The sequence below is a fragment of the Vibrio orientalis CIP 102891 = ATCC 33934 genome (assembly GCF_000176235.1).
In the GTDB taxonomy this organism is placed as follows: Bacteria; Pseudomonadota; Gammaproteobacteria; order Enterobacterales; family Vibrionaceae; genus Vibrio; species Vibrio orientalis.
Genome location: NZ_ACZV01000005.1, coordinates 2191517 through 2249187, shown reverse-complemented (window position 1 = coordinate 2249187; position 57671 = coordinate 2191517). Strand labels below are relative to the sequence as shown.

General features: G+C 45.7%; 58 protein-coding genes and 2 riboswitches (2 of these 60 running past the window's edge). Of the genes, 39 read left to right on the top strand and 19 right to left on the bottom strand.

What is annotated here, in order from left to right:
* From miaA to VIA_RS20930, 6 genes are all read left to right on the top strand, one after another.
* On the top strand, positions 1 to 775 hold the 3' portion of the coding sequence (gene miaA / locus VIA_RS20955) for a tRNA (adenosine(37)-N6)-dimethylallyltransferase MiaA (RefSeq protein ID WP_004415851.1). Its footprint begins 176 nt before the window's first position; 775 of the gene's 951 nt are visible here — the last part of the coding sequence; its start codon lies beyond the left edge, outside the window; it ends in the stop codon at positions 773 to 775.
* A gap of 188 nt (positions 776 to 963) precedes the next feature.
* The gene (hfq, locus tag VIA_RS20950; RefSeq protein WP_004415850.1) at positions 964 to 1224 is read left to right on the top strand and encodes an RNA chaperone Hfq; all 261 of its coding nucleotides are present in this window, start codon (positions 964 to 966) and stop codon (positions 1222 to 1224) included.
* A 40-nt stretch (positions 1225 to 1264) separates the two neighbouring features.
* Positions 1265 to 2554 (top strand): ribosome rescue GTPase HflX, encoded by a 1290-nt coding sequence (hflX, locus tag VIA_RS20945; protein WP_004415845.1) that lies wholly within the window; start codon positions 1265 to 1267, stop codon positions 2552 to 2554.
* 45 nt (positions 2555 to 2599) lie between these two features.
* Positions 2600 to 3790: an FtsH protease activity modulator HflK gene (gene hflK / locus VIA_RS20940; protein WP_004415844.1), complete on the top strand. Its 1191-nt coding sequence runs from the start codon at positions 2600 to 2602 to the stop codon at positions 3788 to 3790.
* A gap of 2 nt (positions 3791 to 3792) precedes the next feature.
* Positions 3793 to 4770, top strand: a complete 978-nt coding sequence (gene hflC / locus VIA_RS20935; RefSeq protein WP_004415842.1) for a protease modulator HflC — start codon at positions 3793 to 3795, stop codon at positions 4768 to 4770.
* 72 nt (positions 4771 to 4842) lie between these two features.
* On the top strand, positions 4843 to 5028 hold the full coding sequence (locus tag VIA_RS20930; protein ID WP_004415840.1) for a DUF2065 domain-containing protein: 186 nt from the start codon (positions 4843 to 4845) through the stop codon (positions 5026 to 5028).
* Positions 5029 to 5050: 22 nt separating this feature from the next.
* Here VIA_RS20930 and VIA_RS20925 read toward each other — a convergent pair whose 3' ends face one another.
* Together VIA_RS20925 and VIA_RS20920 are read right to left on the bottom strand one after the other, a co-directional pair.
* Positions 5051 to 5278 carry a SlyX family protein gene (locus VIA_RS20925; protein ID WP_004415839.1) on the bottom strand — a complete coding sequence of 76 codons (228 nt, stop codon included), beginning with the start codon at positions 5276 to 5278 and terminating at the stop codon, positions 5051 to 5053.
* Between the two features lie 19 nt (positions 5279 to 5297).
* Complete coding sequence (locus VIA_RS20920) at positions 5298 to 6278, bottom strand: WD40 repeat domain-containing protein (RefSeq protein ID WP_004415838.1); 981 nt, start codon at positions 6276 to 6278, stop codon at positions 5298 to 5300.
* Positions 6279 to 6408: 130 nt separating this feature from the next.
* On the opposite strand from VIA_RS20920, the gene fkpA reads away from it, so the two are divergent.
* The 15 genes from fkpA to rplI all read left to right on the top strand — a co-directional run bounded on the left by fkpA (position 6409) and on the right by rplI (position 16549).
* The gene (fkpA, locus tag VIA_RS20915) at positions 6409 to 7194 is read left to right on the top strand and encodes an FKBP-type peptidyl-prolyl cis-trans isomerase (RefSeq protein ID WP_004415836.1); all 786 of its coding nucleotides are present in this window, start codon (positions 6409 to 6411) and stop codon (positions 7192 to 7194) included.
* Positions 7195 to 7380: 186 nt separating this feature from the next.
* Positions 7381 to 8103 (top strand): helix-turn-helix transcriptional regulator, encoded by a 723-nt coding sequence (locus tag VIA_RS20910; RefSeq protein ID WP_004415835.1) that lies wholly within the window; start codon positions 7381 to 7383, stop codon positions 8101 to 8103.
* Complete coding sequence (tusD, locus tag VIA_RS20905; protein ID WP_004415832.1) at positions 8100 to 8495, top strand: sulfurtransferase complex subunit TusD; 396 nt, start codon at positions 8100 to 8102, stop codon at positions 8493 to 8495. Before VIA_RS20910 ends, tusD begins: the two co-directional genes overlap by 4 nt.
* Positions 8492 to 8848 (top strand): sulfurtransferase complex subunit TusC, encoded by a 357-nt coding sequence (tusC, locus tag VIA_RS20900; protein ID WP_004417596.1) that lies wholly within the window; start codon positions 8492 to 8494, stop codon positions 8846 to 8848. Before tusD ends, tusC begins: the two co-directional genes overlap by 4 nt.
* A 7-nt stretch (positions 8849 to 8855) precedes the next feature.
* The gene (gene tusB / locus VIA_RS20895) at positions 8856 to 9131 is read left to right on the top strand and encodes a sulfurtransferase complex subunit TusB (RefSeq protein WP_004415830.1); all 276 of its coding nucleotides are present in this window, start codon (positions 8856 to 8858) and stop codon (positions 9129 to 9131) included.
* A 189-nt stretch (positions 9132 to 9320) separates the two neighbouring features.
* Positions 9321 to 9695, top strand: a complete 375-nt coding sequence (gene rpsL / locus VIA_RS20890) for a 30S ribosomal protein S12 (RefSeq protein ID WP_004399892.1) — start codon at positions 9321 to 9323, stop codon at positions 9693 to 9695.
* 119 nt (positions 9696 to 9814) lie between these two features.
* Positions 9815 to 10285, top strand: a complete 471-nt coding sequence (gene rpsG / locus VIA_RS20885) for a 30S ribosomal protein S7 (protein WP_004415829.1) — start codon at positions 9815 to 9817, stop codon at positions 10283 to 10285.
* A gap of 156 nt (positions 10286 to 10441) precedes the next feature.
* The gene (fusA, locus tag VIA_RS20880) at positions 10442 to 12544 is read left to right on the top strand and encodes an elongation factor G (RefSeq protein ID WP_004415827.1); all 2103 of its coding nucleotides are present in this window, start codon (positions 10442 to 10444) and stop codon (positions 12542 to 12544) included.
* A 151-nt stretch (positions 12545 to 12695) separates the two neighbouring features.
* On the top strand, positions 12696 to 13880 hold the full coding sequence (tuf, locus tag VIA_RS20875; RefSeq protein ID WP_004415826.1) for an elongation factor Tu: 1185 nt from the start codon (positions 12696 to 12698) through the stop codon (positions 13878 to 13880).
* A 299-nt stretch (positions 13881 to 14179) separates the two neighbouring features.
* On the top strand, positions 14180 to 14368 hold the full coding sequence (locus VIA_RS20870; RefSeq protein WP_004415825.1) for a (2Fe-2S)-binding protein: 189 nt from the start codon (positions 14180 to 14182) through the stop codon (positions 14366 to 14368).
* Positions 14369 to 14441: 73 nt separating this feature from the next.
* Positions 14442 to 14921, top strand: coding sequence for a bacterioferritin (gene bfr, locus VIA_RS20865; protein ID WP_004415823.1), 480 nt, complete (start codon positions 14442 to 14444; stop codon positions 14919 to 14921).
* 208 nt (positions 14922 to 15129) lie between these two features.
* Entirely contained in the window at positions 15130 to 15510 is a 381-nt protein-coding gene (gene rpsF / locus VIA_RS20860; RefSeq protein ID WP_004415821.1) for a 30S ribosomal protein S6, read from the top strand.
* Between the two features lie 8 nt (positions 15511 to 15518).
* A complete protein-coding gene (gene priB / locus VIA_RS20855) occupies positions 15519 to 15821 on the top strand; it encodes a primosomal replication protein N (RefSeq protein ID WP_004417983.1) in 303 nt (100 codons plus the stop codon).
* A 16-nt stretch (positions 15822 to 15837) separates the two neighbouring features.
* Entirely contained in the window at positions 15838 to 16065 is a 228-nt protein-coding gene (gene rpsR, locus VIA_RS20850) for a 30S ribosomal protein S18 (protein WP_000090472.1), read from the top strand.
* A 31-nt stretch (positions 16066 to 16096) separates the two neighbouring features.
* On the top strand, positions 16097 to 16549 hold the full coding sequence (gene rplI / locus VIA_RS20845) for a 50S ribosomal protein L9 (protein WP_004415819.1): 453 nt from the start codon (positions 16097 to 16099) through the stop codon (positions 16547 to 16549).
* Between the two features lie 72 nt (positions 16550 to 16621).
* Here rplI and VIA_RS20840 read toward each other — a convergent pair whose 3' ends face one another.
* Positions 16622 to 17386 (bottom strand): DUF481 domain-containing protein, encoded by a 765-nt coding sequence (locus VIA_RS20840; RefSeq protein WP_174269834.1) that lies wholly within the window; start codon positions 17384 to 17386, stop codon positions 16622 to 16624.
* Positions 17387 to 17560: 174 nt separating this feature from the next.
* Here VIA_RS20840 and VIA_RS20835 point away from each other — a divergent pair, with 174 nt between their 5' ends.
* From VIA_RS20835 to VIA_RS20825, 3 genes are read left to right on the top strand one after another with little or no spacing between them, the layout of a single operon-like run.
* Complete coding sequence (locus VIA_RS20835) at positions 17561 to 18973, top strand: replicative DNA helicase (RefSeq protein WP_004415815.1); 1413 nt, start codon at positions 17561 to 17563, stop codon at positions 18971 to 18973.
* Between the two features lie 13 nt (positions 18974 to 18986).
* Positions 18987 to 20063, top strand: coding sequence for an alanine racemase (gene alr / locus VIA_RS20830; RefSeq protein WP_004415814.1), 1077 nt, complete (start codon positions 18987 to 18989; stop codon positions 20061 to 20063).
* Complete coding sequence (locus tag VIA_RS20825; protein ID WP_004415812.1) at positions 20064 to 21242, top strand: BamA/TamA family outer membrane protein; 1179 nt, start codon at positions 20064 to 20066, stop codon at positions 21240 to 21242.
* 45 nt (positions 21243 to 21287) lie between these two features.
* On the opposite strand, the gene VIA_RS20820 is transcribed toward VIA_RS20825, so the two are convergent.
* Positions 21288 to 21707 carry a secondary thiamine-phosphate synthase enzyme YjbQ gene (locus tag VIA_RS20820; RefSeq protein WP_004415811.1) on the bottom strand — a complete coding sequence of 140 codons (420 nt, stop codon included), beginning with the start codon at positions 21705 to 21707 and terminating at the stop codon, positions 21288 to 21290.
* A 294-nt stretch (positions 21708 to 22001) separates the two neighbouring features.
* On the opposite strand from VIA_RS20820, the gene pgi reads away from it, so the two are divergent.
* The gene (gene pgi / locus VIA_RS20810; protein ID WP_004415810.1) at positions 22002 to 23654 is read left to right on the top strand and encodes a glucose-6-phosphate isomerase; all 1653 of its coding nucleotides are present in this window, start codon (positions 22002 to 22004) and stop codon (positions 23652 to 23654) included.
* A 216-nt stretch (positions 23655 to 23870) separates the two neighbouring features.
* Here the strand turns inward: pgi and VIA_RS20805 are convergent, their stop codons facing one another.
* The 7 genes from VIA_RS20805 to VIA_RS20780 all read right to left on the bottom strand — a co-directional run bounded on the left by VIA_RS20805 (position 23871) and on the right by VIA_RS20780 (position 29234).
* Entirely contained in the window at positions 23871 to 24767 is an 897-nt protein-coding gene (locus VIA_RS20805) for a TIGR03899 family protein (RefSeq protein WP_004415807.1), read from the bottom strand.
* A 301-nt stretch (positions 24768 to 25068) separates the two neighbouring features.
* Positions 25069 to 25566, bottom strand: coding sequence for a DUF3299 domain-containing protein (locus VIA_RS20800; RefSeq protein ID WP_004415805.1), 498 nt, complete (start codon positions 25564 to 25566; stop codon positions 25069 to 25071).
* A 2-nt stretch (positions 25567 to 25568) separates the two neighbouring features.
* Complete coding sequence (locus VIA_RS20795) at positions 25569 to 26828, bottom strand: ABC transporter permease (RefSeq protein ID WP_004415803.1); 1260 nt, start codon at positions 26826 to 26828, stop codon at positions 25569 to 25571.
* Positions 26825 to 27532, bottom strand: coding sequence for an ABC transporter ATP-binding protein (locus tag VIA_RS20790; RefSeq protein ID WP_004415801.1), 708 nt, complete (start codon positions 27530 to 27532; stop codon positions 26825 to 26827). Before VIA_RS20790 ends, VIA_RS20795 begins: the two co-directional genes overlap by 4 nt.
* 56 nt (positions 27533 to 27588) lie before the next feature.
* Positions 27589 to 28239 carry a zinc uptake protein ZrgA gene (zrgA, locus tag VIA_RS20785; RefSeq protein ID WP_004415799.1) on the bottom strand — a complete coding sequence of 217 codons (651 nt, stop codon included), beginning with the start codon at positions 28237 to 28239 and terminating at the stop codon, positions 27589 to 27591.
* An 81-nt stretch (positions 28240 to 28320) separates the two neighbouring features.
* Positions 28321 to 28602: a DUF2607 family protein gene (locus VIA_RS21970; protein WP_004417988.1), complete on the bottom strand. Its 282-nt coding sequence runs from the start codon at positions 28600 to 28602 to the stop codon at positions 28321 to 28323.
* An 80-nt stretch (positions 28603 to 28682) separates the two neighbouring features.
* Positions 28683 to 29234, bottom strand: coding sequence for a YtfJ family protein (locus VIA_RS20780; protein WP_004415798.1), 552 nt, complete (start codon positions 29232 to 29234; stop codon positions 28683 to 28685).
* A 203-nt stretch (positions 29235 to 29437) separates the two neighbouring features.
* Here VIA_RS20780 and VIA_RS20775 point away from each other — a divergent pair, with 203 nt between their 5' ends.
* Complete coding sequence (locus VIA_RS20775) at positions 29438 to 29638, top strand: DUF1107 family protein (protein ID WP_004415796.1); 201 nt, start codon at positions 29438 to 29440, stop codon at positions 29636 to 29638.
* Positions 29639 to 29703: 65 nt separating this feature from the next.
* Here VIA_RS20775 and msrA read toward each other — a convergent pair whose 3' ends face one another.
* Positions 29704 to 30330 (bottom strand): peptide-methionine (S)-S-oxide reductase MsrA, encoded by a 627-nt coding sequence (msrA, locus tag VIA_RS20770; protein ID WP_004415795.1) that lies wholly within the window; start codon positions 30328 to 30330, stop codon positions 29704 to 29706.
* Positions 30331 to 30447: 117 nt separating this feature from the next.
* Here msrA and tamA point away from each other — a divergent pair, with 117 nt between their 5' ends.
* Genes tamA through VIA_RS20750 form a run of 4 tightly spaced genes read left to right on the top strand, consistent with a single transcriptional unit; the run spans position 30448 to position 36697 of the window.
* Positions 30448 to 32163: an autotransporter assembly complex protein TamA gene (gene tamA, locus VIA_RS20765; RefSeq protein ID WP_004415794.1), complete on the top strand. Its 1716-nt coding sequence runs from the start codon at positions 30448 to 30450 to the stop codon at positions 32161 to 32163.
* Positions 32160 to 35924, top strand: coding sequence for an autotransporter assembly complex protein TamB (gene tamB / locus VIA_RS20760; RefSeq protein ID WP_004415793.1), 3765 nt, complete (start codon positions 32160 to 32162; stop codon positions 35922 to 35924). Before tamA ends, tamB begins: the two co-directional genes overlap by 4 nt.
* A gap of 15 nt (positions 35925 to 35939) precedes the next feature.
* Positions 35940 to 36287: a gamma-glutamylcyclotransferase family protein gene (locus tag VIA_RS20755; RefSeq protein ID WP_004415791.1), complete on the top strand. Its 348-nt coding sequence runs from the start codon at positions 35940 to 35942 to the stop codon at positions 36285 to 36287.
* A gap of 50 nt (positions 36288 to 36337) precedes the next feature.
* Positions 36338 to 36697: a DUF2799 domain-containing protein gene (locus VIA_RS20750; RefSeq protein WP_004415790.1), complete on the top strand. Its 360-nt coding sequence runs from the start codon at positions 36338 to 36340 to the stop codon at positions 36695 to 36697.
* Positions 36698 to 36776: 79 nt separating this feature from the next.
* Here the strand turns inward: VIA_RS20750 and fbp are convergent, their stop codons facing one another.
* Positions 36777 to 37793: a class 1 fructose-bisphosphatase gene (fbp, locus tag VIA_RS20745; RefSeq protein ID WP_004415789.1), complete on the bottom strand. Its 1017-nt coding sequence runs from the start codon at positions 37791 to 37793 to the stop codon at positions 36777 to 36779.
* A 310-nt stretch (positions 37794 to 38103) separates the two neighbouring features.
* Here fbp and mpl point away from each other — a divergent pair, with 310 nt between their 5' ends.
* From mpl to thiQ, 5 genes are all read left to right on the top strand, one after another.
* Positions 38104 to 39459, top strand: a complete 1356-nt coding sequence (mpl, locus tag VIA_RS20740) for a UDP-N-acetylmuramate:L-alanyl-gamma-D-glutamyl-meso-diaminopimelate ligase (protein ID WP_004415785.1) — start codon at positions 38104 to 38106, stop codon at positions 39457 to 39459.
* Positions 39460 to 39467: 8 nt separating this feature from the next.
* Entirely contained in the window at positions 39468 to 40094 is a 627-nt protein-coding gene (locus VIA_RS20735) for a flavin prenyltransferase UbiX (protein ID WP_004415784.1), read from the top strand.
* 142 nt (positions 40095 to 40236) lie between these two features.
* Positions 40237 to 40350: riboswitch (TPP riboswitch) on the top strand.
* Positions 40351 to 40404: 54 nt separating this feature from the next.
* Positions 40405 to 41412 carry a thiamine ABC transporter substrate binding subunit gene (gene thiB / locus VIA_RS20730; protein WP_004415783.1) on the top strand — a complete coding sequence of 336 codons (1008 nt, stop codon included), beginning with the start codon at positions 40405 to 40407 and terminating at the stop codon, positions 41410 to 41412.
* 9 nt (positions 41413 to 41421) lie between these two features.
* Positions 41422 to 43026 carry a thiamine/thiamine pyrophosphate ABC transporter permease ThiP gene (gene thiP, locus VIA_RS20725; RefSeq protein ID WP_004415782.1) on the top strand — a complete coding sequence of 535 codons (1605 nt, stop codon included), beginning with the start codon at positions 41422 to 41424 and terminating at the stop codon, positions 43024 to 43026.
* Positions 43010 to 43714 (top strand): thiamine ABC transporter ATP-binding protein, encoded by a 705-nt coding sequence (gene thiQ / locus VIA_RS20720; protein WP_004415781.1) that lies wholly within the window; start codon positions 43010 to 43012, stop codon positions 43712 to 43714. The genes thiP and thiQ overlap by 17 nt, the downstream gene beginning before the upstream one ends.
* A 106-nt stretch (positions 43715 to 43820) precedes the next feature.
* Here thiQ and yjgA read toward each other — a convergent pair whose 3' ends face one another.
* Positions 43821 to 44348, bottom strand: a complete 528-nt coding sequence (gene yjgA, locus VIA_RS20715; RefSeq protein ID WP_004415780.1) for a ribosome biogenesis factor YjgA — start codon at positions 44346 to 44348, stop codon at positions 43821 to 43823.
* A 107-nt stretch (positions 44349 to 44455) separates the two neighbouring features.
* Between yjgA and pmbA the strand changes: the two genes are divergently transcribed.
* Entirely contained in the window at positions 44456 to 45799 is a 1344-nt protein-coding gene (gene pmbA, locus VIA_RS20710) for a metalloprotease PmbA (protein ID WP_004415779.1), read from the top strand.
* Between the two features lie 184 nt (positions 45800 to 45983).
* Here the strand turns inward: pmbA and lysC are convergent, their stop codons facing one another.
* Entirely contained in the window at positions 45984 to 47336 is a 1353-nt protein-coding gene (gene lysC, locus VIA_RS20705) for a lysine-sensitive aspartokinase 3 (protein ID WP_004415778.1), read from the bottom strand.
* 114 nt (positions 47337 to 47450) lie between these two features.
* Positions 47451 to 47627: riboswitch (Lysine riboswitch) on the bottom strand.
* A 223-nt stretch (positions 47628 to 47850) separates the two neighbouring features.
* On the opposite strand from lysC, the gene VIA_RS20700 reads away from it, so the two are divergent.
* Positions 47851 to 48972, top strand: a complete 1122-nt coding sequence (locus VIA_RS20700) for a pyridoxal-phosphate-dependent aminotransferase family protein (RefSeq protein WP_004415777.1) — start codon at positions 47851 to 47853, stop codon at positions 48970 to 48972.
* 45 nt (positions 48973 to 49017) lie between these two features.
* Here the strand turns inward: VIA_RS20700 and VIA_RS20695 are convergent, their stop codons facing one another.
* The 4 genes from VIA_RS20695 to VIA_RS20680 all read right to left on the bottom strand — a co-directional run bounded on the left by VIA_RS20695 (position 49018) and on the right by VIA_RS20680 (position 55448).
* A complete protein-coding gene (locus tag VIA_RS20695; protein ID WP_004415776.1) occupies positions 49018 to 50790 on the bottom strand; it encodes a PglL family O-oligosaccharyltransferase in 1773 nt (590 codons plus the stop codon).
* Between the two features lie 67 nt (positions 50791 to 50857).
* A complete protein-coding gene (gene uvrA / locus VIA_RS20690) occupies positions 50858 to 53680 on the bottom strand; it encodes an excinuclease ABC subunit UvrA (protein ID WP_004415775.1) in 2823 nt (940 codons plus the stop codon).
* A 131-nt stretch (positions 53681 to 53811) separates the two neighbouring features.
* The gene (gene galU / locus VIA_RS20685; protein ID WP_004415774.1) at positions 53812 to 54687 is read right to left on the bottom strand and encodes a UTP--glucose-1-phosphate uridylyltransferase GalU; all 876 of its coding nucleotides are present in this window, start codon (positions 54685 to 54687) and stop codon (positions 53812 to 53814) included.
* A gap of 113 nt (positions 54688 to 54800) precedes the next feature.
* On the bottom strand, positions 54801 to 55448 hold the full coding sequence (locus tag VIA_RS20680; protein ID WP_004415773.1) for a LuxR C-terminal-related transcriptional regulator: 648 nt from the start codon (positions 55446 to 55448) through the stop codon (positions 54801 to 54803).
* Positions 55449 to 55729: 281 nt separating this feature from the next.
* Here VIA_RS20680 and VIA_RS20675 point away from each other — a divergent pair, with 281 nt between their 5' ends.
* Together VIA_RS20675 and csrD are read left to right on the top strand one after the other, a co-directional pair.
* The gene (locus VIA_RS20675; protein ID WP_004415771.1) at positions 55730 to 56266 is read left to right on the top strand and encodes a single-stranded DNA-binding protein; all 537 of its coding nucleotides are present in this window, start codon (positions 55730 to 55732) and stop codon (positions 56264 to 56266) included.
* Positions 56267 to 56429: 163 nt separating this feature from the next.
* Positions 56430 to 57671: the 5' portion of an RNase E specificity factor CsrD gene (gene csrD / locus VIA_RS20670; protein WP_004415770.1), read on the top strand. Its footprint extends 768 nt past the window's final position; 1242 of the gene's 2010 nt are visible here — the first part of the coding sequence; the start codon lies at positions 56430 to 56432; its stop codon lies off the right edge, out of view.

Genomic DNA, 57671 nt, shown 5'->3' with positions numbered 1-57671 from the left:
AGCACAAGCACCACATCGCTTGATCGATATTCTGGATCCTCGTGAAGCCTATTCAGTTGCTGATTTTCGCCGTGATGCGTTGAATGAAATGAACAAAATCGTTGAGCAGGGCAAGATCCCGCTATTAGTGGGGGGCACAATGCTTTACTACAAAGCATTGTTGGAAGGCTTATCACCTCTTCCGGCTGCGAATCCAGAGATCCGTCAGCAAATTGAGCAAGAAGCATTGACTGGTGGCTGGGATAAGCTCCACGATGAACTGAAAGAGATTGATCCTGTTTCCGCTGAGAGAATTCATCCCAATGATCCACAAAGATTGTCTAGGGCATTGGAAGTTTATCGAATTTCAGGTAAAACTCTTACTGAGTTAACTCAAACCAAAGGCGAAAGTCTGCCTTATCGAGTTAAACAGTTTGCAATAGCTCCCAAGGAAAGGGCTGAGCTCCATCGTCGAATTGAACTACGCTACGAGAAAATACTAGAAGCGGGTTTTGAAGATGAAATGCGAGCACTTTATGCTCGTGACGATCTTCACCCGGATCTACCGTCGATTCGTTGTGTTGGCTACAGACAGATGTGGGACTATTTGGACGGGAATTGCACGTTAGATGACGCTATCTTTAAAGGTGTCTGTGCAACTCGTCAATTGGCCAAGCGACAAATCACCTGGTTACGCAGCTGGGATGATTTAACTTGGTTAGATAGTGAGAACATTGAACACGCGCTAGAAACTGTTTCAAATGCAATAGCATCAGAAGGTTTTAGCTGTGTATAATGTGATCGCTTTTGCGTGAATGTACCCTGTAAAGGATCTGTTACTTGAAATTTCGGTTTAAAGTCGTCATAACAGGTAACGACAGGGTGTTATTTTATTCGTTTAGCTCAGAGCAAAGGCCGCATACTTTGTGCAGCGCACCACTAGCTAAATAACTAAAACAAAATTACAAAATAAGGAAAATAAAAATGGCTAAGGGGCAATCTTTACAAGACCCATTCTTAAATGCATTACGTCGTGAACGTATTCCAGTATCTATCTACCTTGTAAACGGAATTAAACTACAAGGTCAGATCGAGTCTTTTGACCAATTTGTTATCTTGCTGAAAAATACAGTTAACCAAATGGTGTATAAGCACGCTATTTCTACGGTAGTTCCTGCTCGTCCAGTGAGCCACCACAGCGGTGATCGTCCACAAGGTGATCGTCCAGAGAAATCAGAAGATTAATTTTCTGAATTACCTATTTAGTTTTTAAGGAGTTGATTGCTTGTTTGACCGTTATGAAGCCGGTGAGCGAGCCGTACTTGTTCATATCAACTTCACGCAAGAAGGGGAGTGGGAAGATCTCAGTGAATTTGAGATGCTGGTCTCTTCTGCTGGCGTTTCTACGTTACAAGTTGTAACAGGAAGTCGCCAGTCACCACACCCTAAATACTATGTCGGAGAGGGCAAAGCTCAGGAGATTGCACAAGCCGTGCAATTAGCTGGTGCTGATATTGTGATTTTTAATCACTCCCTCTCTCCTGCCCAAGAACGTAACCTCGAAGCGTTGTGTAAATGTCGCGTACTAGATCGTACTGGTCTAATCCTTGATATCTTTGCTCAGCGTGCCCGTACCCACGAAGGTAAGCTACAAGTCGAACTTGCTCAGCTACGCCATATCTCTACTCGATTAATTCGTGGTTGGACGCACCTTGAAAGACAGAAAGGTGGTATTGGTTTACGTGGTCCAGGTGAAACTCAGCTAGAAACTGACCGACGTTTATTGCGTGTACGTATTAAGACGATATTACGTCGTTTAGAGAAAGTGGCTAAACAACGTGAACAAGGTCGCCGAGCAAGAAGTCGAGCGGAAATCCCGACTGTGTCCCTCGTGGGTTATACCAACGCTGGGAAGTCGACGCTATTTAACCGAATCACCGAAGCAGGCGTGTATGCTGCTGACCAACTGTTTGCTACCTTGGATCCTACCTTGCGTAAGATCGAGTTGTCAGATGTCGGTCCGGCTATTTTGGCTGACACGGTAGGTTTCATTCGACACTTACCACACGATTTGGTTGCTGCGTTTAAAGCAACACTTCAAGAAACGCAAGAAGCTGACATTTTGTTACATGTTGTTGATGCCAGTGATGAGCGTTTTCGTGAGAATATTCAAGCTGTTCATGAAGTACTAGCTGAAATCGACGCGGATGAAATTCCGGCGTTGGTTGTCATGAACAAGATCGATAACCTCGAAGGTCAGAACCCTCGAATCGATAGGGATGACGAAGGTGTCCCTCAAACGGTTTGGGTTTCAGCAATGGAAGGCAAGGGGATTGAACTCTTGTTTGACGCGCTGACTGAACGTTTGGCAAGTCAAATGGTTCAGCACCAAATGCGAATTCCGCCACAACATCAAGGCAGACTTCGTAGTACATTCTTTCAGATGAAGTGTATTCAACGAGAAGAATATGACCAGGAAGGTAACCTGTTGATTGAAGTTCGTATGCAACAGGCGGATTGGTCTAGACTTGAAAAAAGAGATGAGGCAGTTTTACGTGACTTTATAGTTACTTAAATGACTGCTACAGTATAACGTCATATCAAATGATGGAGCTTTCTAATGGCGTGGAATGAGCCTGGTAATAACAACGGCAACAATGGCCGCGATAATGACCCTTGGGGTAATAATAATCGTGGTAACAAAGGTGGCCGTGATCAAGGACCGCCAGACTTGGACGAAGTGTTTAATAAACTGAGTCAGAAACTGGGTGGAAAGTTTGGTGGCAAAGGTGGTAAAGGATCGTCTATTGGTGGCGGCGGTGGTGCACTAGGTTTTGGTGTTATCGCAGCAATCGCAATAGCCATTTGGTTCTTTGCAGGCTTTTACACTATCGGTGAAGCTGAGCGTGGTGTAGTACTACGCCTAGGTAAATATGATCGCGTGGTCGATCCTGGTCTTAACTGGCGTCCTCGTTTTATTGACGAGTATGAGGCCGTTAACGTTCAGGCAATTCGTTCGCTTCGTTCATCAGGTCTAATGCTGACTAAAGATGAAAACGTTGTGACGGTTGCAATGGATGTCCAGTACCGTGTTGCTGACCCATACAAATACCTGTTCCGCGTGACTAATGCAGACGACAGCTTACGCCAAGCGACTGATTCTGCGCTACGTGCAGTTGTGGGTGACTCTTTGATGGATAGTATCCTGACAAGTGGTCGTCAACAAATTCGTCAAAGCACGCAAGAAACGTTGAATGCAATTATTGATAGCTACGACATGGGTGTTGTCATCGTTGACGTCAACTTCCAGTCTGCACGTCCACCTGAGCAAGTTAAAGATGCATTCGATGATGCTATCGCGGCTCGTGAGGATGAAGAGCGTTTCGAACGTGAAGCAGAAGCTTACCGTAACGACATTCTTCCTAAAGCGACAGGTCGTGCTGAACGTCTGAAGAAAGAAGCACTAGGTTACTCTGAGCGCGTTGTAAACGAAGCATTGGGTCAAGTGGCTCAGTTTGAGAAACTGCTACCTGAATATCAAGCGGCTCCAGAAGTTACTCGTAACCGTCTGTACCTAGATACGATGGAAGAAGTCTACAGCAATACTTCGAAGGTTCTGATCGATTCAGAGTCAAGTGGCAACCTACTCTACTTGCCAATCGACAAGTTAGCGGGTGAAGGACAATCTCAAACCAAACGTAAAACGAAGTCGACTTCTGCTTACGACCAAATTGAGCTTGAAACCAAGTCAAATGACACAACTTCAGACTCGCAATCTCGTACAACTGGTTCACGTCAAGGGAGATATTAAGAATGCGTAAGTTAATGATCCCTGTATTAGTCGTAACGATTGCATTGTTGCTGATGTCAGTATTCGTTATCCAAGAGGGTGAACGAGGCCTAGTAATCCGATTCGGCCGTGTCCTAGATGACAATGGCGTATCGAAGATTTACGAACCTGGTCTTCATTTCAAAATGCCTCTGTTTGACCGTGTAAAAACACTTGATGCACGTATTCAAACAATGGATGGTCGTTCTGACCGTTTCGTAACGTCAGAGAAAAAAGACGTAATCATCGATACTTACGTTAAGTGGCGTATCGAAGATTTCGGTCGTTTCTATCTGACCACTGGTGGCGGTAATGTTCTGACTGCTGAAGCGCTACTTGAGCGTAAAGTGACGGACGTTCTTCGTTCTGAAATCGGTGCACGTGAAATCAAACAGATTGTGTCTGGTCCACGTAATACCGATGTTCTACCTGATAGCGTAGACAGCGAAGAAGTCACCACTGAAGCGGCAAAAGAAGCATTAGAGATTGATGGTGAGCGTGACAAGATCATGGAAAACGTACTGGAAGGTACACGTGATAGCGCGCTAACGGACTTAGGTGTTGAGATTGTTGATTTCCGTATGAAGAAGATCAACCTTCCTGACAACATCAGTGATTCAATCTACAAGCGTATGCGTGCAGAGCGTGAGTCAGTAGCTCGTAAGCACCGTTCTCAAGGTCGTGAGCGTGCAGAAGTTATTCGTGCACAAGCTGAGCTAGAAGTCGCAACGGTTCTTGCTGAAGCAGATAAGACAGCGCGTGTAACACGCGGTGAAGCGGATGCAAAAGCAGCGAAGATCTACGCTGATGCTTACAATAAAGACGCTGAGTTCTTCGGCTTTGTTCGTTCTTTGAAAGCGTACGAGAAATCGTTCAGCAATAAGAGTGATATTCTAGTATTGGATCCGAAGAGTGACTTCTTCCAATACATGAATAACGCCAACGGCGTACCAGCGAAGTAATCGCTATTCAGCTACGATAAAGGCTCCTTGATGGAGCCTTTATTTTTTGTTTCTAATATAAGCAGGTTAACTATGTCGAACTCATTATGGCTAGCATTTGGGCTAGTACTTATCGTCGAGGGATTAGGCCCACTGCTCGCACCCAATGGTTGGCGCCGTATGGTTGCTGAAATGAGTCAACAGCCTGATAACCAATTACGTCGAATTGGCGGCTGTTTGGTCGTCGCTGGTGCTGTTATTGCCTATATATTTAGTTAGCTTTGGAATTGCTAAGTAACGACTAGTAGTGAGGAGGAGGCGTCTCTTCAGATTGATCGGCAAGATTCGAAGAGTCCATATTCTTCACTTTGCCAACCACATACTTCATCTGATCGCGCATTTTGGCGATCAGTAGTTGCTGCTGACTCAGCGCATCATTCAATTCTTCAATAGTTTGCTCTTGGAAAGCTAACTGACACTCTAGGTCATTTACACGGCTTTCTAACTGTTCAATTCGCTTTTCTGTCATCGCTAACGGTTCTTCGTTGTTAATAGTCCACGTCCCAAGCTTGGGCTATGCCAGCGGATGTGCCGGTAATGACGCGGTTCTGGCTATCAAAGGCTGCATCATACACCACTGCGCGAGGAGGGCGAGTATCTTTTAGTGGCTCCGCTTCAAAACCATCGACCCTTTTGCCTGTTTGGGTGTTCCACACCATGATTCTGCTCGATGGCGTGCCAGTCACTAAGTACTGACCGTCATCAGAAAAGCGCGCGGTAGAGAAAATAAGCTGGCGCGAAAAGCTACTTAATTGAGAAAGCTTTTTCCCCGATGGTAGCTCCCAGACAATCGCTTGGTTGCCGCCGTCAGAAGTAAAGGCTAACTGACCATCACGCTGTAGGGCGACTCGATTGACTCTTTGCTCATGCTCAAAGGTGTGAATGATTTGCCCTGTATCGGTGTTCCAAAGGTAGGCTTTATAGTCGTTTCCTCCTGACAACGCAAAGCGGCCATTAGGAGAAAGAGCCACGGAATTGACTTTTTCGTTGTGGGCAAGGAACTCTAGACGTCGTCCGGTGACTAAGTTTACGTAGATGGCTTTGCCATTTGAGAGACCGAGTAATACTTGGTCCCCGTTACTTGCGATATCAATGTCACGGATTAATCCATCAGAAATAGACCATAAGCCTTGAGCTTGAGTCCACGCTAAGTCCCAAACCGCAAAGTTTATTTGGGTTGCGGTGACGGCAAAGCGGCCGTTATCCGAGATTCGAATTTGCGAAACCGTACTTGATTGAGGATCTTGTGGACCTAACGAAGCAAGCTCCTGGCTCTCAATGAGATCCCAAAGAACCAACTGGTGTTCTCTGGAGTAGAGTAGGGCAAAGCGTGCATCTCGGCTGAATGCAAAGCTGGTGGTGCCTTGAGGCTCGATGGTCCAACGTTGTGCATCTTGGGTGGAGAAAAAACACCCATTTAACGAAAAGATGACAACCACAATGATTAGTGAGTTAAAAATTATACGCATTAAGTCCAAATATCCGCTTGTTTACGTTTAATTAAAACGCATATTGGTTATATTGGTACAACATGCGAATGTGTACCAGTCTTTCTTAAAGAACTGTGCACAAAGACAAAAGTCTCAACTGGAGAGTTAAATGAAATCAATTTTTAAAGTGTCACTGCTTGCTGCAACTGTAGCACTGGCTGCTGGCTGTCAAAAAGAAGAAGAACCTAAAACAGACGCAGCACCTGCAGTAGAGCAAGTTCAGGCGGAAACAGGTAAAGCGGTTCACTTTAAAACAGAAGATGACAAAGCGGCTTACGCAATTGGTGTCTCTTTCGCAAACTACCTAAATACAAGCTTAGATAAGCCAAACGAGATTGGCATTACGCTTAATAAAGATCTTGTATTGAAAGGTATTGAGCACGTATTTGCGGGTAACCCTGAGCTAAACGAAGAAGAAACTCGTGCCGCTTTAGAAGCGCTAGACAAGCGCGTTGCAGAAACAATGCAAAAGCAAGCGGCTGAGAAAGCAGCAGCAGCTAAGACTGAAGGCGATAACTTCCGCGCTGAGTTTGAAAAGCAAGAAGGCGTAGTGAAGACTGAGTCTGGTCTACTTTACCAAGTAATGACACCAGCAGAAGGTGAGCAGCCAAAAGATACTGATACCGTCCAAGTACACTACAAAGGTACTTTGATCGACGGTACTCAATTCGATAGTTCTTACGATCGCGGCGAGCCAGCAACTTTCCCACTTAACCGTGTGATCCCTGGTTGGACGGAAGGCGTTCAGCTAATGCCTGTTGGTTCTAAGTTCAAGTTTGTTATTCCGCCAGAGCTTGCATACGGTGAGCAAGATACACCGACTATTCCTGCAAACTCTACTCTAGTGTTTGAAGTTGAACTGCTGAAAATCGATAACGGTGAAGCAGCTCAATAAGCTTAAATAGCGAACATGTTAAAGGCTTGGATGATTCCAAGCCTTTTTTATTTCTCGCTCTGATGAAACATAACTAACGAATTTTTTGTTCTAAATCACTAGATGACAGGTTAGCTAGGTGTGCTCTTCAAAATTTCTGATAAACTTACACCAATTTGTTGATTTTTCGCTCTAAGGCTTAAAGAAGTGACAACTACAGAAACAGTAAACACGGATATGCTGCTCGAAATGGAATCTGTTAATGTGATGCCATTTAGTGAGCACGACAAAATTATTCTTAGATCTTATGAAGCGGTTGTTGATGGGATTGCGAGTCTCATCGGTCCGTTTTGTGAAATCGTTCTTCACTCGCTTGAAGACTTGAACACCTCAGCGATCAAAATCGCCAATGGTGAGAACACCGGTCGTCAAGTTGGTTCGCCAATCACTGACTTAGCATTAAAAATGCTGCGTGATATTGAAGGTTCAGAGCGCAACTTTTCTCGTTCGTATTTTACCCGAGCGAAAGGTGGCGTATTGATGAAGTCAATCACAGTTGCTATCCGCAACGGTGAAAACCGCGTGATTGGTTTGCTTTGTATCAACGTTAATCTGGATGCACCTTTTTCTCAGGTTCTGCAATCGTTCATGCCAACGGAAGAGGCCAAGCAAGCCGCATCGTCGGTCAACTTTGCTAGTGACGTGGAAGAGCTAGTGGATCAAACGGTTGAACGTACGATTGAAGAAATCAACGCCGATAAGTCAGTGTCGAACAATACTAAGAATCGTCAAATCGTCATGGAGCTATACGATAAAGGTATCTTCGATATTAAAGATGCGATTAACCGTGTCGCCGATCGCTTGAATATCTCTAAGCACACCGTCTATCTATATATCCGCCAACGTAAAACTGAGGATGAAGAGAGTTGAGTCAATTGACTTACACCTTAGTGGTGAATGGCTCGGTCTACGGTAGTCAATCTGCGCGTAGTGCCTATCAGTTTGCTCAAGCTGTGATTGCTAAAGGCCATACCTTGGTCAGCGTTTTTTTCTATCAAGATGGCGTGACTAACGGCAGCGCGTTGACCGTACCTGCTAATGATGAGTTTGACCTTGTTAAAGCGTGGCAGGAGCTTGCTCACGACCATAATGTTCGTCTTGAAACCTGTGTTGCAGCTGCGCTGCGTCGTGGCATTGTTAGCCAAGATGAAGCCAATCAACATGGCTTGAGTCAAAGCAACTTAGCCGAAGGTTTTCATCAAGCTGGCTTAGGTAGCTTGGCGGAAGCGATGTTAGTCCAAGATAGGGTCGTACAGTTTTGAGTCAGTTAACTTATCTCTTTCGCAGTGCACCGCATAGCCTTTCCTCGGGTCGAGAAGGGGTTGATGCTTTGCTAGCGGCTTCTGCGTACTGTGAAGACATCTGTGTCGTTTTTATGGGTGATGGCGTCTATCAGTTGCTACACGGTCAGCAAACCGCTGAGATCTTAAGTAAAGACTACTCGCCAATGATGAAACTCTTTGACCTGTATGACATCGAGCGGGTTTTCGTCTGTCAGAGCTCTCTTGAAGAAAGGGGTTTGGCGCAAGCTGACTTGGTCATTAATGCTCAGTCACTAACGCATTCTGAGCTCGGTGAATTGCTTCATAGCGCCGGCAAAGTACTTTCATTCTAGGTGTCTTATGCTTCATATCGTTAAAACCATACAAGCGTTAGAAGAGGTGGTCACTGTTTTTAGTGACGGAGATAGCTTGATTCTTATTGAACAAGCGGTGTTCGCAGCGAACCCTCAGCATAAGGCTTATCGCCAGATCCAAGGTCTGGATATTTTTGTATTAGTCAGTGATGCCAAAGCCCGTGGCATTGAAAATCGAATCAGCTCGAATATTACGCTTGCCGATTATGATGGTTTTGTTGAATTGACTGTCACACACACAAATTCGGTCACTTGGGAGTAGCCGAATCTCACCTCTCGCGTCGTGTCGTCGAATGTTTACGCTTTTTTGCTCAGAGTTGAACAAAAAAGATCCGTATATTTCTTGACACACCTCTCACTGCTGAATAGAATTTTGCGTCCCTAACTGCCACTAGTAGTTAGGGATAGATTTTTCACAAAGCTTACTTTCAAGTAAATCAGGAGCTAGTTAATGGCAACTATTAACCAGTTGGTACGTAAGCCTCGTGCAAAGCAAGTTGTTAAAAGCAACGTGCCTGCACTAGAAGCGTGTCCACAAAAACGTGGTGTATGTACTCGTGTTTACACTACTACACCTAAAAAACCTAACTCGGCACTACGTAAAGTTTGTCGTGTACGTCTAACAAACGGTTTCGAAGTAACTTCGTACATCGGTGGTGAAGGTCACAACCTTCAAGAGCACTCAGTTGTTCTAATCCGTGGCGGTCGTGTTAAAGACCTTCCGGGTGTGCGTTACCACACAGTACGTGGTGCACTTGACTGTGCTGGCGTAAATGACCGTAAACAAGGTCGTTCTAAGTACGGTGTGAAGCGTCCTAAGTCTTAATCGTCTTTTTCTTTTAAAGAAAAGCGTTAAGTAAGGCCAAACACTAAAATTAAATTTTAATTTTTGAAGAAACTGAAAAGTTTTGGATAACCTGAAGAATAAGACAACGGAGAAATTCCATGCCACGTCGTCGCGTCATCGGCCAGCGTAAGATCCTTCCAGATCCAAAGTTCAAATCTGAACTGCTGGCAAAATTCGTTAACATCCTAATGGTTGACGGTAAAAAATCTACTGCAGAGAAAATTGTTTACACTGCACTAGATGCAATGGCTGAGAAATCTGGTAAAGATCACTTAGCTGTATTTGAAGAAGCTCTTGAAAATGTTCGCCCAGCGGTAGAGGTTAAATCTCGCCGTGTAGGTGGTTCAACTTACCAAGTACCTGTAGAAGTTCGTCCGGTTCGCCGTAACGCACTTGCTATGCGTTGGTTGGTTGAAGCTGCGCGTAAGCGTGGTGAAAAATCTATGGCTCAACGCCTAGCTGCTGAAATGCTAGACGCGTCTGAGAACAAAGGTACTGCGGTTAAGAAACGTGAAGACGTTCACCGCATGGCTGACGCAAACAAAGCGTTCGCACATTACCGTTGGTAATACCTTTCTGTGCCGCAGGGTTCCCTGCGGCGCTACTCTAGTTCCTATGCGCAAGCCTAGGAACTATTGCTATATCTAGGGGTAAGGAAAATTGCCCAAAGCACTCCTAAAATGATCTAGAAATAGCAATAGTCCCTAATTCAAGAGGATTCAATCGTGGCTCGTAAAACACCTATTGAGCGCTACCGTAATATCGGTATCGTCGCTCACGTAGACGCAGGTAAAACAACCACAAGTGAACGTATTCTGTTCTATACTGGTCTTTCTCATAAAATCGGTGAAGTGCACGATGGTGCTGCTACCATGGACTGGATGGAGCAGGAGCAAGAGCGTGGTATCACAATCACCTCAGCTGCGACTACAACTTTCTGGCGTGGTATGGAAGCGCAATTCCAAGACCACCGCATCAACATCATTGATACTCCTGGACACGTAGATTTCACTATCGAAGTAGAGCGTTCACTACGCGTACTTGATGGCGCTGTTGTTGTGTTCTGTGGTTCATCAGGTGTTGAACCTCAATCTGAAACTGTATGGCGTCAAGCAGACAAGTATCATGTTCCACGCATGGTATTCGTCAACAAGATGGACCGTGCAGGTGCTGACTTCCTACGCGTAGTCGAGCAAATCAAGAACCGTCTTGGTGCTAACCCTGTTCCAATTCAACTTAACGTTGGTGCGGAAGAAGACTTCAAGGGTGTTATCGACCTGATCAAGATGAAGATGATCAACTGGAACGAAGAAGACCAAGGTACAACCTTCACTTACGAAGATATCCCAGCAGACATGCTAGACATCGCTGAAGAGTGGCGCAGCAACCTAGTTGAGTCAGCTGCAGAAGCGACTGAAGAGCTGATGGATAAATATCTTGAAGAAGGTGAACTGACTGAAGCCGAGATCAAACAGGCTCTACGTACTCGCACACTAAATAATGAAATTGTACTGGCTACTTGTGGTAGTGCGTTCAAAAACAAAGGTGTTCAAGCGGTACTAGATGCAGTAGTTGAATACTTGCCTTCTCCAGTAGACGTTCCTGCGATTAAAGGTGTTGATGATAACGACAATGAAGTTGAGCGTCATGCAGACGACAACGAACCGTTCTCAGCGCTGGCATTTAAGATCGCAACTGACCCATTTGTAGGCACGCTAACCTTTATGCGTGTTTACTCGGGTGTCGTGAACTCTGGTGATGCGGTTTACAACTCTGTTAAGCAGAAGAAAGAACGTTTCGGTCGTATTGTTCAGATGCACTCAAACAAGCGCGATGAGATCAAAGAAGTTCGCGCGGGTGACATTGCAGCGGCAATCGGTCTTAAAGACGTAACGACAGGTGATACTCTATGTGACCAGAACCACAAAGTGATTCTGGAGCGTATGGAATTCCCTGATCCAGTTATTCAAATCGCGGTAGAGCCTCGCTCTGTTGCCGATCAAGAAAAGATGGGTATTGCTCTAGGTAAACTAGCCGCAGAAGATCCATCTTTCCGCGTAGAAACGGATGACGAAACAGGTCAGACTCTGATCTCTGGTATGGGTGAGCTTCACTTAGATATCATCGTTGACCGTATGAAGCGTGAATTCAGCGTTGACTGTAACGTTGGTAAACCTCAGGTTGCTTACCGTGAGACAATCCGTGGAAGTGCGGAAGTTGAAGGTAAATTTGTTCGTCAATCTGGTGGTCGTGGTCAGTACGGTCACGTATGGATCAAACTGGAGCCATCTGAACCTGGTGAAGGTTTTGTCTTTGTTGACGAAATTGTGGGTGGTGTCGTTCCTAAGGAATACATCAGCTCGGTATCGAAAGGTATCGAAGAGCAAATGAACAGTGGTGTTGTAGCGGGTTACCCGGTACTAGACATTAAAGCAACGCTGTTCGATGGTTCTTACCACGATGTTGACTCTAACGAGATGGCGTTTAAGATCGCCGGCTCGATGGCATTCAAGAAAGGTTCGCTTGAAGCACAACCTGTTCTTCTTGAGCCAATGATGAATGTTGAAGTAACCACTCCTGAAGATTGGATGGGTGATGTTGTTGGTGATCTTAACCGTCGCCGCGGCATGATCGAAGGTATGGATGACGGTGTGGCGGGTATTAAGATCGTCCGCGCTCAAGTACCTCTATCTGAGATGTTTGGTTACGCAACTGACCTACGTTCTGCAACTCAAGGCCGTGCGTCTTACTCTATGGAGTTTAACGAGTACGCTGAAGTACCGAAAAACTTTGCAGATAAAATCATTGCAGCACGTGGTTACTTATAAAACGTCTTGATCTGAAAAAAAGTCTGGTTTTTTTTGAAGATCAATGCGTCCAAATATTGCGCTGACTGACGTTGGCGCATAAAATAGCAATTTCTGGCGCGTCTCGATCAATTCGGATCGTGGCGAATCATAACTAGGAAGGAACACGATCGTGTCTAAAGAAAAATTTGAACGTACTAAACCGCACGTTAACGTTGGTACTATCGGCCACGTTGACCACGGTAAAACAACTCTAACTGCTGCTATCTGTACTACACTTGCAAAAGTGTACGGCGGTGTTGCGAAAGACTTCGCATCTATCGATAACGCTCCAGAAGAGCGTGAGCGCGGTATCACAATCGCTACTTCTCACGTAGAGTACGACACTCCATCACGTCACTACGCACACGTAGACTGTCCAGGACACGCGGATTATGTTAAGAACATGATCACAGGTGCTGCACAGATGGACGGTGGTATCCTAGTTGTTGCTGCAACAGATGGTCCAATGCCACAAACTCGTGAGCACATCCTACTAGGCCGTCAGGTTGGTATTCCTTACATCATCGTATTCATGAACAAATGTGACATGGTTGATGATGAAGAGCTTCTAGAGCTAGTAGAAATGGAAGTTCGTGAACTTCTATCTGAGTACGATTTCCCAGGTGATGACCTACCAGTTATCCAAGGTTCTGCACTAGGCGCACTAAACGGCGAAGAGCAGTGGGAAGCGAAAATCGTTGAGCTTGCTGAAGCACTAGACTCTTACATCCCAGAGCCAGAGCGTGCAGTAGACCAACCATTCCTACTACCAATCGAAGACGTATTCTCAATCCAAGGTCGTGGTACAGTAGTAACTGGCCGTATCGAGCGCGGTATCCTAACTGTAGGTGACGAAGTAGAAATCGTTGGTATTAAAGAAACGACAACAACTACATGTACTGGTGTTGAAATGTTCCGTAAGCTGCTTGACGAAGGTCGTGCAGGTGAGAACGTTGGTGCACTACTACGTGGTACTAAGCGTGATGACGTTGAACGTGGCCAAGTACTTGCAGCACCTGGTTCAATCAACCCACACACTAAGTTCGAGTCAGAAGTATACGTACTTTCTAAAGACGAAGGCGGCCGTCATACTCCGTTCTTCAAAGGCTACCGTCCACAGTTCTACTTCCGTACAACTGACGTAACTGGTGATATCTCTCTACCAGAAGGCGTAGAAATGGTAATGCCTGGTGACAACATCCAAATGCAAGTAGAGCTAATTGCTCCAATCGCAATGGATGAAGGCCTACGTTTCGCTATCCGTGAAGGTGGCCGTACAGTAGGTGCTGGTGTTGTTGCTAAGATCTTCGACTAATATTTAGTTGATATCTTGCACATTCTTCGTATGAAGAGCATGCATCAGAAAAGGGAAGCTTAGGCTTCCCTTTTCGTTTTTTGGTTATAAGAGAATTCTTCATTTACTTCTTTTAACTTGTTGAAAAGAAAAAGTAGTTCTCCCTTTCCTCCGTTCCTATTCAAGTAAGCCTTTGAAGTTTTTTTTTCGCTTCGTTCTGTTATAACAAATTGTTCTTAGACTTGTCTTTAATACAACTGGTAATGATAACAATTCTTGTTTATATTTATTGTCGTAAGTTGTAATTGGGTTTTATTGCTATGTATGTTTGTCTTTGTCACGGTATTTCAGACAAGAAAATTAGGAAGTTAGCGATCGATGAAGGCATCACTGATATTCGAGGCATTAAAAAGTGCACCGCTTTAGGTAGCCAATGTGGCAAGTGCATTAAGCAGACAAAAGAGATTTTGGCAGAAACAGACCATTTAATATTGAAACAAGCAAGCTAACCCAACGCTTGAGCTTTTTGACACCCTTCTGATTGGAACTAGAGTTAAAGTAGCCAAAGAGGAGGGCTGTGTAATGAAAGGCGATCCAATCATCATCCAACATCTCAACAAAGTGCTTGGCAACGAGCTCGTCGCAATCAATCAATACTTCCTTCATGCTCGAATGTATAAAGACTGGGGTTTAAAGCACCTAGCGGAGAAGGAATATCATGAATCTATCGATGAAATGAAACATGCGGATCATTTGATCGAACGTATTTTATTTTTGGAAGGGCTTCCTAACTTACAAGATCTCGGCAAACTTATGATTGGTGAAGACACCAAAGAAATGCTTGAGAGTGACTTAAAACTTGAAATGGCAGCGATACCGGATCTAAAAAATGCCATTGCTTACGCGGAAGATACTCATGATTATGTCTCTCGCGATTTGTTCCAAGATATCCTAGAAGATGAAGAAGAGCATGTTGATTGGCTAGAGACACAACTTGGCCTGATCGATATGACGGGTATCCAGAATTACCTACAAGCTCAGTATGTTGATGAGGATGATTAGTCAGTAATTCTCCCTGTTAGGCAGTGGATTTACCTCCAGCATTAGAGGTGAAAATTCACTGCCGATCTCTATCACATTTCTCTTGCCTAAACTGCTTTCTTTCTGTACTATTCGTGCTCCTTAAACTCGGTCAATTATCTTTAGTTCCTTGCTTCCTCTGGACGACCGGGCCATTTGTGGAAGCTGAATAATCCGTAAGGAGCAACCCATGCGTCATTACGAAATCGTATTCATGGTGCACCCTGATCAAAGCGAGCAAGTTGCTGGCATGATCGAGCGTTACACTGGTTCAATCACTGAAGCTGGCGGTACTATCCACCGTCTAGAAGACTGGGGTCGTCGTCAACTGGCTTACCCAATCAACAAGCTTCACAAAGCTCACTACGTTCTAATGAACGTTGAAGCTGGCCAAGCTGTAATTGATGAGCTAGAAACTGCTTTCCGTTTCAACGATGCAGTTCTACGTAACATGATCATGCGTACTAAAGCGGCTATCACTGAGCAATCTATCATGCTTAAGCAGAAAGAAGAGCGTGCTCCTCGTCGCGAAGAGCGTGCTGAAGCTAAGCCAGAAGCAGCTGCTGAGTAATAAATCTTATGACCAATCGAATGGAGCTGAGTGGCACCATTGCCAAGCCGCCCATTCGTAATAAAAGCCCTGGTGGAATTGAACACTGTCGATTTTGGTTAGAGCATCGCTCTACTGTTATCGAGGCTGATTTACCGAGACAAGTTTATTGTCGTATGCCGGTAGTTGTCAGTGGGCAAAGGTCACAAGCATTAACTCAGAATTTAGTACAAGGCAGTAGCATTAAGATAAGCGGTTTTGTCGCTTATCAGACCGGCCGTAATGGCGTAGGTAAATTAGTGCTTCATGCTGACAACATTACTCAAATTTAAGATCAGGAGATAGCCCATGGCTCGTTTCTTCCGTCGTCGTAAATTCTGCCGTTTCACTGCAGAAGGCGTACAAGAGATTGATTACAAAGACGTAGCAACTCTTAAAAACTACATCACTGAAGCTGGTAAAATCGTACCTAGCCGTATCACTGGTACAAGCGCTAAGTACCAACGTCAACTAGCTCGCGCGATCAAACGTTCTCGCTACCTAGCTCTACTACCGTACACTGACAAGCATCAGTAATCGGTTCGTTTTTAAAAAGAGGAATTAAACAATGCAAGTTATTCTACTTGATAAAATCGGTAACCTAGGTGGTCTTGGTGACACTGTAAACGTTAAATCTGGTTACGCTCGTAACTTCCTTATCCCTCAGGGTAAAGCAGTTATGGCTACTAAATCTAACGTTGAAATGTTCGAAGCGCGTCGTGCTGAACTAGAAGCTAAAGTTGCTGAGCAACTAACTGCTGCTGAAGCACGTGCTGAGAAAGTTAACGCTCTTGAAGCAGTTGTTCTTGCTTCTAAAGCTGGTGACGAAGGTAAACTATTCGGTTCTATCGGTACTCGCGACATCGCTGATGCAATCACTGCAGCTGGCGTTGAAGTTGTTAAGAGCGAAGTTCGTCTTCCTGAAGGCGCACTACGTAACACTGGTGAGTTCGAGATCAGCGTTCAACTTCACTCTGAAGTTTTCGCTACAGTTAACCTACAAGTTGTTGCTGCTGACTAATTCAGTATCAAGACGTATTTTAAAAGCACCTCCTAGAGGTGCTTTTTTTGTATCTGAAGTCAGTGAAAGGTTTTAGAAGATAAACAGTAGGTTGACTGAGAAGATACTATCGGCTTTCTTAAGCCCTTCTGGCACTTTATCGTGGTATTGACGTGAGTGAGAGAGCTTGAGTGCGATATCTTCGGTGATATTGTTAGTCACACTCAGATCGGTATCCGTTCGTGTGTTACTGCTACCAGAAACAACCGTCACATCAGCAGAGAGGGCTAAATTGTCCAATGCTTGCCAAGAGCTATTGATGTTGCCACGAAATATCGCTTCTTGAACCGTTTCAGGGAAGATGATGTCATCGTCATCTATCTCATCTAAATTAGGCTCTTGATAACGAAAACCCGGCCCCAATTCGAGCTCAAGTACAAACTTATCGGTATTTGAGAACTGGTAACCTAAACCACCCGATAGCGTGTAATCTTTGAAATAGGCGCTATAGCGAGAGTCGACACCTTTAAAACTGCCATAAAGGTAAGTCTTTTGACCTAATTTATAGTCACTTTGCGCCGTGTAGGTTGATTGTCTTTTGTCCTCTTCGCCGTCTTTGTACAGCAAATAGTATTTCCATTCGCCGCTAGTACGGTGACGCCCCGCCACGTATTCTGCATTAAGGCGTGAATTGAGTGATTGCGAGTCTGAGTTACCCGAGTGAGCCTGATAGCCAAACTCTATTTCGGTGTCCCATGGGGAAGGCAGTTCAATATCCGTGTCGTTTTGCCCTGAATCGTCAGCATGAGCGAGCATAGAGCCCATTAGGCTGAAACTTATAAGCCAAAGTCTAGACACTCACTACCTCTATATTGATCAAACGAATGGCGCAATAGTAGATTTAAACCGATAGAAGACGGTCAGCAACAAGTTAATTCTACATTAGAACTCGACAAAGTCTTTCTTTGGTACAGACAATGGCGACATTCTCGTTATAATTAGCGATCTAAAGCAAAGTTGTTGAGCAGATCCATGGCCGAACCCAAAGTAGATAATCGAAATAAAAAGTTTAGAGACGCACAAGTCGATGCAATCAAAGTTCCTCCTCATTCACTGGAGGCGGAGCAATCCGTTATTGGTGGTCTTCTTCTTGATAATGAGCGTTGGGATACGGTAGCTGAGCGTGTTGTCGCCAAAGATTTCTACAGCCGACCACACCGCCTGATTTTTGAAGCGGTAAAGGCTCTACTCGAAGATAATAAACCGCTCGATTTAATCACACTATCCGAATTCCTAGAGTTGCGTGAACAGCTTGATGACGTCGGTGGCTTTGCTTACCTTGCTGATTTAGTTAAGAACACACCAAGTGCGGCTAACATCAATGCTTATGCAGATATTGTTGCCGAGCGCGCCTTGGTCCGTGACCTGATTGGCGTAGCCAATGAAATCGCCGATGCGGGTTATGATCCTCAAGGGCGTAACTCTGAAGACTTACTCGATCTTGCGGAAAGTAAGGTTTTCGCGATTGCTGAATCGCGGACTAATGAGAGTGAAGGTCCACAAAACGTTGACAACATTCTTGAAAAAACCCTCGAGCGTATTGAGCTATTGTATAAGACCCCACAAGATGGCGTAACAGGGGTTAATACGGGCTTTACGGATTTGAATAAGAAAACCGCAGGTCTCCAAGGTTCAGATTTAATCATCGTGGCGGCGCGTCCATCTATGGGTAAAACCACCTTCGCGATGAACCTGTGTGAAAACGCGGCCATGGATCAAGATAAGCCGGTACTGATCTTCTCACTAGAGATGCCTGCTGAGCAGTTGATGATGCGTATGTTGGCCTCGCTGTCGCGTGTGGATCAAACCAAAATTCGTACCGGTCAGCTAGACGATGAGGATTGGGCGCGTATTTCTTCTACCATGGGTATCCTGATGCAGAAGAAAAACATGTACATTGATGACAGCTCAGGTCTAACTCCGACGGAATTACGCTCGCGTGCACGTCGTGTGGCTCGTGACTCTGGTGGCTTAAGTATGATCATGGTCGACTACCTGCAGTTAATGCGCGTACCAGGTTTACAAGATAACCGTACCTTAGAGATCTCTGAGATTTCACGTTCATTAAAGGCGTTAGCCAAAGAGTTGAATGTGCCAGTCGTGGCGCTTTCACAGCTAAACCGTTCCCTAGAGCAACGTGCCGATAAACGACCAATCAACTCAGATTTGCGTGAATCGGGCGCAATCGAGCAGGATGCCGACTTGATCATGTTTATCTATCGTGACGAGGTGTATAACCCAGATAGTTCAATGAAGGGCACAGCAGAAATCATCCTAGGTAAGCAGCGTAACGGTCCTATTGGTTCTGTTCGACTCACCTTCCAAGGTCAATGGTCTCGCTTTGATAACTACGCAGGTCCTGCGTTTGATATGGACGATGAGTAAGCCAATGAGCTACATGAAAGCAGCCACAGCCTACATTAATCTTGAGGCTCTGCAGCACAACCTAGAGCTGATTAAGCAACAGGCGCCAAACAGCAAGGTGATGGCAGTGGTGAAAGCCAACAGCTACGGCCATGGTTTACGTCATATCGCTAAACATGCCCAAGGTGCCGATGCCTTTGGGGTTGCTCGTATTGAAGAGGCACTGCAGCTACGTGCCTGTGGTGTGGTGAAACCGATTTTATTGCTTGAGGGTTTTTACTCTCAAGGTGATCTACCTGTTTTAGTCACCAATAATATTCAGACTGTCGTCCACTGTGAAGAACAGTTGCAGGCATTGGAACAAGCAGAATTAGAAACACCCGTTGTGGTGTGGCTCAAGATTGACAGTGGTATGCACCGATTAGGTGTTCGACCAGAGCAGTACAGCGAATTTGTCACACGTCTTAAAGCCTGCCGTAATGTGGCAAAACCGCTGCGTTATATGAGTCATTTTGGTTGCGCAGATGAGCTAGATAAAAGCACAACTAATCAACAGACGGAGCTTTTCCTCTCTTTAACAGAGGGCTGCGAAGGTGAGCGTTCTTTAGCGGCATCAGCGGGTTTACTTGCTTGGCCAGACAGTCAGTTAGAGTGGGTTCGCCCAGGCATTATCATGTATGGTGTTTCACCATTTAATGATAGAAGTGCTCAAGAGTTAGGTTACCAACCCGTGATGACCTTGAAGTCGCATTTAATTGCGGTGCGTGATGTGAAAGCGGGAGAGAGCGTCGGTTATGGTGGAATGTGGACTAGCCAGCGTGATACCAAGGTTGGAGTGATTGCGATTGGCTATGGGGATGGTTACCCGAGAACCGCACCCAATGGTACACCTGTTTTGGTCAATGGTCGTAAAGCGCCGATTGCTGGTCGAGTTTCGATGGATATGCTCACGGTTGATCTCGGACCGGATGCCAGCGATAAGGTTGGTGATGAAGCGATTTTGTGGGGTAATCAGCTTCCAGCGGAAGAAGTCGCTAGCCATATAGGAACTATTGCCTATGAATTGGTGACTAAGCTGACATCTCGTGTTGATATGGAATACTCCAAGTAAATGAAGCGCAACCAAATCAAACAAGTGCTGGCCTTATGTGCCAGCCTTTTTATTTGCGGCCACGTTAACGCAAAAGAAAAAGATTCCGCATTTCTGCCTTTCTATTTTAGTACTGAAACCTTAGGTAACACATTTGGTATAGCAGGTGTTGCTAAGGGCGTCGGTCAGCCTCAGGCGGCACTTTTTGGCATGGCGCTCTACTCTGATAAAGACAGCTATGTCGGTTTTGTCTCTGCGTTTAATTACGCGTTGTCAGATAGTTTGTTGTTTAGTACCCAAATGTACCAAGCCCAGTTTAATCAAAACCCTTATTACCTAGGCGAGCAAGGTGACAACAGCTCGGTTGCTGGCGATAAAACCGTTACTGATGGCTTTGAGCAAAATTATCAGTTTGAGTTTAAATACCTGCTTCCTTGGGGCAATGTTGAAAGACAGGGTTTGATGGGAGCCTTCCAACCAATTCGAGATGTCGACTTTGCCTCGCCGCTCGAATCTGGTGTGAGTTCGTTGGTGGTGACGCCGTTCTTCTCATCGCGTGAATTAGATATTTATAATCAGCCAGAAAAGGCGACAGGGCTTGAACTGGTTCTAGACTGGGATAATCGCGACAGTGTGCGCAACCCAACCAAAGGCTCGCATACCTCTGTTGAACTTACCGTTGGTGGTGAGAGTTGGCAAAGTGAGGAAATTTGGACCAAGTGGGAATTGCAAAATAGTCAGTATTTTGCGCTTGGGCCGCTAGGTGAGTTGTTTGACCAACAAGTCATTGCGTTAGACTTTTATACCGCTGATACGCCAAGTTGGGACAGCACTAAGCCACCGGAGCAAGAGCAGGTGCGTTTAGGCGGATTGTATCGACTGAGAGGCTACACCAGCGGGCGCTATCATGGACGCTCTGCGGTGCATTACTCCGCAGAGTACCGAGTGTTGCCTGATTGGCAGCCACTCGATGACATTCCGCTGGTCAATTACTACGATCTACCATGGTGGCAGTGGGTGCTGTTTGCAGAAGCGGGTCGAGTTGCGGATGAGTATGATGCTAAAACTCTCCACACGGATATGCAGTGGAATCTCGGCGGCGCAGTACGCTTTCAAGTCGAAGGCATAGTGGTACGTGCGGAGTTAGCGAAAGGGGCCGATGAAGGCACTTTCCGAGTGATGATTAACCAACCTTTTTAAGCACATAATATGAGACTTTGGGAGCCGATTGGCTCCCTTTTCGTCTTATTCGCCTTGAAGTGTCGCAATAACGCGGCGACTGCCACCGTGATCTCTGTGCTCACCTAAATAGATCCCTTGCCAAGTGCCCAAAGCAAGTCGTCCGTTACTAATTGGAATCATGACGCTGCTACCGAGCGTCGAAGCTTTTATGTGTGCAGGCATATCGTCATCGCCTTCATAAGTGTGCTTATAGTAAGGGGCTCGCTCGGGTACAAATTGATTGAAGTGCTTTTCCATGTCGTAGCGCACGGTCGGATCGGCATTTTCATTGATGGTTAAACTGGCTGAGGTATGTTGGATAAATAGCTGTAATAATCCGACAGAATAATCAGCTAATTGTGGTAATTGTTGTTCAATTTCATCGGTAATCAAATGAAAGCCTCGTTGACGCGCGTGTAAATGGATGACTTTTTGCTGCCACATAAGATGCCTATAATCGAGAATTCGTTAACCAAACGTTAAGCTTAACCTAGCTTGGTGGTAAACTCATAAAGCTGGTATTGGATTTGTTCAAATTTGAATCAGGGAACGTGACCTAACTCAATGTGGGTGAGGGTCGCCTGAGTCATAATGCTGGCCTGAAAAAAAATTACAAAGTCTTGTTTTGTGGCAATTTGCCCTAACATACCTAATATTATTATTTTGCTTAATCGGGGATTCCGCCAGTTTTCGCTAGACTGTATGGAATAAAACCTACTGAACATCGGGATAGACACCATGTTGAAAAATATCAACCCAACGCAAACACAAGCTTGGAAAGCGCTAACGGCGCACTTCGAATCTGCACAAGATATGGATCTAAAAGCACTATTTGCTCAAGATTCAGCTCGCTTTGACAACTTCTCTACACGTTTCGGTGCAGACATCCTAGTTGATTACTCTAAAAACTTAATCAATCAAGAAACGCTAAAGCACCTTTTTGCTCTAGCAAACGAGACTGAGCTAAAAGCAGCAATTGAAGCGATGTTCAGTGGTGAAGCGATCAACAAAACAGAAGACCGCGCAGTACTTCATACCGCACTTCGTAACCGCAGTAACAAGCCAGTGATGGTCGATGGCGAAGACGTAATGCCGGCTGTGAACGCAGTGCTAGAGAAAATGAAATCGTTCACTGACCGTGTGATTGGCGGTGAGTGGAAAGGTTACACAGGCAAAGCGATCACTGACATTGTTAACATCGGTATCGGCGGCTCTGACCTTGGCCCTTACATGGTGACTGAAGCGCTAGCACCATACAAAAACCACCTAAACCTACACTTTGTTTCTAACGTTGACGGTACGCACATCGTTGAAACGTTGAAGAATGTAAACCCAGAAACGACGCTATTCCTAGTCGCGTCTAAGACGTTTACAACTCAAGAAACGATGACCAATGCACACAGTGCTCGTGATTGGTTCCTAGCGTCTGCTGGTGATGAAGCTCACGTTGCTAAGCACTTTGCGGCGCTTTCAACGAATGCTCCTGCTGTATCTGAGTTCGGTATCGATACCGACAACATGTTTGAGTTCTGGGACTGGGTTGGTGGCCGTTACTCACTATGGTCAGCAATTGGTCTTTCTATTGCCCTAGCAGTCGGTTACGACAATTTTATTGAGCTACTAGACGGTGCACACGAGATGGATAACCACTTCGCGTCGACTGAGCTAGAAAGCAATATTCCAGTGATCCTTGCGCTTATCGGCCTATGGTACAACAACTTCCATGGCGCTGAGTCTGAAGCGATTCTACCTTACGATCAGTACATGCACCGTTTTGCTGCTTACTTCCAGCAAGGCAACATGGAATCAAATGGTAAATACGTTGACCGTGACGGTAATGCAGTGACTTATCAAACGGGCCCAATCATTTGGGGTGAACCAGGTACTAACGGCCAGCACGCGTTCTACCAGTTGATTCACCAAGGTACTAAGCTAATTCCATGTGATTTCATTGCACCAGCTGTAAGCCACAACCCAGCAGGCGATCATCACCAGAAGCTAATGTCTAACTTCTTTGCTCAAACAGAAGCACTGGCATTTGGTAAAGACGAAGCGACAGTAAAAGCAGAATTTGCTAAAGCAGGTAAGAGCGAAGAAGAAGCGGCGACACTAGCACCGTTCAAGGTATTTGAAGGTAACCGCCCGACTAACTCAATCCTAGTTAAGCAGATCACGCCACGTACGCTAGGTAACCTAATCGCAATGTACGAGCACAAGATCTTCGTACAAGGTGTGATTTGGAATATCTTCAGCTTTGACCAGTGGGGTGTTGAGCTAGGTAAACAACTGGCTAACCAAATCCTACCTGAGCTTGCGGATGAGTCTGAAATCAGCTCGCACGACAGCTCAACTAACGGTTTGATTAATGCGTTTAAGGCATTCAAAGCCTAGATTTCCGTCGTACTTGATATAGAAACGCCAGCAGAGACGCTGGCGTTTTTGTTGGTATTAAGTTTCGTTGTTGAGGCTTTGTCATTCCATAGACTGACGAAGGAAGGAGTAGGGAATCTATTCTAGAGTCATTTACGTTCAAGAGATCCCCAATTCACTCATCCTTCGCTCTTGAGGATGACTAGTCGTGGAGATGTTTTCTCGTTTGTTATTTTCCTAAGCCATCGTATCAATGCTAGATTTGGTTTCGGTACTCGCGGTGAACTTCTGGCTCAATAACGCCACGAGCTGATCATAATATTGCATGTTTGGCTTATTACCCAGCAGCTTACACAGTTCATTGCCGGTAGGGCTGAAGCGGTAATAGAGTAAGCGCACCCCTTTGTTGTGTGCTTGTAGGGAAAGCTGCTTGCCTTGATAAGCTAACGGCAGTGGTGAGTCGAGTTCAATCTCGCCAGACTCAAGCTCAGTACCATGCATCAAACCAAGTTCGAACAATACCAGTAAGCTAGAGTAGGGAAGCTGGTAGTTACCGACATTAATGTTGCTTGTGACGTTGCGCTTTCCGAAGTTAAAAATGCCTGCTTGCGAGCGGTAACCGACCAACAGTTTTCGGCTACTATCACCACCAAAGCTGCACGCAAGAGATGCGGCACGTTGCAGGATTTGCGCTTCTTTTGGTGTCATATCTTGCAGAACTTTCAGCGCCTTCATCGATGTAGAGCCAGGGTTGGTCACTTCGCGCTTGAGTACCTGCGCCCAAAGTCGCTGCATCGCGTGATTATGAACTTCTTGTGCCATATCGAAAAATCGATATAGCCAATCTTGGTCTGGGTCTCCAGCGGTTTCATCTTTACATGAAATATGGGCGAGCTTAAGGATTTGTTCTAGATTCTTCTGGCGCAGCTCTTTGCGCTTCTTTTCACGAATCAGTGCGCGTTCAATAGTGGTCTTTTGGGGAGATTCGCTTTGTAACAGGGCATCTAAGCCATAAGTTTGCGCAATGTTGAGAACGCGACTAGCGCTGTCTTTTATGTAACTAGACTTCTTCTCTTGGCGTTGAGAATGATCCGCTTGTTGGTCAATGACAACGGGTTTACTGGTCTCAGACATGCTATTTCCTTAGCCATCAGATGCTTACTATTGATTACTAAATGTACCTCGGAACCTTATTGTCTGCCAGAAAAAGACTGTGAGCCAGCCTATAAAAAAATATTGCTATCAAAAATGATAACAAGTTGTTAAAATTGTTATCATTAAACTTGAGGGGCTTATGAAGTATTTCAATGAGAATAAACTAAAAAAGCACCTGTCAATTGCCCTATTATTACTCGTCTACGTTGGTGTACTAGGCTATTTATCTAGTTACTTAGGCTAATATAGGTAATCAACAGGTTACTTTAGTCGTTAACATCTACATATCATCATATTCGGCAATTTCAGTGCCTTCTATGACATACGCAGTTTCCGCTAGCTCATGGCTAATGGTTTCGGTCTTAAGTGTGCCTATCACGTAAATGACATCCCACAACTCTTGTACTGGAGCGCCTTTCGGGAACTTCACATAAATGATCTGGTTCGGTGGCGGTGGCGGTACGTGGATACAAGCGCCAAAATATGGCACCAGTAGAAATTCCGTCACTATATTTTCATCGCCTTCGAGCGGGATGACGAACCCCGGTATTTTCACCGTACTGCCATTAAGTTCGGGTCTCACACTTCCTACTTTAGATTGTTTCATCACGTCACTTGAGTGATCCACGGCTGGCATACCATAGGCATCAAACTGATTGCGCTCGCTTTCTGGAATAAGATCAATCCAATCTAATGTCAGTGTGTCATCGGCACTGACTGAGTGGGTGGTAAGGCCAACTGAAAATAGGGCCAAGACTAGTAGGATCAGTTTTTTCATATTTATACTCGAATCGTCATACCATCGCTGAGAGACTGCTTATAAGCTCTGAATGCTGGAATAAAGCCGATTATAGTACCAGCAATTTGCACCGCCGCGAGAAGTAACCACTCATATTGGGATAAAGCGATCATTTGTAAATCAATCCCATATTGTTGCTGGATAAGCGGAGCAGCAACGGCAAGCAGGGCATATAAACCTATGGTGCCGGCGACCAAGCCGATAAAGGTGAGCACGCTTGCTTCTAAGATCAATAAGCTAAATACATGGCGCGGCCTTGCCCCCATCGCACGTAGAATAGCCATTTCACGGCGCCGTTCTTGTAAGCTGGTCAGTAGGCTCGACAGCATGCCGAGTAATCCTGCGATTACCACAAATACAGAGACCGCCATTAAGGCTTGTTCTGCAACCGACATCATTCCCCATAATTCATGCAATGCGACCCCAGGTAAGATCGCGCTAAGAGGTTCTTTTGCATAGGTGTTGATTTGTCTTTGCAAGGCGAACGTTTGAATTTTGGACTTCAAACCTAGCATCATGGCGGTGATTTGCTTAGGTTGAAAATCCATTTTTAATAACTGTTCTGCGCTCGGGTTGTTGCCTAAGTTGGCACCCGATTCCCAGCCGACGTGAATCGCTTCAATGGCTTCAAGAGATACATGTACAGTCTTATCAACCGGTGTGCCAGTCGGAGCAAGAATACCCACCACTTTAAATGGCGTGTTGTCATGGCGACTAAAACCTACATCACTAATGCCATGAGCGATGATCATTTCACTGCCCACGTGGTAATTAAGCGAGCGGGCAACGTCGGCACCAATCACCGCCTCAAACAATCCATTGAACTCTTTACCTTGATTAAATGCGAGGTTTTGCTTTTGCCCGTAACGGTAGTGCTCGAAGTAGCTATGGTTGGTCCCCATAACTCGAAATCCTTTGTGCGAGTCACCTAACGAGATAGGAATCGCCCAGTCGACGGCTCTGTGTTGGCTAAATTCTTGGTAGCTTTTCCAGTCAATATTATTAGTGGCGTTACCAATGCGAAATACAGAGTAAAGCAGTAAGTTAACTTGGCCTGAGCGACCACCAACGATTAAATCTGTGCCGGAAATTGTGTTGGCAAAGCTGCTCTTCGCTTGGGTACGAATTCGTTCTACCCCAAGTAACAAAATCACCGATATTGCCACGGTCAGAATAGTGAGGATAGCGGTCACTTTTCGGTTGCGAACACTCTTCCATGCGAGAGAAAGTGTAGCTGTCATAATTGACCTCCGGCTTGATTGAGCTGCTGCAGATTAATGGTGCGATCAAACAATGGCTCTAGCGTCGGATCATGGCTGACAAAAAGTAACGTCGAGTTTGCTTGGTTTACTTGTTCGAGCAACAGTTCAATAAATGCACTACGGTTGTCAAAATCGAGCGATGAGGTTGGTTCATCTGCGATCACTACCTTGGGGTTACCTATCAGTGCTCTGGCAGCCGCGACTCGCTGCTGTTGGCCAATACTCAGTTCAGTCACCGGTTTATTGAGCAGTGCGCTCGGAAGACGTAGTTTCTCCAATAACTCGGTTGCTTTAGCGGTTAAATCTCCCTCAACCTGCTTTTTTCTTTGTGGTGCAAATTGGCAAGGAAGAGTGACATTTTCAATCACACTAAGGTAGGGCAGTAAGTTGAATTGCTGGAAGATGTAGCCAATGTTATTGGCGCGAAACTCATCTCTTTGGCTACCTGACATCTTAGTTAGCTCTTCACCGAGTAAAGAAACTTGACCTGAGGTTGCGGTATTAATTCCCGTCAGGAGTCCGAGTAAGGTTGATTTACCACACCCACTTGGTCCCTTGATGAAGAGGTGTTCGCCGTGAGTGACAACTAACGAAGGAATATCAAGCGTAGGGGTATCATTATCTGGCCAGGTAAATGTGACTTGAGTAAGCTCAACCACCGAAGACGGGTCTGTCTTAGTCATAATTGGAGTCCGAATCAAATTAAGTGGCCTAGGTGAGGCTAGGCCACGTTAAAACATTAAAGTGAGATCTTGCTTTCGCCTTTAGATAGCTGCATTGCTGCTTGCTTAGTATCGGTCAATACATTCACTTTAATTGATTCAGTGTTCGGGAAGTGAGAGAACCAGTTGGTGTTAATCTCATCCAGTTTTGCGATGTCACTACATTCGAAGTGGTACTCAACGGTAAACTCACCATGGGAAGATGAGTGTCCTTCATGGTCATCGTGATGATCATGGCCTTTATGCTCGTCATGATGCTCATGGTCATCGTGGTGGTCATGGCCTTTATGCTCGTCATGATGCTCATGGTCATCGTGGTGATCATGACCTTTGTGGTTATCTTTACCTAATGTATGACTCACTGACTTGTGCTCAATCTTACACCCGGCACTGGCCGCTAAGGTAAAGATACTATTGGCATCGCTCAGTTGGGTTACTGCTGCTTCAAGTTGATGTTTTTGTTCGTCAGTCTGAGGAGCGAGCTCAAAGCCCACCACATCAGCTCCTGGCGCAGTGATTTCCATTAGCAGTTCGTTAGCATCTTGAGCGATATTGAATTCCACCACACCGTGGACGTGTGCGCTGTGTTGACGAAAACCTTCTTCTGCTTGAGCAAAGCTGCTTACTGCTAGCGTAATACCAAGTGCGATTGGAGTAATCTTGTTCATTGTCTTTCCTGAAAATATTGTAATGCAGTGTGTAATCACAGAGCGTGGTTGCTTGTGACTCTGGTGTTTTAAATATTGTAATCAAGAGGCTGGTGGTGAGCGCGCGAGGTAAGCAAAGAAGACACTTTCTACAAAGTAGTAAAATGACTCAAGGCGATGGGATTCGGATGAAGCTATCGCTGGCAGTGTGACGACAAATGCCTTTGCACCATGCAGCACACAGGCAAAAAGTTGGCAGTGATGCTGACTATGTTGTGGCTGCGACAGTTCATATTGGTGCTCAATGTACGCAAAGTTTAGCCATAGCACTAATGCAATGGCGCAGACAGCCGTTCGTGTCGAAACTAAGCGAAATAGAGACAAGGCGATATCATCAGATAAACAAAAAGGAATTGTTATACTATAACAATTCCTTGCAAAACACGATATCAATCCGTCGAGAGTTAGATGTTCTCTTTAACTAACGTAAGCACTTGCTGGATCTCTTGCTCATTTAGCGTGCCCTCTTTAACAAACAGTACTTTACCTTGTTTGTCTTGGACGATGATCGCCGATGATTCACTCGCGAGATCCCAAGCGTTGGCTACGGAACCTTCCTCATCCAGTACCATTGATGACCATGGGAATTCTTTCTTGCTGTCTTGAGCTGAAGATTTCACAAATGACCCAGTTCCCCACATAGAATCATCTTGGTTGATGATCGATGTGGTTTGATAGCTTTGTTCTGGGAATTTTGCTGCGGTGATCGCGGCCATTAGTGGCGCATTCATTTCTTTCGAGCTGCTGCGTCCTGCAATCGCTTGAATCACTCGGACCTTGCCTAACATACTTTGTGTCGACCACGCTTGGAAGGCGGTATCTTCACCTTGTAGGACAATTTCGCCATGACTAGCGACATCCACGTTTGGTATCGATTGACCTACAGAGATGTTGTGTGCCATCGCTAGTGCTGGAGAGCATGCAATCGCAATTGCGAGTAGAGTTTTATTTTTCATTGTTATCTTCCTTTTGGTAAGCGCCAAAAGTATATACCGAAAATGGCTAAAGTGGTGGCAGGAGTCGCCACGAAGTGAAATGGTCCAAATAATTAACAAAATGCTATACATTAAAACCGGTTTATATATAATGCCGTACAAGTTCTAAGGAATAGAACGTGTGTCCCTGCGAGGCTACATCACAAAAGGATATTGGAGTTGTTATGCTGCGTGAATTTACCATCTATCGACCACACCAAGTGGCTCGATTTGTTAAAACCTTGTTTAAAGGTCAATTCGTTATTTCAGGTGTGGGTGAGTTTAACTTTGATAATGGCAAGGTCCTGCTACCTGACGTCAAAGACCCACAAAAACTGCTGACGTTCAAAGAAATCAACCAAGCGATTGCTGCTCTACCGATTTAACGGTTGAGTGCTGCTTGCTTTTTGTCGCATAAAAAAGTCGCCAAGTGGCGACTTTTTACATTCCGTTATTGAGGTGGAAAACAGACGCCTGTCCCGCCGATACCACAGTAGCCATTCGGGTTCTTCGCAAGATATTGCTGATGGTAGTTTTCAGCAAAGTAGTACTTTCCAGCGGGTAAGATATCAGTGGTGATACTGCCCTTATCATTGCCCAATAAGGCCTGATATTCCTCTTTGGAGGCGCTGGCTATCTGCAATTGCTCTTCGTTAAATACGTAGATGGCAGAACGATACTGTGTTCCTAAATCATTGCCTTGGCGCATTCCTTGGGTTGGGTCATGTTTTTCCCAGAAAGTTCGTAGTAGCTGCTGCAAGGTAATGATATTGCTATCGAAAATTACACGTACCACTTCGGTATGTCCGGTTTGGCCAGAGCAGACTTCTTCGTAGGTTGGGTTTAAAGTGAAGCCTCCGGAGTAGCCGACCGAAGTGCTGACGACCCCATTGATTTGCCAGAACAAGCGCTCTGCTCCCCAGAAACAACCCATACCAAAGAGTATTTGTTGGCAACCTTGAGCGGGTTCTGCGGTCAAACTGGATTGATTGACGAAATGTGTGTCATCAATGGCAAGTGGCGTTTCACGGCCAGGCAAAGCCTCTTGAGCTGAAATCAGGGTTTGTTTGTTGAGCATCGTCGTTTCCTTGCTAGAAATAGAATTATATAGACCGCTTAATTGACTGTTTTCATACAGACTTATATTTTTACAGGCGGTATTATTCCCTTACATGATGTATATAGATAATTAAGCATGATCAGAAAGTCTTTACCAGCGCTATTAACTCTCCTTACAGTTGCTCCGATTGTATCTGCTCAAGATCTGGATCTTTCAGTCGAGGGATTAGAGGGTGCGTTGCAAGATAATGTTGATGTCTATCTATCCTCTATTCCTCCAGAAGAGTATTCGACCAGCTTACGTTTTCAGGCTCGTGTGGAACGTAACATTATCGAAGCATTAACTGCATTAGGTTACTACCATCCTCGATTTGAGTTTTCTGTTGCTGAAGATGAAAATGAGCTCATCGTAAAAGTGACACCGGGGCCAGTGGTCATCATCCAAGCAGTGGATGTGCAGATCACAGGAGAAGCGAAAAACGATCCTGACTTTGCAGCTTTGATTAAGAAAAGCGGCCTAAAGCAAGGCGATACCCTTAATCATAGCTCTTATGATGCCCTCAAGTCGGGTATTCGCAACCTTGCCTTACGTAAGGGCTATTTTGAAGGCGACTTTAAACTTAGCCGCCTTGAAGTCGCCCCAGACTTAAACCAAGCTTTTATTCGCCTTCATTACGACAGTGGTATTCGTTACCATTTTGGTGATAGCACCATCACGGGCAGTCAAATTGATCAAGAGCGTGTGGCGTCACTATCTCCGTTTAAAAGTGGCGACCCTTACTTAGTCTCTCAAGTCGGCGAATATAATCAAAATCTATCGAATACCGATTGGTTCTCTTCAGTATTTGTTGAACCAGATTTATCTCAGTTGGGAGAAGGGCGAGAGCTACCGATGAAGGTATCACTTTCTCCGCAGGCGCGTAATCAACTCGAGACGGGTATTGGCTACTCAACCGATGTGGGTGTTCGAGGCTCTTTGAAGTGGAAGAAACCATGGGTAAATAGTCGCGGCCACAGCTTTGATAGTAGCTTTTCTCTTTCAGCACCAGAGCAGACCATTACTGCCGGTTACCGTATTCCTCTAGAAGATGTGCTAAATGAGTACTATCGAATTCAGTATGGATTAAAGAACGTCGATAATCGCGATACGAAGAGTTTGGAGTCCAACTTAGCGCTCGAAAGGCACTGGCTACTTGATAATGGTTGGCACAGAACTCTTTACGTACGCTACTTGCTTGAAAACTATGAGCAAGGCATACAGGACGATAACGCGCAATTCCTCTTACCGGGCATTTCGTTTACCCGTAGCCGAATTCGTGGTGGTTCGATGCCTATGTGGGGCGATCGCCAAAGTTTAACCATCGAATATGGTGATCCTAGCGTCCTGTCTGAAACTCGAGTGACACGCTTGATTGGCGGTATGACGTGGATTCGTGGTATCGGCAATAACCATCGCGGTATTTTCCGTATTGATGGTGGGGCGAACTTGGCTGACGATTTTTCTAAGTTGTCACCATCGCTGCGTTTTTTCGCTGGTGGTGATAATAACTTACGTGGTTATGGCTATGAGTCGATCTCGCCTACTGATGAAAGTGGCGCATTAACCGGTGCAAAATACATGGCGACCAGCTCGCTTGAGTATCAATACCGAGTGTATGGAAACTGGTGGGGCGCGGTGTTTTATGACGTCGGTGATGCCTTTAATGATGAGATCGATTTAAAGCGCGGTACAGGTGTAGGCGTACGTTGGGCATCCCCGGTTGGTCCGATTCGTCTTGATTTTGCTTGGGGTCTAGATGCTGCTCCTGGCGATGAGTTTAAAATTCACTTTACCTTAGGACCTGAACTATGACCCGTGTGGTAATTAAGTGGTCAAAGTGGCTGTCACTTTCTTTACTGGCTTTACTCGCGTTAATCGTGATTGCGCTAGGTACGTTATTGTTTACCAATAGTGGTTTAAACCTTGCTTTATGGGGTGCTGAGAAGTTTGTTCCCCAGCTTAAAGTTGAGTCATCTCAAGGGGCTCTTTTCCCTCGCTTTACCCTGAATAATGTTAAATTCAAAGACGACTCTTTAAATGTCGATACCGAGCTAAAATCGATCACCTTGGCCATTCGTGCCAACTGTTTAACCGAACCTCGAGTATGTGTCGATGAAATTGCCATTGATGGATTGCGTTTTTCTATGCCAGAACTGCCACCAAGCAGTGCGCCAGAGCAAGAAGAGCCAACGCCATCGACGAGCAAGATTACCTCGCCAATCCCTATTGTGGTCAGTCGCATCGCATTAACGGATATTGAGTTAGATGTTTTACAAAACCAAATCTCTTGGCAGTCGTTTACCTCTGGCGTTGCGTTTCAGGGTAATCGCTTACGATTAAACAAGACTACGCTCACCTCTCCAACGGTTAAGCTAGCGCCTGCTGATGAGGCAGCTAAAGAGCAGCAAGCTCCTCAGCCTGAGAGCAAAGAGCCCACACCGATTGTCTTGCCGAACGTCGAACTTCCGTTGCAGATTGAAGTCGTGCGTATTGATATTCATGACTTTAAGTTGGAGCAAGAGACTCCCGTTGTGGTGAATCACCTTGGCTTAAGTGTTGATGCCACAGGTTCTACGGTGGATGTACACACACTTGAGCTCGATATGCCGCAAGCACAAGCTGAACTCGCCACCAAAGTCGAACTGCAAGGTGACTACCCACTGACATTGAAGTTAGATGCGACGGTTAAAGACAAAGTTGCCCCAGGGCAGACATTGACACTCAATGCTGACGGTAGCGTGGCGAACTTGAGTTTAGAGGCCACTTTAGGTGGGTTAGCCAAGGCAAAATTAGCCGCTTATATCGAACCACTCAAACCAGAGTTACCTTTTGATATTTCCTTGAGTGGTGGTGATGTTCAGTGGCCGTTAACAGGTAAGGGAGATTACTTTGTTGCCATTGACAAGCTCAAGAGCAAAGGTTCTCTCGATGGCTATCAGCTTGAACTTGCGAGCAATATTAAAGGTAAGGATATCCCTGATCTGGCGGTTACATTGCAAGGTGATGGTGACCTCAATCACGTGAAGCTGAAAAAAGTCGATTTAACGACGTTAGGTGGGCATGTCTCTGGTGATGTGATGGCCAACTGGAAGGCGCCGATAAACTGGGCGGCTAATTTAAATCTATCCCATATTCAGCCGGGTCTACAATGGCCTGAGGCTGAAGGTGATATCAGCGGTAAGCTGGCGACAACAGGTAGCTTGACTGAACAGGGCGGTTGGCAAGTTGAACTGCCAACGTTAGATATTGATGGGGTTCTTAGAGAGTACCCACTGAATATTGAAGGTTCATTGTCGGCATCAGATAAAAGTGGTAGCGGCAATTTGAGCCTTGATACGCCACGATTGGTGCTTTCTCATGGCCCGAATAAGGTAGAAGCGAAAGGTCAGCTGGATAAAGAGTGGCGAATGGACCTCGCTATCGACTTTCCTGATCTGATAAAAACAGTGCCGGATTTGCAGGGTAAAGCGACAGGGGCGATTTCATTGCGCGGTGCATTGAAAGAGCCTCAAGTTGGTGTTGCGTTAGATGTTCAAGCCATTGACTGGCAGCAGCAAGCCAGCGTGGAACATATTGCGTTAAACGGCGATATCACCCCACTCCCTGTGCCCGCTGGGCGTCTTTCTCTGCAGGTTCAAAATGCGCAATACCAAGAGACATTGGTAGATAGTGTTGCCATGACGTTTAACGGTTCACAGCAAGAGCACCAACTGAAGTTAGATGTAGCTTCGAATGTGGCATCGACTAGTTTGGCGCTCAGTGGCTCATTGAAGGATAAACCTGATCTCATTTGGCAGGGCGCGCTTGAGAGAATGACGTTGAGTTCACAGCAAGGTGAGTGGCGACTCAATCAGGCGACCAAATTAGGCTTTGAAATGGCGACGCAGCAGGTGTCCGTTGCGGCTCACTGTTGGTTGCAAGCCGACTCATCGCTCTGCTTGGATAAAGATATTCAGGTTGGGCAAAGTGGCGAAGCAGCGTTAACCCTAAAGCAGTTTGACTTTGACCAGCTAAAAGCCTTTATCCCACAAGCGACAGAGCTGACTGGGCAAACCAACGCCAATGTTTGGGCTAAGTGGGCGCCAGATTCTGCTCCGCAAGTAAAAGCGACGATTGAGCTGCCAAAAGGTCAACTAGTGCAAAAGTTAGAGCAGCCTGTGACAGTGGGTTGGGACAAAGTGCAGCTCAACGCCCAGATTGCCGACAACAAACTGCAAGCAGATTGGTTGCTGGATATTACTGATAATGGTGATATTTCGGGCAAGGTGATGATCCCTGATGTGCTAACGGATGATAAGCAAATCGATGGTCAGCTAAAGCTAACGACATTCAACTTAGACTTTCTCGATCCTATCATTGGTGATTACAGCCAATTGAAGTCAAATATTTCGACTGATTTAGCCTTTAGTGGCCCAGTGATGCAGCCAAAAGTAAACGGTAAGTTCCTTGTTGATGGCATTTCATTGAAAGGGGACATCTCTCCTGTGGAAGTGGACTCGGGCCGTTTGACGATTAATTTCACGGGGTATGAAGCGTTATTGGCTGCGGCAATCCATACTCCTGATGGCAAATTAGAAGTCTCGGGTGACGCGGATTGGCATGATCTTAAAGCGTGGAGCAGTAACCTACGCGTGTTTGCTGAAGAGCTGTATGTGGATGTGCCGCCAATGGTGAAGATGAAAGTCAAACCGGATATGACCATTTCGGCATCGCCTCAGCATGCGCGGATTGATGGTGATATTGCTTTGCCATGGGGAAGAATTGTTGTTGAAGAGTTGCCACCAAGTGCGATTGGGGTATCGAAGGATCAGGTATTGTTGAATGATCAATTAGAGCCAATCGACAAAGAGAGCCCTGTTCCTTTTATTCTTGAAACCAATATCAATATTAAGATTGGCGATGACTTTAAGCTGTCTGCCTTTGGACTTGAGGGTGGTTTAGTCGGTAACCTCAATGTGGCCCAGAAAGATAAAGGCCCGTTTATTACCGGCGAGATCAATATCGCAGATGGCTCTTATACCTCATTTGGTCAAGATCTGTTGATCCAAGAAGGTAAGATCTTAATGAATGGGCCCGCGGACCAACCATACGTTCAAATAACGGCGATCCGTAACCCAGACAACACTCAAGATGATGTAACCGCTGGTGTGAAAGTGACAGGGCCTGCCAGTGAGCCAACGGTGACGATTTTCTCGGATCCTGCGATGCCGCAAGCTAATGCGCTCTCTTATCTGCTGCGTGGCCAAGACATTGATGGTGAAGCGGGGGGGAACTCCATGACCACCACACTAATTGGTCTAAGCTTAGCCAAGAGTGGGCGTGTGGTCGGCGAAATCGGTGAAGCATTTGGCGTACAGGACTTACAGCTTGATACTGCTGGTAGTGGTGATGACTCACAAGTGACGGTGAGTGGCTATGTGTTACCTGGGCTACAGGTGAAATATGGAGTCGGTATTTTTGACTCTGTGGGCGAATTTACGGTGCGATATCGTTTGATGCAGGATCTCTATGTCGAAGCGATTACTGGTGTCGATAGCGCGGTGGATCTGCTTTATCAATTTGAGTTCAACTAAACAATAGGAGTCTCGATGCAACATTTGGTTTTTGTCTATGGCACGTTACGCCATGGAGAGTGCAATCATCATTTATTGTCTCAGGCGCAATGGTTAGGCAAGCATACTACTTTGCCAATCTACTCACTTTATGATCTTGGTGCTTACCCAGCCGTAATAGAAGGGCATAGTGCCATTATTGGTGAAGTCTATCTTGTTGATGAAGAGACATTAGCGCAGATGGACTTGTTGGAAGATGTTCCGGTGACTTATCGGCGAGAGCCTATTGAGACAACATTTGGTCAGGCTTGGATCTACCTATATCAAGATGTCAGCCAGTTGGATGTAATAATTTCGTCCGGAGACTGGTCTCTTAAGGTGTAGCTTGGTGCACAAACGTGATTGGCACTGAGTGTTCGAATAAGGAGATACTGATGAAACCCCTATTTGTCGTTATAACGTTAATGTTGGATGGCTGTGCGGTTGAACCAACGCCGATGACCAAGGCTGCCAGTGATTGGGCTGACTATGGTCAGCAGCGTGCGGAACAAGGCTTTCTCAAGCAGTCAGAAAGTAAATTGGCTAAGTTAGACGCGCAAGGCTACTTAAATTCAGAGCTTTATTTGGCTTATAACAATGGTTATGAACAGGGTAGAGAAGTTTACTGTTCACAAAGTGCCTATCTGTTAGGTGTGATGGGCAAACCCTATCGCGGAATTTGCGAACGATTGGATCCGTTCTTCTATCAAGATTATGTCTCTGGTAAGAACTCGACTGCGGGGTCACCGTTTTAGCCCTCGCCGTGAGTGTTATATCGAGAAGCAATAAAAAAGAGTCGAACTTGGTCGACTCTTTTTTGTTATCGCTCTTTGGCTACTTTTCTTCGCGGTTAAGCTCTAAGAACTGTTCCACTTTTTTCACCATATTCTTCGAGCCAACAAAGAATGGTACACGTTGGTGTAGCTCAGTTGGCTTGATATCCATAATGCGCTGAACACCATCAGAAGCAACGCCGCCCGCTTGCTCAATGATGTAAGCCATTGGGTTACATTCGTAAAGTAGGCGTAGCTTGCCATTAGGGTGACTTTGCGTGCTTGGGTAAAGGTAAATACCACCTTTAAGCAAGTTACGGTGGAAGTCAGCCACCAATGAACCAATGTAGCGAGAAGTATAAGGACGGTTCTCACTCGGCTCACTTTCCTGACAGTACTTGATGTACTTCTTCACACCCATAGGGAAGCGAATATAGTTACCTTCGTTGATCGAGTAAATACTGCCATCTTGAGGGATCATCATGTTTTCATGAGATAGGCAGAAGGTGCCAAGTGATGGGTCGTAAGTGAAACCATTAACGCCATTACCGGTTGTGTAAACCAACATGGTTGAAGAGCCATAGATGACATAACCTGCCGCAACCTGTTTGTGGCCGGGTTGAAGGAAATCTTCTTCTGTTGGAGGTGTGCCGATTGGTGACACTCGACGGTAGATTGAGAAGATCGTCCCAACAGAAACGTTGACGTCGATATTTGATGAACCATCGAGTGGATCCATCAGAACAACATATTTCGCATTTTTGTTGAGTTCTTTGTTAAACGCTACAGCCTCATCTTCTTCTTCACTGGCGACACCACACACCTGATCGCGTGCTTCTAGCGCAGCCTTAAACTTATCGTTGGCATACACATCCAACTTTTGTTGATCTTCGCCTTGGACATTTTCAGTGCCGACTGCACCTGTAATATCACCGAGACCTGCGGCATTGATTTCGCGGTTAACGATTTTAGCAGCAAGACGAATAGAAGAGAGTAGGGATGATAGATCACCGCTTGCGTGGGGGAAGTCCGCTTGTTTTTCAACAATGAACTCGCCAAGGGTGCGCATTCCAGACATGGTTTTTCCTTAAAAAGTCGCTCTAATAGTAGGGGGATGGGTAGTAGGGATCTCTACGGATCTTTTAGGGTTACCCGTGTTTAAGTGTAAGAGTTAGATCTTTTTATTGGTAATGAACTAACTGATTGAGATCTCAATTTATTTGTCGACCAATAGGTTTACTTACATTTATTCATCTAAGGGCCAATAGCTGGTGCAAGAGTGAGCAACTAGATAGATAAAGCCGATTTTGCCTGCTCAAAGTGGTTCGCTTTTGGCGGCTTTATCGCCATAATGAAGAACTTATTTTTGCCTAGGACAAGGTCAGTATATGCATATTCATATCTTGGGAATTTGCGGCACATTTATGGGTGGCGCTGCGGTATTAGCTCGTCAGCTTGGACATAAAGTGACGGGGAGTGATGCTAACGTTTACCCGCCGATGAGTACCCTATTGGAGTCTCAAGGTATTGAAATTATTGAAGGCTTTGAACCTTCTCAGCTTGATCCTGCACCTGACCTTGTCGTGATCGGTAATGCGATGAGCCGCGGTAATCCATGTGTCGAACATGTACTGAATAGTAACTTGCGCTATACCTCGGGCCCTCAGTGGTTGCAGGAGTTCCTATTGCATGATCGCTGGGTGTTGGCTGTCTCGGGCACGCATGGCAAGACGACCACCTCAAGTATGCTTGCTTGGATCCTTGAAGATTGCGGCTATCAGCCAGGTTTCCTGGTTGGCGGGGTGCTGGGGAACTTCGGTGTCTCAGCGCGTCTTGGCGAAAGTATGTTTTTTGTCGTTGAAGCGGATGAATATGACAGTGCTTTTTTCGATAAGCGCTCGAAGTTCGTTCACTACCATCCAAGAACTTTGGTGATGAACAATCTAGAGTTCGATCATGCAGATATTTTCGATGATTTGGAGGCTATTAAGCGTCAGTTTCACCATTTGGTGCGTACTGTTCCTGGTAATGGACGCATACTGGCACCCAAACAAGATATCGCTTTAGAGGATGTACTACAGCGTGGTTGCTGGAGTGAAACTGAGTTTACTGGTCAGCAAGCTAATTGGCGTGCAGAAAAACTGATCGCGGATGGCTCTGAGTTTAAAGTCTTCTTCCAAGATGAAGAAGTTGGCATCGTGAAATGGGACCTTGTCGGCGACCATAACGTTGATAACGCACTGATGGCAATTGGTGCCGCGCGCCACGTCGGAGTAACGCCAGATTTGGCCTGTGAATCACTGGCTAAATTTATCAACACTAAGCGTCGTCTAGAATTAAAAGGTCAGGTCAATGGCGTGACTGTCTACGATGATTTCGCGCATCACCCAACCGCGATTGAACTGACTCTTGGTGGCCTACGTAATAAGGTTGGCAGTGACAACATTATTGCCGTGTTAGAGCCGCGCAGTGCCACCATGAAGCGTGGCGTACATAAAGATGCGCTGGCTGCTTCATTGGCTAAGGCGGATCAAGTATTTCTCTATCAACCTGACAGTATTGATTGGTCGGTAAAAGATATTGCCAGTCAGTGTCATCAACCTGCTGACACCTCTGCTGATGTCGATGAGCTGGTTGCGAAGATTGTGTCTCACGCTCAAGCGGGGAGTCATATCTTAGTGATGAGCAATGGTGGGTTTGAAGGCATTCACGGCAAGTTACTGGAAAAATTAGGCGAAAAATAGTTATTACCATGAGTAAACAACAAAAAGCGATTACATTAGCGTTTACAGGGGCATCTGGTGCCCCGTACGGACTGAGACTACTGGAGTGTTTGTTAGCAGCAGACTATCAGGTCTATTTGCTGATCTCTTCCGCTGCGCGTGTCGTGCTCGCAACGGAACATGGTTTAAAGCTATCGGCTAATCCTGATGTGGCTAAACAAAGCTTGGTTGAGCATCTCAACTGTGACCCAGATAAGCTGGTCGTGTGCGGTAAAGACGATTGGTTCTCTCCAGTGGCTTCAGGCTCTGCGGCGCCGAAACAGATGGTGGTTTGTCCATGCTCAGCAGGAAGTGTCGCCGCGATTGCTCATGGAATGTCTGACAATTTGATTGAGCGCGCTGCTGATGTAGTGATGAAGGAACGCGGTCAGTTATTGCTGGTGGTACGTGAAACGCCATTTTCTACCCTACATCTAGAGAACATGCATAAGCTGTCTCAGATGGGGGTGACGATTATGCCAGCCGCGCCGGGTTTCTATCATCAGCCTAAGTCGATTGAGGATTTAGTCGACTTCATGGTTGCGCGTATCTTGGATCATCTGGGCGTAGAGCAAGGTCTTGTTCCACGTTGGGGCTACGATCCCCGTCATATTTGAAGTCGCAGCGTTGTTGACTGCTCAAATTCACCCAAATCAAATAGAGCACCTATGTTCATTGGGATGAATTTGCTTGTCGCCTAGCTGCAACTCCAACTATTTAGGGGATGGCTATTGAGTCTCATAACTATTACAATTTGACCGTTACTCATCGGGGAGCTATTCATTGTTTCAATGAAGCTGAGATCAAGCAAGGCTTGGGACCCGTGGACCTGAACCAGATAATGCTGGCGTAGGAATTGAGTTTGGATCTATCTCTTATCGATGTATCCCTCAAACCTGTGCCGCTCATACAAGGAGAGAGCGAGCAGTGAAAAACACTCTAAATACCCTTTCAATCAGCACTCTAGCGGCTGTTACTCTAGCTTCATTTTCAGCAAGCGCGGCAGATAACACACTGACGGTTTACACTTACGATTCATTTGCAGCAGACTGGGGCCCAGGCCCAACGGTTGAAAAAGCGTTTGAAGCAAAGTGTGGTTGCGACGTGAACTTTGTTGCCTTAGATGACGGTGTTTCGATTCTAAATCGACTGCGCCTAGAGGGTGGCAACAGCAAAGCCGATATCGTACTTGGCCTAGACAATAACTTGATGGCGGAAGCTAAGGAAACAGGTTTATTGGCGCAGCACAATGTTGACACTGACTCAGTGACACTGCCTAACGGTTGGAATGACAAGACGTTTGTACCGTATGACTTTGGCTATTTTGCCTTTGTTTACAACAAAGAGACGTTGACGAACCCACCAAAGAGCTTAAAAGAGCTAGTAGAGTCACGTGATGATTTGAAAGTGATTTATCAAGACCCGCGTACTTCGACACCGGGTCAGGGGCTAATGTTGTGGATGAAGTCAGTCTACGGTGATGATGTCACAGAGGCATGGCAAAACCTGGCTAAAAAAACCGTTACGGTTACCAAGGGCTGGTCAGAAGCTTACTCTATGTTCTTAGAGGGCGAGTCTGATCTGGTACTTTCCTATACCACCTCGCCTGCTTATCACTTGATTGCAGAAAGTGATGAGAAGTATGCTGCGGCTGATTTTGCTGAAGGTCACTACACTCAAGTTGAAGTGGCAGCCAAGGTAAAAGGTTCTAAAAACGAGAAGCTAGCTGATGAATTTATGAGCTTTATTCTGAGTGATGAGTTCCAGTCTACAATGCCAACCGGAAACTGGATGTATCCAGTGACTGACGTTGAGTTACCTAAAGGTTTCGAAACTCTGACAGTACCTAGTCAAGCTCTAAGCTTTAGCGCTGATGAGGTTGCTCAGAATCGCAAATCTTGGATTCGTGAATGGCAAAGTGCATTAACCTTCTAAGGCTTTCTTTTGCGTAAAACACCTCTCATTGGTTTATGGGTCGCGATATTCATCGCGACCTTTGTTGTTTCAGCGCTGGCTGCATTGTTGATCAACGCTGAGACCTTAAATATCAGCTTAGTTTGGAACGATCCTTACTATCGTCATGTGACTAAGTTTAGTTTCTACCAATCTTTTCTCTCGACGTTACTGAGTGTCGGTTTTGCTTTGCCTGTTGCTCACGCCCTTTCTCGTCGTCAGTTTGTCGGCAAGACGCTGCTGCTAAAACTGTTTGCCACCACCTTAGTGCTGCCAGTGTTGGTCGGGGTATTTGGTTTACTGGCCATTTATGGCAATAGTGGTTTACTTGCTAGCTTATTTAAGTTTCTAGACAGTAAGCTGCCTTTCTCGATTTATGGTTTGAATGGCATCTTACTCGCCCACGTGTTTTTTAATCTTCCTTATGCGACGCGGTTGTTATTACAAGCGTTGGAGTCTATTCCGCAAGAGCAGCACAAGTTATGTGCCCATCTAGGGATGGGGCACTGGGATAAATTCCGCTGGGTTGAATGGCCTCGCTTACGTCAGCAACTGCCCCACGTGAGTGGTTTGGTGTTTATGCTGTGTTTTACCAGTTTTGCGACTGTGATGGCATTAGGCGGTGGACCAAAGTCGACCACCATCGAGCTAGCGATCTACCAAGCGATTAAGTTTGACTTCGATTTACAAGCAGGGGCACTGCTGGCTATTTGGCAAATGGCGTTATGTGGTGTGATGGCTCTAAGTATTCAAAGACTTGCTAAGCCTGTCTCGGTCACGAGCGGCAGCCAAGCACATGCTCTTTTTCTGTCTAAAGATGGCGTGCTCTCGAAGTGTTGGGACTGGAGCTGGATTATCGTTGCAGTAATGTTGGTCGTACCGCCATTGCTGATGGTGGTGCTGAGTGGCGTCAACAAAGAAGTGATTAATGTCTTAACCGATGCGCGCTTTTGGTCTGCTCTCTGGGCGTCAATTAAAGTTGCGACACTGGCGAGTACCATCGCGCTATCTGCTGGGGTAGCGATTCTAATCACCAGTCGTAGACTGCGTCTAAATGATAGAGCAAAACGAGCCGATCACATTGAGCTGCTTGGAACGATTATTTTAGTTACCCCAGGCCTAGTGATTTCGACCGGACTGTTTCTACTGCTGCGATCGTTTACTGATGTGTTTAGCCTTGCTTTCATTGTGGTGGTTGCGGTCAATGCCTTGATGGGGCTGCCTTATGTGATTAAAACCTTGTCCCAGCCTATGCTGCATGTAGAGCAGCAATATCAGTATGTGTGTGCGAGTTTAGGTATGAGAGGCTGGCAACGGTTTAAAGTGGTGGAGTGGAAGGCACTAAGAAAGCCACTAGCGCATGCATTTGCCATCAGTTTTATGTTTGCTATCGGGGATTTGAGTGCGGTCGCGCTATTTGGTAGCCAAGAATTTCGTACCTTGCCCTTGTACCTTTTCCAGCTATTAGGTAGCTATCAGATGGAAGCCGCGGCAGTGGTATCAGTCACATTATTACTATTAAGTGTCGGGTGTTTCACCTTGATTGAAACGCTATTCAAAGTAAATAAAAAGGTCAAGCATGCTAACACTGAGTAACGTCGATTATTATTATCACAATGAGCTGTTTCACTTTGACGTGTCGGTTGAGCAGGGCTCGATTGTTGCCTTGATGGGGCCAAGTGGAGCCGGGAAGTCTACCTTGCTTGCCTTGGTGGCTGGATTTATAGAACCCGCAACAGGTTCAATTTGCGTAGAGCATACAGAAATTGTTGGCTTAGAACCTCATCAACGACCTTTTGCGATGCTGTTTCAAGAACACAATCTATTTGCCCACCTCACAGTACGACAGAATATTGGTTTGGGGCTGCACCCGGGCCTTAAGCTGAGCTGTGATCAGCAACAGCAAGTGGAGCTGGCGGCTACTCAAGTCGGAGTTGATGAGTATCTGGACCGATTGCCAGAGCAATTATCAGGTGGTCAGCGTCAGCGAGTGGCCTTAGCACGCTGTTTTGTTCAGCCCCATGCGATTTGGCTGTTGGACGAACCTTTCTCGGCGCTAGACCCTATTTTGCGTGAAGAGATGCTCTCTTTGGTCGCTAAGTTAGCCAAAGAAAGAAATATCACGGTACTTATGGTGACGCACCATATTAGTGATGCGAGAGCGATAGGCTCGGACTTTATCTTCGTTGCCAATGGTCAGGTTGAAGCGGCCGGAGAGATCAGCCAATTGTCATCCACTCATGCCAATCAGAGCTTGAGTGAATTTGTCAGAGCGGGTGAATGATCTAGGGAACGAATATTCGGTCATTCCTTAAAAGGAAGAATGACCAGCCAATTTACTGCAAATAAAAAGGGCTGGCATTTTCATGCCAATCCTTCATCTTTCGAGCTTATTGCTCTTCTTCGTTTAGTGCTTTTAGCACTTGGAAGATCTCACGAAACGCTTTTGCAGGTTTGCCTGACGCTTTCTCTTTCGCTGCTTGACGAGCAAGTTGACGTAGACGCTGACGATCGGCGCTAGGGAATTGCTCCATAACGTCTACGATTGCACTGTCACCCTCTTCAACGACACGGTCACGCAACACTTCAAGCTTATGCAGCTCTGCTGTTGCTTGAGAGTGTTTGTTACGTACTTTGTCTAATGCCGCTTGCAGAGGTTCTATCTCTTCAAAGCGCATCAGCTTACCAATGTACTGAAGCTGACGACGACGCGCTTCGTTTTTAAAGCGTTGCGCGTCTTTGATCGCTTCTGCTAAGTCTTCGCTTAAAGGAAATTTTTCTAGCACAGACGGCTTCAGGCTTGCGAGTTCTTCACCAAGCTTTTGTAGCTCTTCCATGTCGCGTTTCAATTCGGTCTTACTGACCCAAATGATCTCTTCTTCCTCTTCCCATGGCGCTTTTTGATTCTTACGTGCCATATTTCTGCCTTATTTGAACATCTATTTCTCTATTTTAACAAGAATCGTGGGGAGAAAGCGAAATTCTTGTTATTCTAATGGCAATTGATCTTAAGAAATAAGCAAATATGGACGTAAGACAGCAAGTGGCTCAACAGCGTGTTGAGTTGGAAAGCGCAGTAGCAAAAGCGTTAGAGATGGCCGCAGCGAAATCGGATGCGGCAGAAGTTGCCATCAGCAAGTCAACTGGCTTAAGCGTTTCAACCCGTATGTGCGAGGTAGAAAACGTTGAGTTTAACAGTGATGGCGCATTAGGTATCACGGTATACCGTAATCAACGTAAAGGCAGCGCTTCAACATCAGACTTGAGTGAAAAGGCAATCCAACAAACGGTACTTGCTGCTCTCGATATTGCTCAGTATACCTCTGAAGATCCATACGCAGGCCCTGCACCTAAAGAAATGATGGTGCAAGAGATCCCTGATTTAGATTTATTCCATCCAGATACGCCAGATCCTGATTATGCTGCTCAAGTAGCGATTGCGGCTGAACAACAAGCCCTATCGTACAGCGACAAGATTAAGCAAAGTGACGGTGCAAGCTATGACAGCCACTATGGATTAAAAGTGTACGGCAACAGTCATGGTTTGCTAGCAAGCTATGCCTCAAGTCGCCATAGCACCAGCTGTTGTGTCATTGGCCAAGGTGCCAATGGTGAAATGGAGCGAGACTACAGCTACACGGTAGCTCGTCATAAAGATGACCTATGGACACCTGAATTAGTTGGCCAGAAAGCCGCGGAAAAGACTGTGAGTCGCTTGGATGCACAGAAACTGAAAACCGGCAAATACCCAGTGATGTTTGCCGCTGACGTAGCTACAGGTTTACTCGGCCACTTAGTCATGGCGATCAGTGGTGGTAACCTTTACCGTAAGTCGTCATTCCTATTAGATCACCTTGGTAAGCAAGTGCTACCTGAATGGTTCAACGTATCAGAGCGTCCACATGTGCTACGTGGTTTAGCATCAAGCCCATTTGATAGCGAAGGTGTGTTTACTCAAGACCGCGAAATTATTACCGATGGTGTTCTGGCAACTTACCTGCTGACAAGCTACGCGGCACGTAAGATGGACATGACTCCAACAGGCCATGCTGGTGGTATCCACAACTGGTTTGTTAAGTCGACTGGTCAGGACTTCGACCAGATGCTCAAAGAGCTAGGCACAGGCCTACTGGTAACAGAAGTGATGGGCCAAGGCGTTAATATTGTTACTGGTGATTACTCTCGTGGCGCGGCTGGTTTTTGGGTTGAGAATGGTGAAATCCAATACCCAGTTTCTGAGATCACGATTGCTAGCAATCTAAAAGAGATGTTTAACCAGATTGTTGCGGTCGGTAACGATGTAGAGACGCGCTCGCAGATTCAAACGGGTTCTATCTTGCTAGAATCAATGAAAGTGGCTGGCGAGTAACGGCGAACACGCTTTTTGTACCGATTACTTGTCATTGAATAGACTGATGAAGGATGAGTAGGGAATCTTAGAGAGTTTCGTTACTTGCTTTAAGAGATCCCCAACTCGCTCGTCCCTCGCTCTCGGGAATGACAACAAAAAAAGGGTTGATGCTTTCACATCAACCCTTTTTTTATTCTTTTCTCTACTTTTCAAACAATTCCGTATGTAGTTTCTGAATCGCTTGCTTCGAGACTGATTCATGGACTAAGAAACACAGGTTGTGCGGACTTGCACCGTAACAAATCATACGTAGGTTGAAGTCTTCTAATGTGCCAAACACTTGCTTCGCATAACCTTTGCTTTCGCTCATATTGTTACCGATTAGGGCAACCAGACAGAGGTTGTGTTCCACTTCAACAGTACATAACTCTTCAAGCTCTAGGCGCGCGGCTTCAGGGAGTTGCGGCGCTCCGCCAGAGGTGTCTGTTTGATCGAGTGTGAGTGAGACACTGATTTCTGAAGTGGTGATCAAGTCTACCGAGACTTTATGCTTAGCTAAGATTTCAAACACTTTGGCCAAGAAACCATACGCGTGGAACATTTGGGCGCTGCGCAGTGTCACCATGGTTTGGTTGCAGCGTAGGGCGAGCGCACGGAATAGCGGTGAGCTTTCAACTTGGTGACGAATCCAAGTGCCGCCTTTCTCTGGCTGCTTTGAAGAGCCAACAAAGACAGGGATATCATGACGCAGTGCAGGCAGTAATGTCGATGGGTGAAGAATCTTAGCGCCAAAGTTCGCCATCTCTGATGCTTCGCTAAAGCTGATTTCTGCAATTGGCGAAGCTTTAGCGGCAATGCGAGGGTCGGTGGTATAGATACCCGGAACATCTGTCCAAATCTCTAAGCCTGATGCTTCCACTGCTTCGGCAATTAATGCCGCGCTGTAGTCACTACCACCACGACCTAATGTCGTGGTATTGCCTTGTTCATCCGAACCGATAAAGCCTTGGGTAATCACAACATGCGCTTGGCACAGTGGTATTAAGTTTTGCTGAGCGAGTGCGCTGATATCGTCTAAAAGTGGCTCGGCTTTGCCAAAGTTGCTATCAGTACGCAGCACATCTCGGATGTCGAATCGAACCGCTTTGATACCACGCTCTTTCATTAGCTGTGTTAGTAAATGGGTCGACATCAGTTCGCCACACGCAACAAGGTGATCGGTCAGTTTGTGACTTGATTGAATAGAGGCGGCTTCAGCAAGGCTTGCCACTGTATCGAGAATAGTTGACACTTCACTCGCGGCTTGGGCTGCATCTTCTAGCTGGTTTAGAACGGCTTGGTGGATCTCTGCCAGTTTGGCTAGAACTTCACTGCGACGAGTTTGATCTTGTACACCATTAGCCAGTTCAACCAGTAAGTTGGTCACTCCAGAACAAGCACTACTGACTACGAGTTTGGTATTTGGGTTGCTTTCAATAATAGCGGCACAACGGCTCATTGCTTCAAAATTCGCAACACTTGTTCCACCAAATTTAGCTACATTAAAACTGCTCACAGCGTTTTCTCCCACGACTTCCTGAAAATATATAATTTGGTAGCTATACCAACATCCAATGTTTTACTTTGATGAAGAGAGTTGAGCGAAAGAGAGGTGTTTATTTGAATGGTATACCTCAGAAGCTCATCATCAGACTGGGCTGATGACAGTCGTAGGGATTCAACCCTAACAACCGATAGACGTAAGCCACAACTTTTATCTACCTCGGCACTACTCCCCCTCAATATGCTGTATTGGATTTGCGGTTCCACAACATATCTACCTGGGCAGTGCTCCTCTTCTGCAAAATAATTTGCTATGCGGCATAAATATTCACCACATACTCAGCATTGAACGTTTTTCTGTGACTCATGTCAACGGGAATTTGTAACTTTATCGTATTTATAAATTAACAAACTTGTGACACTGGTTTGACCTCAAGACTTTGGGCTAATTGCTGGTGGGGGAAATATGCATTAATGTGGGTAAGCAAAATAAATAGAATGAAAAAGTTATTCAAAAGGAGCTGCCAATGACGATTCAAAGTTTTATTCCCCCACACCGAATTTTAATGGGGCCGGGGCCTTCCGATATTTCCCCTCAAGTACTACAAGCTTTGAGTCGTCCAACTGTTGGCCACTTAGACCCATTGTTTGTTGGCATGATGGACGAGCTTAAATCGCTACTTAAATACGCTTTTCAAACCGAAAATGAATTTACTATTGCCGTGTCAGCGCCGGGCAGCGCTGGAATGGAAACCTGTTTTGTTAACCTGATTGAACCGGGTGAAAAAGTTATTGTGTGTCGCAATGGCGTGTTTGGTGAACGAATGCGTGAAAATGTGGTACGTGCTGGCGGGATTGCCGAGGTGGTTGATGATGAATGGGGAACCCCCGTATCAGTGGCTAAAGTTGAGCAAGCGCTGAAAGATAACCCTGACGCGAAAGTGCTTGCCTTTGTCCATGCAGAAACATCTACGGGCGCTTGCAGTGATGCTGAGGCACTTGGCAAGCTTGCGAAGCAATATGGTGTGCTAACTATTGTTGATGCAGTAACGTCATTGGGTGGAGTGCCACTGAAAGTCGATGAGTGGCAATTGGACGCGGTTTATTCTGGCAGTCAAAAATGTTTGTCTTGTGTTCCTGGTTTATCGCCAGTGACGTTTTCTCCTGCCGCTATTGAGAAAATTCAGTCTCGTACTACACCAGTGCAGAGTTGGTTCCTCGACCAAAGTTTAGTCCTAGGTTATTGGAGCGGTGAAGGTAAACGTAGCTACCACCACACAGCACCAGTAAATAGCTTGTATGCGCTGCATGAATCGCTGTTGATTCTAAAAAATGAAGGACTTGAGAATGCTTGGCAACGTCATCGTGATATGCATGAGAAACTCAAACAAGGTTTGGCAAAGCTAGGTTTTGAATTTGTCGTTGAAGAGAGCTCGCGCTTACCTCAACTGAATGCGATTTATATTCCTCAAGGTATTGATGACGCTAAGGTACGTAACCACCTACTTAATACTTATAACTTAGAAATTGGTGCAGGATTGGGTGCGCTAGCGGGTAAAGCTTGGCGCATCGGCTTAATGGGCTACGGTGCTCGCGCTGAAAATGTTGCGTTATGTTTACGCGCACTGGAAGAGTCTCTTGCTCAATAGCGTTATGGGACTGAAGTAATAAAGGCGACCAATGGTCGCCTTTATTTATTTTTGCTCTTGCTCGTTTTGAGCCTTTAACGCATCAACATTAGGTGGAATATAGAACACCTGCGAAAAGTCTCGCTCAGGGAAGAGAAATTGTGCTTCGCGTCGAATCTGTTCCGCTTTGACTGTTTCGCCCAGTCCCTGATAAGCCAAGATCAAATTATTGTAAAAAGCCGGACGAGGCTTATCTTTGATGATGTCCAAAGACCAATCGATATAAGGCTGAATAAATTTGGCCTCTTGTTGGTGCAAGCCAATATTGAGGTAGGTGCTGAAGATATCCCAATCAAATCTGTCCTGCCAAACGATCGGATTAGTCACTTGCTCCAATAGTTCTGGGTTCTTAGGTTGTGAGCGTTCAAATTGGGTTAACACGTAATTGGTATGTAGCGTGGTGAGCATAAAGAAGCTAACAAGGATTGGAATCACCAAGCTGAATACGCGCAACAGTGTTTGCGAGACAAAGCTCAATGATATCTGTCGGTAAGACGTTGCCCTTTGATCAACCCAATAGAGCAAGATAACGAAAGTAATCCAGTGGATAGCAGAGTGATAAAAGGGGTACTCAAGTTGGCTATGCAGTACGATCGGTACAAACAGAGCAAACAAAGCCAAACGCGTCCCTCGTGTGGTCTGAACGATGCGGACTAAAACCAGAGTTGCAGCAAGTAGTATTGCAAGTATGGGTATCAGACCTCCCTCGACGCCCCAATAGAGCAGTTCATTATGTGGGTGATCCATCGCTGCAAGCCCTGGCTTATAGCGTTCATTGAGTTGATGCTGACGAGCTGTGTAGACGATATATTCCGGTTCGAAACGACCGTAGCCATAACCAGTAAATGGTTTTTCGATCAGCATGTCGAGAGCCTGAGGGAAGGTATATTGTCTTGGGCTCTCCAAGTTCGTCCGTTGTGAGGCGAGTGAAGGATCTGAAGCAATCATATTAGTGCTCAGTCCAATAGCGATGCCTGCAACCACGGCCAGCGACCAACCAAAGAAACGTTTTTTGGTCGCAAATTTGTAGATGTAAGGCAGTAACAATCCTACTGAGAGCACTCCGGCTAACCAACCTGTGCGAGAAGCTAAAAAGATTAACAGCGGAATGGTTGCCACTGGCATCAGATAAAGTAGAGCGACTTCACTGACTTTGCGCTGATACTTTGTCGGGTGGCGTGTCAGTAGATAACCAGATAGCGCAAGGCCTGTTGCCAAAAAGCTTGCCATCACATTGGGCTGTTGGAAAATGCCATAAGGACGATTGCTGACGGTATTGTAACCGAAGATATTGCCCGGCTCTAAAACAAAGAATTGTGCCCAGCCAAAGAGTGCTTCAATGAATACCGCGATAGTGATAAACCATAACAAGCGCTGTTTTTGTTTATTACTAAAACGAAATTGCTGCAAAATAACGAACAGTAGGTAGCCGCTCCAAAGAGCGAGGAGTTTTCCGGTCGATAGAGAAGGGGCTGCATTGTGATAGATAACGGGTATGGTCAGCATCACACAGTTGATAAACAAGCCGACGGTAAGTTTGTTATACCTGAATTTACCCAGAGTACCGAACTGGTACAGACCGATAGCGATCGTGAAACTTAGTGCAAGCCAAGTGGTTGAATTAAACGCAAGAGCGAGACCGGAACCACCTGGGTTAGGCATAAAAAAGTGCATTGCTAGCAAGTAAACAATGCCTATAGAAACTAAGAATGGCTTAATCAAAGGTGGCTTTGCTGCTCTGAATTCTAGTTCCGTTCCTGCTACATGAGTAGTCGCCATAAATTACAACACCTTAAAAAAACAGACCAGTGGATCTGCACTGGTCTGTTTATCTTACAATTATTTGCTATTTTAACATAGGCTTGAGGAACCGAGCGGTATGCGACCCTTTGACTTGGGCCACATCTTCTGGTGTGCCAGTTGCAACTATTTCCCCTCCGCCTTGACCGCCTTCTGGTCCAAGGTCGACGATCCAATCGGCAGTTTTGATCACATCTAGATTATGTTCGATCACGACAACGGTATTGCCGTGGTCACGTAAGCGATGTAACACGGTTAACAACTGTTGGATATCATGGAAGTGCAGACCTGTGGTCGGTTCATCGAGGATATACAAGGTTTTTCCTGTATCACGCTTAGACAGCTCTCGGGCCAGTTTGACACGCTGAGCTTCACCACCAGACAAGGTGGTTGCCGCTTGGCCCAAGCGAATGTACGACAGGCCGACATCCATCAGAGTTTGCAGTTTACGAGCAATCACAGGAACCGGATCGAAGAACTCACGAGCATCTTCAACGGTCATCTCTAGAACTTCATCAATGGTTCTGCCTTTGTAACGCACTTCGAGTGTTTCTCGGTTGTAGCGCTTGCCTTTACACACATCACAAGGGACGTAAACATCGGGTAAAAAGTGCATTTCAACTTTAATCACACCGTCACCCTGACACGCTTCACAGCGGCCACCACGCACGTTAAAGCTAAATCGGCCCGGTTTATAACCACGTGAACGAGATTCTTGTGTACCAGCAAACAACTCGCGAATTGGCGTAAAAATGCCAGTATAAGTCGCAGGGTTTGAACGTGGTGTACGACCAATTGGGCTTTGGTCGATGTCGATGACTTTGTCGAAATGCTCAAGACCTTTGATCTTTTTGTAAGGTGCTGGAGTTGCGGTGGTTGCTCCATTTAACTGAGTGTGAGCGATTTTGAAGAAAGTATCGTTAATCAGTGTTGATTTTCCTGAGCCAGAGACGCCGGTAATACAGCTAAACAAGCCAACAGGGATCTCTAGGGTGACATCTTTTAAGTTGTTGCCGGTTGCCCCGATAAGTTCGACAACCTTCTTCTTATCTTTAGGAGTGCGGCACTCCGGTATCGCAATCTCTTTCTTACCGCTGAGGTATTGACCTGTTAATGAGTTAGGGCTGGCAATGATCTGATCCATGGTGCCTTCTGCAACGATATTACCGCCGTGTACACCAGCCCCTGGGCCAATATCAATCACATGGTCAGCCATACGGATAGCATCTTCATCATGCTCTACGACAAGTACAGTATTGCCCAGGTCGCGCAAATGGGTCAGTGTTTTCAGCAAGCGCTCATTGTCACGTTGATGCAGGCCAATTGACGGCTCATCAAGAACGTACATCACGCCGACGAGACCGGCGCCAATTTGGCTAGCCAGTCGAATACGTTGCGCTTCACCGCCGGAGAGCGTTTCAGCACTGCGGGATAAGTTGAGGTAGTTAAGTCCGACATTTACTAGGAATTGCAGTCGGTCATTTATCTCTTTCATTACCTTTTCGGCAATTTGAGCGCGCTGACCTTCAAGTTTGAGTGTGGCAAAAAAGCCCAGAGCATCAGCGATACTCAGCTCAACGATTTGAGGTAGCGTGGTATCGCCGATAAAGACGTTACGCGCTTCCAAGCGAAGTCGGCTACCGTCACAGCTAGAACAGGTTTTGGTTGAAATGTACTTGGCTAAATCCTCACGAACAGCGTTAGATTCTGTATCTCGGTAACGGCGTTCGAGCGTATTGAGGATGCCTTCAAACGGGTGTCGTTTAACACGAATATCACCGCGGTCATTAATATACTTAAATTCAACCTCTGTTCGGCCTGAACCAGTAAGTATGATGTCACGAGTCTTTTTCGGCAGCGATTTAAAAGGCGCGTTGAGGTCGAAGCCAAAGTGCTCGGCTAGTGAGGAAAGCATCTGAAAGTAGTAATAGTTCTTTTGATCCCAACCGCGTATAGCACCTTCCGCCAAGCTTAATGCATCGTCGGCGATCACTCGCTCAGGATCAAAGTATTGCTGCACCCCTAAACCATCACAAGTGCCGCAAGCCCCTGCAGGGTTATTGAATGAAAACAAACGCGGCTCTAACTCTTGCATACTATAGCCACATAATGGGCAGGCAAAATTAGCAGAGAATATGATTTCCTCGCCTTCACCATCCATCGGCGCAACAACGGCAATACCACCCGATAGTTCGAGTGTGGTTTCAAAAGATTCGGCTAAACGCTGTTGAAGGTCACTACGAACTTTAAAGCGATCGACCACCACTTCGATGGTGTGCTTCTTATGTAGCTCAAGAGTTGGTGGATCAGAAAGATCGCATGTTTCACCATCAATGCGAGCGCGAATAAATCCTTGTGCTGCTAGGTTTTCGAGCGTTTTAACATGCTCACCTTTGCGCTCTTTGACGATAGGAGCTAATAGCATCATCTTTGAGCCTTCTGGTAGCTCTAAAACCTTATCAACCATTTGAGAAATGGTTTGCGCGGCAAGTGGCGTGTGATGCTCTGGACAACGAGGTTCACCGACTCGAGCGTATAACAAACGCAAGTAGTCGTAGACTTCGGTAATGGTACCGACGGTTGAACGAGGGTTATGCGATGTTGATTTTTGCTCGATAGAGATTGCCGGAGATAAGCCTTCAATATGATCAACATCAGGCTTTTCCATCAGTGATAAAAACTGACGAGCGTAGGCAGAAAGTGACTCAACGTAGCGACGTTGGCCCTCTGCATAGAGAGTATCGAATGCTAAGGAAGATTTTCCTGAACCAGATAAACCTGTAATAACGGTAAGCTTATCGCGAGGGATAGTTAAATTTATATTTTTCAGGTTGTGGGTTCGGGCGCCACGGACTTCTATCTGATCCATTCTCGTCACTCTATGCAAAAACAAGTGGGCTAAGTATTACATAGAGTGACAAATGTGCAAAGAAATACTGGATAAAAAAACAGTAAAGGCGACTGTGTTAGTCGCCTTTTATATATGCACACTATTTGCAGTTAAGCTTGTTCTTTAGTGGTTTGTTGCTTGTCTAATTCAGATTTTTTGGTGTCTTTTAGGTATAAGTTTTCGAAGCAGTAATTGGTTGCTTCAATGTAACCTTCTACGCTACCACAGTCGAAACGTTGACCTTTAAATTTGTAGGCCAGAACACAGCCTGCCTTTGCCTGTTTCAGTAGTGCATCCGTGATCTGAATCTCACCACCTTTACCCGGTTCGGTTTTTTCGATCAGTTCAAAAATATCTGGAGTTAGGATATAACGACCAATAATCGCTAAATTGCTTGGCGCTGTTCCAGGCTCTGGCTTTTCTACCATGTCGTCAACGCGATAGATGTCGTCTTTGATCATTTCACCCGAAATGACACCGTACTTGTGTGTTTCATCAGCAGGTACTTCTTGTACTGCAACAATTGAGCAGCGGAACTGTTTAAACAGCGCCACCATTTGCGCTAATACGCCCTCTTGCTCATTGACACATAGGTCATCCGCAAGCACTACGGCAAACGGTTCGTCACCGATCAGCTCTTTACCGGTTAAGATCGCATGGCCTAAACCTTTCATTTCACGCTGACGAATATAAGTGAAGTTAGCAGTATCAATGATGTCACGGATATCAACCAGTAGTTCTTCTTTATTGGTGCCGCTGATCTGATGCTCAAGTTCATAGTTTTTATCAAAGTGATCCATGATCGAATGCTTGCCACGGCCGGTAACAATACACATACCATCCATACCAGCTTGAATCGCTTCTTCAACGCCGTACTCGATCAATGGTTTGTTGACGACTGGCATCATCTCTTTTGGCATTGACTTTGTTGCTGGTAGGAAGCGAGTACCGTAGCCTGCTGCTGGGAAAAGGCACTTTTTGATCATGATAAAACCTTAACTTTCTTTATATTTTTGAACTGGCGCAACCATACCATGATTTGCATGAATAGATAATGAATACGCCAATTCTGAAGTCAAAAATGTGTCATGTTAATCAGTTAAGGGCGCATATGCTGCTTTGCCCATGCGGCCGCTTGAACGCGATTCTTGACCGATAGCTTTTTAAATATCTTCTGTAGGTGAGACTTCACGGTGAACTCACTGATAAACATATCTTCGGCGATTTGAATATTCGAAGAACCTACCATTAGACAGCGTAGGATCTGTATTTCACGAGTGGTTAGGTCCACAGTCGCTGGTGAGGTATGCGTATCGACAACATTGCGATAATGGAACAGTAATTGTGATGCAACTTTTCTTGGTAACCAGTTCTCGCCATTAATGATCTCTTCACAGCCTTTTGCGATAAGGTCGATCTTATCACTCTGATAGAACAGCCCTTTGAGATGGCCAAAAGAGAGCAGCTCATCCGTGGTCAGGCGATGACTGACATTAAAGACGATGGTTTCAAACGATTTATTAGCCAGTGGTAGGTCGCGTAACTGGCTTTTAATTTTTGTATAGTCGTGGTGGTCTATCATTAATATTCGGTGTTTGTGTTGTTGCATTGCCAACAATAAGTCGTCGGCGACCATCCGTGGGATAGCTATATCAATGTGTTGTTCAATCTGATCGATAACAGGGTGAGTGGTGTTGGTGTCTTCGCCCAAAAAGTAAAGGGTTCTGCTGTAAATGTTCTTAGCCATAATTTCCTCGCATGCTGACGTTTTATATTTTTTGATAGGGTGGAGCATGCGGCACTAGAGTGCGAATTTTGGTGTGCTCTTTGCGTTTAATTTCATATTTGAAAGTAATTTATCGATTACTCAGACCAGATAAACCTTGAACGCCCTCTAAAAATTGGCGCGGAGCAATGTTGTTGTGGAAGGCAAATGGACATTGTTGGTAGGAAGATTTGTACCAAACGGAAAGCGTGTTATCCTATTGCGCTATTTCTACATCAATACCTATTTGGACGGAGCGAAACATGGCTAGCCGTGGAGTTAACAAAGTTATTTTAGTCGGAAATCTGGGTTCTGACCCAGAAATACGTTACATGCCGAGCGGCGGTGCTGTGGCAAACATCACTATCGCAACGTCTGAGTCATGGCGTGACAAAGCAACGGGCGAGCAGCGTGAAAAAACAGAATGGCACCGTGTGGCTCTGTTTGGCAAGCTGGCTGAAGTTGCAGGCGAATACCTACGCAAAGGTTCGCAAGTATACGTTGAAGGTCAATTGCAAACACGTAAGTGGCAAGATCAAAGTGGTCAAGACCGCTACACAACAGAAGTGGTCGTGCAAGGCTTTAACGGCGTAATGCAAATGCTAGGTGGCCGCGCTCAAGGTGGCGCTCCAGCGCAAGGCATGGGTCAGTCTCAGCCACAGCAAGGTGGTTGGGGACAACCTCAGCAGCCAATGCAGCACCAACCTGCTCAACAACAGCAACCACAGTCTCAGCCGCAGAAAGCTCAGCCTCAATACAATGAGCCGCCTATGGATTTTGATGACGACATCCCATTCTAAGTGTCTGTTATTGAAAAAAAGCCGCGCATGTCGCGGCTTTTTTATATATTGGCTAAGATAAACCTCAATAAGTTATAGGTTTTACTTATTAGGTAGTATATTTGTTCTATATGGGCAGCCATCCTGACAACAAGTTTCTGCGGTAGAAAAAGGATTTTCATTGATGAGGTATACCCCTACCTTAAAGTTAAGTACGCGTTTGGTTGCGTTTGTAACGGTCATCGTTATTAGTGCCATGTTTATCCTATTCTTGGGAGGTACTTTATCCTTTAAACGTTTGGGGCAAGAGTATCTCGATCACTCTTTGCAAGGGATTGTCGACGTTGTTGATAAAGAGATGGAAGATCCAGATGCTGCTTATTCTATGCAGCGTTGGATGCCCAAAATGCTGCAAGCCTCCAATATCGTAGAGATGGAACTGCTCTCATCTTATGGCGTGATTTATCGCTTTAAAGATACTTCGTCTAAAGTTGATGCTGCTCTTTTATATCAAGCCGAATACATACTTGAGCGTAATGATGGCTACAGTATTCGCTTCAAAGCGGTGCCGCCTTATATCGGATATGGATATTCCATGCAGGCCTTGTGGTCAATCACACTTGCCGTTGCGTTAATCGTATTTTGCTTGATGCAAGGTTTGAAGTGGCTGAAAGAACAGCTACTTGGCTCCGAGTTGCTTGAAGAGCGTGGTCGAATGATATTGGCTGGTCGCGTCGAGGAATACGCTCAAGGGGATCTTCGAGAGTGGCCTTATACCGCAAGTGAAGCACTTGATCGGTTAATTGAAGAGTTACAAGATGCCCGTCAAGAGCGCAGTCGATTTGATACCTTTATTCGAACCCAAACTTTCTTAGACCAACTGACAGGGACGGCAAATCGGATTCTATTTGATAGTAAATTAGAGTCAGCACTTTCAGAGCATGGCTCGCAAGGTGGTGTGCTGCTGCTGCGAATTAATGATTGGGATGATGTCGAAGAGGAGCAGGGTAAGCAGATTGCGAATGACTTCTTAGTGCAAGTCGGAGAGGGGCTCAATAATGTTATTCAGCGCTATCCCGATGTCATCTTATCTCGCTACTTCAGCTCAGATTTTGCGATTTTTGCCCCGAACTTATCAAGTAAAGACGTCTCAAATATCGCTACGCAATGTCTAAAACAGTTGGCAAAAATTCAGCCGCCTCAACCTTTAGCGCTTGATGATTGGGTACATGTTGGTGTGAGTATGTATCACGAAGGCGAAAGTCCAACTAGAATTATTGATGAAGCTGAAACCGCGCTGAAAAGTGCACAATTACAGTGTAATAATACTTGGAGTCGGTTTCAAAAGCATACGTCGCAGACCGAAGAACGAGGTAGTGTCCGTTGGAGAACGCTACTTGACCAAATTTTGAAACCCGATCAACTT

Excerpts from the sequence above, each read along its gene's own strand:
- VIA_RS20820 (WP_004415811.1), bottom strand. The coding sequence starts at position 21,707 with ATGTGGCAGCAAAAAGTCATCCATTTACACGCGCGTCAACGAGGCTTT.
- fbp (WP_004415789.1), bottom strand. The coding sequence starts at position 37,793 with ATGTCTGGAATGCGCACCCTTGGCGAGTTCATTGTTGAAAAACAAGCG.
- bfr (WP_004415823.1), top strand. The coding sequence starts at position 14,442 with ATGAAAGGCGATCCAATCATCATCCAACATCTCAACAAAGTGCTTGGC.
- VIA_RS20925 (WP_004415839.1), bottom strand. The coding sequence starts at position 5,278 with ATGACAGAAAAGCGAATTGAACAGTTAGAAAGCCGTGTAAATGACCTA.
- VIA_RS20920 (WP_004415838.1), bottom strand. The coding sequence starts at position 6,278 with ATGCGTATAATTTTTAACTCACTAATCATTGTGGTTGTCATCTTTTCG.
- VIA_RS20775 (WP_004415796.1), top strand. The coding sequence starts at position 29,438 with ATGCTGCGTGAATTTACCATCTATCGACCACACCAAGTGGCTCGATTT.
- rpsL (WP_004399892.1), top strand. The coding sequence starts at position 9,321 with ATGGCAACTATTAACCAGTTGGTACGTAAGCCTCGTGCAAAGCAAGTT.
- tusB (WP_004415830.1), top strand. The coding sequence starts at position 8,856 with ATGCTTCATATCGTTAAAACCATACAAGCGTTAGAAGAGGTGGTCACT.
- alr (WP_004415814.1), top strand. The coding sequence starts at position 18,987 with ATGAAAGCAGCCACAGCCTACATTAATCTTGAGGCTCTGCAGCACAAC.
- hflC (WP_004415842.1), top strand. The coding sequence starts at position 3,793 with ATGCGTAAGTTAATGATCCCTGTATTAGTCGTAACGATTGCATTGTTG.
- VIA_RS20680 (WP_004415773.1), bottom strand. The coding sequence starts at position 55,448 with ATGGCTAAGAACATTTACAGCAGAACCCTTTACTTTTTGGGCGAAGAC.
- rpsG (WP_004415829.1), top strand. The coding sequence starts at position 9,815 with ATGCCACGTCGTCGCGTCATCGGCCAGCGTAAGATCCTTCCAGATCCA.
- rpsR (WP_000090472.1), top strand. The coding sequence starts at position 15,838 with ATGGCTCGTTTCTTCCGTCGTCGTAAATTCTGCCGTTTCACTGCAGAA.
- VIA_RS20780 (WP_004415798.1), bottom strand. The coding sequence starts at position 29,234 with ATGAAAAATAAAACTCTACTCGCAATTGCGATTGCATGCTCTCCAGCA.
- VIA_RS20835 (WP_004415815.1), top strand. The coding sequence starts at position 17,561 with ATGGCCGAACCCAAAGTAGATAATCGAAATAAAAAGTTTAGAGACGCA.
- yjgA (WP_004415780.1), bottom strand. The coding sequence starts at position 44,348 with ATGGCACGTAAGAATCAAAAAGCGCCATGGGAAGAGGAAGAAGAGATC.
- VIA_RS20750 (WP_004415790.1), top strand. The coding sequence starts at position 36,338 with ATGAAACCCCTATTTGTCGTTATAACGTTAATGTTGGATGGCTGTGCG.
- VIA_RS20735 (WP_004415784.1), top strand. The coding sequence starts at position 39,468 with ATGAGTAAACAACAAAAAGCGATTACATTAGCGTTTACAGGGGCATCT.
- fkpA (WP_004415836.1), top strand. The coding sequence starts at position 6,409 with ATGAAATCAATTTTTAAAGTGTCACTGCTTGCTGCAACTGTAGCACTG.
- VIA_RS20755 (WP_004415791.1), top strand. The coding sequence starts at position 35,940 with ATGCAACATTTGGTTTTTGTCTATGGCACGTTACGCCATGGAGAGTGC.
- hflK (WP_004415844.1), top strand. The coding sequence starts at position 2,600 with ATGGCGTGGAATGAGCCTGGTAATAACAACGGCAACAATGGCCGCGAT.
- VIA_RS20675 (WP_004415771.1), top strand. The coding sequence starts at position 55,730 with ATGGCTAGCCGTGGAGTTAACAAAGTTATTTTAGTCGGAAATCTGGGT.
- mpl (WP_004415785.1), top strand. The coding sequence starts at position 38,104 with ATGCATATTCATATCTTGGGAATTTGCGGCACATTTATGGGTGGCGCT.
- pmbA (WP_004415779.1), top strand. The coding sequence starts at position 44,456 with ATGGACGTAAGACAGCAAGTGGCTCAACAGCGTGTTGAGTTGGAAAGC.
- rplI (WP_004415819.1), top strand. The coding sequence starts at position 16,097 with ATGCAAGTTATTCTACTTGATAAAATCGGTAACCTAGGTGGTCTTGGT.
- VIA_RS20825 (WP_004415812.1), top strand. The coding sequence starts at position 20,064 with ATGAAGCGCAACCAAATCAAACAAGTGCTGGCCTTATGTGCCAGCCTT.
- VIA_RS20930 (WP_004415840.1), top strand. The coding sequence starts at position 4,843 with ATGTCGAACTCATTATGGCTAGCATTTGGGCTAGTACTTATCGTCGAG.
- rpsF (WP_004415821.1), top strand. The coding sequence starts at position 15,130 with ATGCGTCATTACGAAATCGTATTCATGGTGCACCCTGATCAAAGCGAG.
- VIA_RS20805 (WP_004415807.1), bottom strand. The coding sequence starts at position 24,767 with ATGTCTGAGACCAGTAAACCCGTTGTCATTGACCAACAAGCGGATCAT.
- VIA_RS20695 (WP_004415776.1), bottom strand. The coding sequence starts at position 50,790 with ATGGCGACTACTCATGTAGCAGGAACGGAACTAGAATTCAGAGCAGCA.
- VIA_RS20800 (WP_004415805.1), bottom strand. The coding sequence starts at position 25,566 with ATGAAAAAACTGATCCTACTAGTCTTGGCCCTATTTTCAGTTGGCCTT.
- VIA_RS20700 (WP_004415777.1), top strand. The coding sequence starts at position 47,851 with ATGACGATTCAAAGTTTTATTCCCCCACACCGAATTTTAATGGGGCCG.
- msrA (WP_004415795.1), bottom strand. The coding sequence starts at position 30,330 with ATGCTCAACAAACAAACCCTGATTTCAGCTCAAGAGGCTTTGCCTGGC.
- uvrA (WP_004415775.1), bottom strand. The coding sequence starts at position 53,680 with ATGGATCAGATAGAAGTCCGTGGCGCCCGAACCCACAACCTGAAAAAT.
- VIA_RS20790 (WP_004415801.1), bottom strand. The coding sequence starts at position 27,532 with ATGACTAAGACAGACCCGTCTTCGGTGGTTGAGCTTACTCAAGTCACA.
- priB (WP_004417983.1), top strand. The coding sequence starts at position 15,519 with ATGACCAATCGAATGGAGCTGAGTGGCACCATTGCCAAGCCGCCCATT.
- VIA_RS20870 (WP_004415825.1), top strand. The coding sequence starts at position 14,180 with ATGTATGTTTGTCTTTGTCACGGTATTTCAGACAAGAAAATTAGGAAG.
- VIA_RS20795 (WP_004415803.1), bottom strand. The coding sequence starts at position 26,828 with ATGACAGCTACACTTTCTCTCGCATGGAAGAGTGTTCGCAACCGAAAA.
- galU (WP_004415774.1), bottom strand. The coding sequence starts at position 54,687 with ATGATCAAAAAGTGCCTTTTCCCAGCAGCAGGCTACGGTACTCGCTTC.
- zrgA (WP_004415799.1), bottom strand. The coding sequence starts at position 28,239 with ATGAACAAGATTACTCCAATCGCACTTGGTATTACGCTAGCAGTAAGC.
- hfq (WP_004415850.1), top strand. The coding sequence starts at position 964 with ATGGCTAAGGGGCAATCTTTACAAGACCCATTCTTAAATGCATTACGT.
- pgi (WP_004415810.1), top strand. The coding sequence starts at position 22,002 with ATGTTGAAAAATATCAACCCAACGCAAACACAAGCTTGGAAAGCGCTA.
- thiQ (WP_004415781.1), top strand. The coding sequence starts at position 43,010 with ATGCTAACACTGAGTAACGTCGATTATTATTATCACAATGAGCTGTTT.
- tamA (WP_004415794.1), top strand. The coding sequence starts at position 30,448 with ATGATCAGAAAGTCTTTACCAGCGCTATTAACTCTCCTTACAGTTGCT.
- tamB (WP_004415793.1), top strand. The coding sequence starts at position 32,160 with ATGACCCGTGTGGTAATTAAGTGGTCAAAGTGGCTGTCACTTTCTTTA.